The following is a 40,568-nucleotide window of genomic DNA, read 5'->3' as shown; positions in this document are numbered from 1 at the left end:
TTATGCCTATAGCTGGTATAACCATCTTAGACCTCATTCCTTCAATAAAGGATTAACTCCTTTTGAAGCTCGGTACAGCTCATAAAAATATTAGGCAAAAGTGTTACAATTTTACTTGACCAGAACATACATAGTATTTTGCAGTTGCGTACTAAAACTCTATAGAAACGTGATTATTATTTTTAAAAATTTGTAACAATCCAGCAAAGGAAAAAGACTATTACAATCCCATTTAAAATAAAAACAACCTTATCAAATTTTCTATTATTAGATTTGCATTCTTTATATTCAATTTTTAAATTATACATAGCATAACCACTATAAACCAACACGTTTATGTTGCTTTTATATTGAGGAAGTAAGGCAGATATAATAAGGTGAATTAAAATTAGTACTATAATAATTATTATTGATTTCTTTAAGTTTTTAAATTTATACATTTTTATTTCTCCTAAATGTAAAATTTGAATCCTGTTTTATACTCTTAAGCCATATCTTTATACTATGACTTAATTATATATATTACATTCAACTTTGAAATTCATATATTCTAGCAATTCGCTCACAGGCATATATAATTGAGATTCAGAATCGCCCTCCATTCCAATTGTAACCAAAGGTTTTTTTAACTTTATCTCATTTCCATTAAAATAAACCTTGCCATTATTAATAGTTGCTGATTTTATTCCTTCTGCTGCAGGAGCAGTATCAACCTTAGCGTTACTAATAATTGTTGTATTTTTTTCTCTTGCTGCAAAAATAGCAGAACCTCCTATTATACCAATCGCTAAACCTACAACTATACTTTTAAAATCAAATTTTTTCATCTTTCTCTCCTTTTCATTTGAGTAATTGATTTTATGCTACTATTCATTCCTGAATTTAAATTCTATGTGATATTCTTATATATTATATTTTATAACTTTTTCATTTGTTTTAAGACTTGTTCTAGTTTCCATCTTTCCTTGCCAATGGTCCAGTTGCTTATCTTAAATAACTCTTCATCATTTTTAGTTAATATTAAACCTCATTCTAATGATACTAACTATATCAAATTATGTGATACTAATACCTATAAACCACACCAGAAAAAGTATAGCTAAAAAGTAATTTAAATAACCTTCTTTGTTATTTTGAGCAACTACCTTTCTTGTACCTACTAAAATGCCATTTAAGCTCCCGAATAATAGTGCTATATGGAATACTTTAGATTTAATTACAGTGTCACCATCAGTTATAAAATACATAATACACATAATAAATATAAATATTGAAAATATATCTATTAAAAAGTATATTTTTGAGTTTTCGTTTTTCAAATCCATGTTATTCTCCCCATAGATATTACTCTAAATTTTAATTTTCCCCTATAGTGCTAGTCCAATATAAATTCTTCTATTTTAATAACATTTTGTCCATCAAAAGTAATACAAACAATAAAAAGCATAAGACTTTTTATTCTTTCAAATTCGTTATAATCAAATTTTTTATCAAAATAGTTTATGATTGTACTTAATGCAGTTCCATGTGTACCTATAACAAAAGTACAAATTTAATACACATTATCTTTATATTATTCAACAACGATATATGCTAAATTATACCATATAAAACCTTATTAACTAACTAAAACCCTAATGTTTTTAGTTTTTCTTAAGTGCATAATAATTCCTTTTGTATTCTTGTGATAATGATATGTTAAGGCTTGTTGCAAAAAATCCTCCACAATATTGTAGGAAAATCCAACAGGTTGAAAAAGTGAAAGACTTATAGTAAAATATATTAGAATGGTAAAATATGTACGGAAATAATATAGTTGCAATGTAATATTTTAAAATGGTGATCGGAAATATGAACAATACTAGGAGGTGAAAGGATAGGTACGAAAGATTATGAAAAAAATATATTGGTGTTTTATATATACGTAGGTTTTGGGGCTAGACTTATAGCACCCATAGCTGTCCTATTTCTATTAAACAAAGGACTTAGCTATACACAGATAATGTTACTCCAATCAATTAACGCCATAAGTATATTTTTATTAGAAGTACCAACTGGCGCTGTGGCAGACTTGATTGGAAGAAAGTTGAGCCTTATTATATCAAACATTATGTTTATCATTGGATTGGCAATCTATGTACTGACATATAATTTTTATATATTTATAGTTGCTGAAATAATGTTTGGACTTGGATTGAGTTTTAAATCTGGAGCGGATAGTGCACTTATATATGATTCACTAAAGCTGATAGGCAGAACCGATGAGTACGCCAAAATACAAGGTAGGGCACAATCCTATTCTTTGATGATTCAGACAGTAGGTTCCATTGCGGTAGGTTACTTATACAGTGTAAATGTCAATTTACCATATATTATATCAATTGGTCTAATCGCTATTTCTGGAGCTACAGCATTATTTTTTAAAGAAGTCAGCACATATAAAAAGGAAGAGAGACCTAATTACTTCAATCAAATAAGAGAAAGTAGTGCTTATGTAATTAGTCATCAAAAGGTTAGAGCGATTATAATCTATTCGGTATTCATTTATGTATTTTGGCGAATTGGTTTTTGGTATTATCAGCCATATATGAAGGCTGTAAATATTAATGCCAAGCACTTTGGTATTTTGTTTGCAATATTTAATCTAATGGCGGCTATCGGTTCTTGGAAAGCAAATTCTATAATTAATCTAATGAAGGATAAATCTATTATGATATTAAGTGGATTGTTTCTGAGTTCTTTTTTATTAATGGGGATAACAAGGCTTTCTATAGGCGTATTTTTTATAATACCTCAAGAAGTAGCCAGGGGGTTGAGGACACCTATACTCTTAAAGTATATTAATGAGAACATTCCTTCCAACCAAAGAGCTACGATTATTTCTTTTAAAAGCCTTGCTGAAAATGTTGCTGTTGCAATAATGTATCCTTTTGTGGGAGTGATGATAGATAATTTAGATATTGTATATTTACATATCTATACGGGTTTGGCTGTGGCGTTTGGGACGGTGATATTATATATATATTTAAATAAAATTATAGTTTTTTTTAAAGTCCCTCATTCAGATGATATATGACCCCATTTGCAGTTTGATAAAATAAGTAAAAGAACATCATATAGATAGGATTAATCAAAAGGCAATTGTTAAGGGAACAATTGCCTTTTTCAATACTAGTTTAAATAGTATACTTTTCATAGGTGAGATGCCGCCTTTCGTTGAATTTTGGGGTTGAAAATTACTTCTATGGACGGACAATTCTTACCTAAAGTATTTTCCTATAGCAACAAACTCACAAAGCATCCCTCTTTTAAAGACATTACTTGCTACCTTTTATTATATGCTCCTTTGAAAATTTCAATTGCTCCGATTATCACGAGTATTAAGATTATATAAGGAATACTCGTATATAAAGTTATTCTATAACTAAAAATTTCCGAACCGAATATTCTTCCTAGTATAAATCTTAATAACCCAGAAAAACCCAACATGAAAAGAAAAGCATAAGCACCTGATTTACTTAATCCCCTATTTATCATATATAACCTTTGTGGGAAAGAAATTATTGCGGCATTTTTTTGTCTTTCCTTCTTTGAGGCTGGGATAATAATCAAAGAAATAATATTTGCTATTATAAACTGGTCTATGTTAATACCCAAATTAAAGGAATGGCTGATTATCCCGTTTAATACTGCCATTAATACTGAAATTAAAATCATTCCCAGTAAATATTTTTGTATATAATTTAATACATTGTAAGTCTTACTTTTGTCACTGCTATATTATTGTTCCATTCAATTTTACAATTACTTTCATCAGGTGTTGATCCATCATTAAACAACTCTGTAGTAAATAAATGCTGCTTCAACATATCCTCTTTTTTTTATAATATACATTTATCTCTAGTGGACCAAAACTAAATGTAGGTTTATACTTTACAATTACTTCATACGAACCATCTGGAGAATTTGATGTAACTAAAAGATTTTGATGTATAAATATTGGATAAATTATATAACTAAATATAAATACCATGAATATTATAATTCCAGTTAAACACCCTCTTAAACACCCTGTATTTTTGTTGTTTCTTTCATCTAAAGAATCGTTCATATTATCCCCATATTTTTCTATTAGATATTAGTATTATTAAGTTTTGTCATGAATAATTACATATCCTTTGTAACACATTATCTTTATGTTGTAACGTTTTATAAGTAAATTTATCATTCTATTTTAAATAATTTTTTCATTTCCTTTGGAATCCTTACTACATCTATAACCTTATATTTACTATCTACTGTTGCAGGTGCAAATTTTATTAAAAACATTTCATCATTATTAAAATTTATAACTTCATAATGCTCTTCGCTACTCTCTTGAGTAATTAGACTACAATACTCATTAAACATTTCCTTTGAAATTATATTTTTTCTTTCTTCACTAAATAATTCATTAAACTTTTCATAATCCTTAGTGTGAAGTGCTTCATTTACTAAAAGTGAAGTATTCTCATAAGTAGTTGCTTTCAAATTTGCTTTGCTATCACAAGCAACAAAAAGTGAAATTATAAGTATAGAAATCATTAATAATAAAACATTTTTTTTCATATTTTAGTCTCCTATTAAACCATATATTAATTCGTAATATTTAATAATTCAGTCTTAAAATAGTATATGTTTTTGCTACGCATCTTCTTTATGATATGTACTAAATTGTTATCTCTTTACTACTGTAGTACCCATCCATCTAGTGTATCGTATTCGCTATGACTATTTGAAACTTCTTTTAGCCATTCGTCTATTTCATTTTTATAAAAATACCGTTTATTATTTATCGTAAAATAAGGAAACATTTTCCCACTAAAACTTCCTGTTTTCTCTAATTTGACCTTTTCTATTTGAATTATTCCACTAATTTCTTCCTCTTTCATATTAAGATATTCAGCCACTTGCGACAGATTTAAAACCTTATTATCTACTGAAGTTAAAATTGAATTTTGTAAATTAGCCGTTTTTTCTAATGAATATCCTATCCAAATCGATCCAACTATAACACTTATAGCAAGTATAACAATTGATATTGGTAATAACTTTTGATTTTCCAATGATAGCCCTCCTTTTTTATTAAGAATTAAGTATCTCTAATTTACTATTATGTCTCACCCAAATTAGGCAAATTCTTTCATTTTATAAAACAACTTTTCCACATTATCTTTAAAATATGACATAATACTAGGTTTCTATATCAGCATGTCTCTTATTTCAATTTCAGTACCTTCTGGTGCTTTAATTTTAAATAAATATCCATCTTCAACTTTATATATTTCCTCTCCATTTTTAATTTTGAAGTTTGTGTAACCTAATTTTTTTATCCTATCAAATTCTTCTTGAACATTATCTACTAAAAAGCACATATGTACTATTCCTTCATTTAACGAGCTCCAATTGTTTAATTTATCTCCCTTTTTAGCAGTCTGCAATTCAATCATAAATGTTCCTAGTCTTAACCATGTATTAAAATCTCGTTTATGAAAATTTGCTGTTTCTGTAACTAATTCAAATCCTAAAATTTTAGTATAAAATTTTAGTGATTCTTTATATTTTTCTGTTTGAATACATACATGGTGTATCATTTTTATACTCATAGTATCTTCTCCTTATTTTAATAGTTCATAGTATCCTACGATTTTGTCATAACTGATTGTATCCTATTTACTGCACATTTCATATATATTGTTCAACAACAATATATATGAAATTATACCATATTAAACCTTATTAACCCAATAAATCATTGATTTATCTGTATACACTAAACATCCGTTTAATAAAAAAAGTTCCAAGTTATAAAAAGTAATATTATTTTATAACTATATGGATTTTTATAAAATAGAAAAAGTTCCTACTGCTGTAAGAACCTCTTTTTCTTCAATATTACTTTTTATCTCTTTACTATTAACTCTTATACTTATTTCTATAAATACAATATTTTATCCGGAATTTCATATTATTTAGTTTTATTAACTAATATATTTTTGTAATAAATCATCTATTTTTTTATCTTCTTCCACAAAGACTCCCAATTCTATAAAGCTTTTGACTTTCCAAAATAAAAAAGTTTCTTTAATCATAATTTTGATTGTTGTAGATGATGTCCATTCATAAGAGTTAATATTACTCCATCTAAAAAATCCTTTATAGCAAATTATCCCCTCTTCTGTTATTCCCATATTTCTTTTATATTTAATAAAATAAGAAATTAACATTGCTACCAAAAATACAAATAAATATATTTTTATATCTTTCCATATTATTATATTACTTTGTACATCTATTTTAATTTTATTAATAGCAATAACAATAAACATACTCACTATAATATATTGCACACTAAATAAAAACCTAATGTTTTTAGTTTTTCTTAGGTACATAATAATTTCTTTTGTATTTCGGTATAAATTTAACTCATTGTATATAATACACGCTATTATTAAATTTATTATTATAACTAATATTTCTCTCATTTAAGTTACCTCCATAATTGTATAACAAATATTGTATTCAGTATTTCTATGATTTTTATATCATCATCAAACAATGTTATGTCATAAAATTGTTTATTCTAATCTTAATTAAGGCATAATACCAAATCCAATAATAACTAATATACAGCATATAAATAAACCTATATTTCCTCCAAATCCTTGGTTTTGATATTTCACATCAACCATAAATCTACTCATTGACCATCCATCAAGTTCAACATCAAAATCATATAAAATAAAACCAACCATTTTACCGTCATTATAAATACCTAATGGATATAAATTGGGCTCATATGCTGATTCCACTAAAGAAAACATATTTGGAGCAACAAATTTTTTTTGTTCTTCATTTAAACTCAGTTCTATACACTCATTATAATTTGTTCTATCAATTTGCTTAAACTCAATATTCATCTTGAACCTCCTTGCTGTGATATTTAAGTCTTGTTATTTTATTTTCTTTAACCCAAACCTCTAAATTGCTAAATAGATATATTTAATCATTTAATATAATATTTATCCAATTATACCATATTATACTTTAGTTAATTAAAATAGTATATACCCTATAAGCTTCACTAAAATACATTTTTGCAAACTAAAAAACTCCCACATCAGTAGGAGCTTATGATTTTTTCGGTTATAAGTTTTATTCTCTTCTAATTTTTAGTTTACCCTGTAAAACTTTAATTAATGGTATTGCGATTACCATACCAACAGTTACTTGCCCAATGTTATTTGGAATACCGGCAAGTCCCAATGCTAAAGCTTGTTGAAAAGAATCTGCTTTAAATAATATGAATTTAACTAAAATTATTTTAGCTACAAAATATCCAAATACCATCCATGCTCCAGCAACTACAAATGCAAATATATTATTAATTATATTTTTTCCTTCATAATTACCTCTATATGCAATTGATGCAGCAATTAATGCCATTATACCTTTTATTACAAAAGTAAAAGGTACATAATATACATATCCTGATAAGAGGTCAGCTAAACTCATTCCTAATGCAGCTGTTATCATACCTTTTTTCTTTCCAAATAAAATTGCTGCGAAAAATACCATACTATCTCCTAAATGATCATAACCAATCCCCATTACTGTTGGAATCTTTATAACCATAGTAGCTACACATATTATTGCAGTCATAAGAGCCATCTGAGTAAGCTCAATTGTTTTTGATTGACTCATTTGATTACTTGTAATACTTTGTTTCATGATAATCGTCCCCTTTTAATATTATTGATATTTGTTAAATTATCCTTCATTAGTATAATATAACAAATATTTCAAATTTCAAAGTGTATGGGTACAATTGTCAATTATTAACACATTTCATTCAATTTTACACTTTTTAATATATATGTTTTATAACCTCTTAATATCTTAGTTTTATTCAATGCTCTCTCAGCCTTCTCCAAATCATCATATATTACAGCCATCAAGTCACCACTGTGAGCACCCACTATTCCAAGTCCTCCCGTTGTATCTTTCATTCTTATAATATCCCACAAAATATCATACTTTAACCTATTCTGATTTCTTATAATACTTTCAGTAGAAACTTCTGCTATCTTTTTAATATCCTTTTGCCTTACCCCATCTTTTAAATCAGCAATTATATCATCTATGGTACTTAAAGGAACAGAGACCTTTTTATTAAATTCTATTGTATTAACTATATTCTGCCCTTCAAATACCAATAAATAGAATTTTAAATAATCCCCAACACATTCTTTGAAGCTTCCATTTTTATAATCAAAAATAGTCATCTTATCAAAAATTATGCTGTCAGTAGGCTCAATCTTTATACATTCTCTCATAAGCTCATCTTCATCATATTCTCGGTTAAATAGTTTTATCAATGAGTGATATGTTCCACAAAGGTCAGCAGTGCTGCTGGCAAAGCCTTTTCCTTTAGGTATATTTGACTTGATTTCTATATCAAGCTTATTTATGTATTCTTGCAAATTCCACTTTTCAAGAAGGTTTTTTAGCAGCATAGTAGATTTTACATTAAATCCTCTTTTTACTGAATTACTCTCAAAAACCCTGACCTTTGTGAAAAGATTTATTGGACAGGACATTAGTATATCTATTCCCTTAGAATTTCCCTGAATTATTTCTCCAATACTTCCTGGGTAATAAGTTAAAGCTTCCATATATTCTCCTCAATTATATTCTTAATCAATTTGCTTTTAAAATAATTTGCTTAAGGAAATCCTTAAGCAAATTATTTTTATCTTAGTATAAAATTCTATATACATAAAACTAATCCAATTAACGCAAAATTATATATCAAAATACAAGTTAATCGCTTTACAGAAAAATCAAATTCCTTCTCCATATACGGCATGTATCCTCTGTAACATCTGCTGTTTATTCCATCTCTAATTTCTGTCCATCTTCTCATTGTATTTATAAACAAAAGGCCTGCCATTTTTCCTGTATTTTTTACTTTAAGAGAAAAAGTATCAAAGCCCTTTCTGGATTTTATAGCCCTGAAAAGGGTAATGTACTCATCCTCAATGAGTATAAGAAATCTCTCCATACTTTTTGCAATATCACACACATCCCTTAATGCACTGTGCTTTGAACCTAAATATAAAATATCATCAATAGGTGTTGATAATGCTATAAATGCAAGTCCTATTCCTCCTGATATGGATTTAAGCAAAATAATGATACAATACTCTATTCCATAGTCAAAAACAAAGGTTATTGATGAAAATAATGCAAATAATGTTGTAGCCAGCATGAATTTAATTACAATCCTTATAGGATTTTTGCAAATTATATGTATTAAAATAAAAGTTAATATATTTAATATCAATGGAACAGGTTTTAATGCAAAACCACCAATTATAATAGGACCTAATGCCAAAATTGTTTTTTCAACAGGGTGTATGTTTGAAAGCTTACTTGTCTTGGATAGTGCTATTATTAGTCTTAGCATTGCTTTTCTTTCCTATATAGTATCCTATAAATCCAGCTCCTATTGCAGCCTGCAGCGCAAATAAAAGACTTTCAATTTCTCCTGATGGTGGTTCCCAAATGCTACTGAACCAAGGTTCATAACTTGGATTTATTTCAGATATAGTACCTTCTATTTGTCCATCTGCACCTCCAAATTCACCTTTTCCTCCTATGATAAGTGATCCTATAATTATTGCAATACACAGAAACCAAAGTGGCTTATTATTTTTCTTCATACCTATTCCTCCCAATTTAAAGCTTTTAGCTCTGATATAGAATGTTTGTATATAAAGTCAAAAATTATTACCGTTACAATTCCCTCTATAATTGCAAGTGGAACTTGAGTTATTGCAAATATAGAAATAAATTTTACAAAAGAAGCTGTCACTCCACCACTTATTGCTGGGAAAGAAAAAGCAAGCTGTACAGAAGTAGTAAAATATGTTGCCAAATCTCCAAGTGCTGCTGCAAAGAAAATTGCTAATTTTTTATTTTTGTTTTTTAACATTCTATAAATTATAAATGATACTATAGGTCCCACAATGCCCATTGAAAATACATTTGCTCCAAGAGTTGTAATTCCTCCATGTGCAAGTAAAACAGCTTGAAATATTAATACCAATGTTCCAACTACTGCCATAATGTTAGGTCCAAAAATTATTGCACCAAGACCTGTTCCTGTTGGATGTGAGCAGCTTCCTGTAACTGAAGGCAGCTTCATTGCCGAAAGAATAAATGCATATGCCGCTACAAGCCCCAAAAGCATCTTTAAATCTTTATTTTTTGCTGTCTTTTTCTTAATATCTCTAAGTCCTAAGAAAATAAACGGTGCAGAAATCACAAAATAAACCAAGCACCATTTAGGTGGTAAAAATCCCTCTCCTATGTGCATGGCATAAGCAGTAAAATTCATACTTAAGGTTAAAAGTAGTACCAATAAAATAAAATGTTTTTTCTTCATTAAATCCACACCTCTAAATTTTATTTTTTATATATTCAACTAAATTTTTTTCATCAGAATACACATTTTCTTCTTCTAATTTCTTTCGCTTTAGAACAAAAGCATATATTCCTGAATCCACTGCTGCCAACAATTTTTCTTCTGTGCCCCCCTGTTTTCCGCTGTCTTTTAGTATTATTGCTTTTGCATCATACTCTTTTATAAAAGCACAGTTTAGTTCATAGCTTACAGGTCCTTTAAGAGCAATGATATCCTCTACTTTTATTCCTTGTGAAAGGATATTTTCCATCACTTTTGCTGAAGGAAGTACTCTGTGAATTATCCTGTTATTCAAATTTAAATTTCTAAATTTATCTATATTCCTGCTGCCAGTTGTATTTAATATGCATCCTTTAATATTTAAAAGCTTGTCCTTTAACTCTTCATAACTTTCTACTTGAATAATTTGTTCTTGATTCTTGTATTTTTCAATTATTGAAGGTCTCTCATATCTCACATATTCAACAGAAAGCTCGTGACAAGCCTTCTTTGCATTTTGTGTAACCTCCTCTGCATAAGGGTGAGATGCATCTACTAATATGGTAACTTTATTATCTATTAAAGCATTTTTAAGTTTTTCATAATCCAGTGGTTTAGTATTTAAAACCTTATACTTATAATCTTTTAACAACTCCCCACCATAAGTAGTCGCAGTAGTTATAAAGATATCTTCTGTATATTTGTTTAATAATGAAAGTATCCTCTTACCTTCCGAAGTCCCCAAAATCAATCCAATCATTTTTCTTCCCCCACTTGCATTAATTTTCACACCTAGCACCTAATAATTATGTCCTTCTCCCAATAACTTATCTACTCTTTTCTGGTTACTGGTTACTGGTTACTGGTTACTGGTTACTGGTTACTGGTTACTTATAGATGGTATCCTCTTGGTGTTACAAAATATCCATCCTTTATATAACTCTCACTGTTTCCTACAATTACTATAGAAAGCATATCTACAATACCTTCATCAAAGCTATCTAAAGTAAATATTGTAGATTCCTCACCTTCTCTTAAAGCATTTTTAACTACAGCAACAGGCGTACTTCCATTTCTCCATTTTCTTATTATGTCTATGCATTCTCTTAAATAATTAGGTCTTCCTTTACTTCTTGGATTATAAAGAGAAATTACAAAATCGCCTTCCGCTGCAAGGGCTACTCTCTTTTTTATTAGTTCATAAGGTGTCATTAAATCACTAAGGCTTATATTGCAGTTATCATGCATAAGGGGTGCTCCTACCACAGAAGCTGCTGAAGATGATGCTGTAATTCCTGGAATAATCTCGACTTCTTCATCCTTCTTCATTTCTAAAATCAACCCTGCCATTCCGTATATTCCCGAATCACCAGTGCTTACAATTGATACTGTCTTATCCTTTGAAAGTCTTAATGCTTCTCTGCATCTTTCCTCTTCCTTCTTCATTCCTGTTGAAAACACTTCTTTTCCACTAACTAAAGGTTTTATAAATTCTATATACTTGCTATATCCAACTATAACTTCACTCTCTTCTAAAGCTCTTACTGCTCTTGAAGTCATATGTTCCATACCACCAGGTCCTATTCCAACTACATATAATTTTCCCAAGCTTATTCCTCTCTTTCTCCAATACATATTGTCATGCCGCCACAAGATATCTTACCAGTTAAAAGCTTTCCGCCGCTAAGCTCTACTGAAGGCTCACAAACAGCTCTTACTCCTATACTTTTTTTTACAAAATCACTGCCTTTATATCTGTCCTCAATCTCTTTTATTTCATTTAAAGTAAATATCTTTAGTTCTGCATTCAAATTCTTAGAAAGTTCCAATATTGCTTTTTCATCCTTTTTAATCTCTACAGTTGCCACTACACTTACGGCTCTTATATCAATATTGTTTTCTCTTAACACCTTAACAACTGTTTTGTGCATCTTTTCTGCATCAAAATCTTTTCTGCAGCCTATTCCAAGGATTATATTTTTTCTTATGAGCTTTAAGCTGGTAAAATTCTTATTTTGCCAATCTCCTTTAAGCCTGTTGGTAACATAAACTGCCCCATCTGCTTTCTCTACATTGTCTATGTATCCTTTTGGAAGAGGTATACATCCTTTATCATCTATAAAAGCTACCTTCTTACCATCTACCAGCTTTGCAGCTATATACTTTGCTTTTTTAAAATCCTCTATTATCAAGTTATTATGTTTTGCAATAACATCTGGAGCAGTAATACCTAAATTGTCCGTAGCTGTGGTAATTACTGGTTGTGCTTTCAATATCTCTGCCACCTTTAAAGTAAGTTCATTTGCACCACCTAAGTGTCCGCTTACTAGACTTATTACAAAATTAGCACAGCTGTCTACAACTAAAACAGCAGGATCTATGGCTTTTCCCTTAAGAAAAGGCGCAATTGACCTAACAGCAATTCCTGTGGAAGCTATGAAAATTACTGCCTGGCAGCTTTCCATAAGCTTTTCTGTTATATTCTTTATATTAAAATCTTCTATACTGCTTTTAGAAAATATTTCTACATCTAAAACCTCTTTAAGCTTATCTGCTATTAAATCCCCCTGCTTTGTAACGCTTATAATTCCTATCCTCATATTTCTTACTTCCCTTGTCTAAACATATGAGTAAAGCTTTTATCATAAAGAAGGCTCTTTTCATATTCACAATCAATAAAGTCTCCTACTAATATTTGGGCGCATTTTACTATATTTGCTTCCTTAACCTTTTCAGCAATATCATCAAGGGTTCCTATTATTGCTCTTTCACCCTCCCATGTAGCCCTTTCAACTACTGCTACTGGTACATTTCTTCCATAACCTTTTCTAAGCTTTTCAACTACTTTATCTATCATACTAACTGAAAGAAATATAGCCATAGAAGCTCCTATTCTCGCCAGATTCTCCAAGTCCTCTGTTTCTGGTACAGGAGTTCTGCCTTCTACTCTTGTCAAAATTACTGTTTGAGTTACATTAGGAAGCGTAAATTCCTTTTTGATAACTGATGCTGCCGCTGTAAATGAGCTTACTCCTGGAACTACTTCAAAAGGAATATTAAGTCTGTCCAGTTCATCCATTTGCTCTTTTATTGCTCCATAAATAGCTGGATCTCCAGTATGAAGTCTCACAACTTCTTTATTCTGGATGTGGGCTTTTTTCATAACCTCTATAACTTCTTCCAGTGTCATAGATGCTGAATTGTGAACTTCTACTCCTTCCTTGCAAAACTTCAAATGCTCCTTATTTACAAGAGAGCCTGCATATATAACTGCATCTGCTTTAGATAATATATCTCTTCCTTTAACTGTTATTAAATCTACGTCTCCAGGTCCTGCTCCAATAAAATAAACCACTCATATTCCTCCATTCTTACTGAGTTACCTTCTACTTGCTATAATTAATGCCATGTATTCTCTATTCTTAAGTATTTCTTCTCTATCTCTTAAAATTTCTTGTCCTTCTCTTCCTGCTCTTTTTATATAAACATATTTAAATCCTTTTTCTTCAAGAAGGTTTATGACCTTTTCCTCCTGTTTATATACCTTCATAATCACCAAAAATTTTTCATCCTTAACAGTGTCTATCTTATTTCCTGGTAATATCAAAAGAGGTTCGTCACCTATCACCAAAGGTTCCTTAGCAAGACTGGCACAAGCACAAAAGGAAGTTATTCCTGGTACTGTTTCCGTTTCAAAACCCTTTTTTTCTATATGATCTAAAAGATATATGTATGTGCTGTATACAAAAGGATCACCTATAGTTAAAAATGCTACATTCTTGCCCTGCTCCAGCTTTTCTGCAATAGTCTCGAAAGCCTTATATATTTTTTCCTCCTGCTCTTCTCCACCCATAGGAAAATGCTTTACCAATACCTCTGCATTTTCTCTTATGAAATCTGCAGCAGTATCCAGAGCAATACTCTTACCTCCATCTACCGCACTTGGTGCCACTATAACATCACAATTTTCTATTATTCTTACTGCCTTCAAGGTTAGTAATTCCTTATCTCCAGGTCCTACTCCTACTCCATATAACTTAGCCATCTACTTCCTCCCGCTTAAAATGAATATTGGATTATTTGCGAAAAGCATATAACTATTTCCCTTTGTTTTGCTTACTGACACTTGAGTACATTCAACTTGAAATTCAAGCTCTTTTAATGTTTTCATAGCCTTATGCAAATTATCAATAGTTACAAAATTCAGAACAATTTTTCGTTTATCATTAAGTTTTTGCACATATCTTTTTATTATTTCTTCTATATTTCCGCCGCTGCCCCCAACAAATATAGCATCAAAATTCCCTTTTAACTTACTTTCTACCTCCAGTGCTTCTCCCTGAATAATCTCTAAATTATCCGCTTCAAACTTTTCTTTATTTTTATGTAAAACCTCTAGTGCTTCTTCATCCTTTTCAATACCTATGACAGAACCCTTACTGCATATTTTACTTATTTGAATGCTTACAGAACCTGTACCCGCTCCAATATCAAGAACTCTGTAATCTTCCTTCAGTTCTAACTTAGCTGTACTTAAAATTCTTACCTCTTCCTTGGTCATAGGACAATTTCCTCTTATGAATTCTTCATCTTTTATGTAAATCATTGATCTTCTCCTACCTTTTCTATAATAACTACAGAAAGATTACTAAACTGCATATCTTTTAATTCCTCTGGATATCCTGTAGTGATTCTTTCATCTCTATAAGATAAGTTTTCACCTACATATACCATTACATTAAGATTTTTTTCTAAAAGCTTTCTACAAAGAACATCAGGGGAATTTTTTCTATCAGTAAGCCATATAGAAAGCTGATATTCCTTAACTTTATTTAAGAAATCTTCTTCTCGCCCATGAAGGCTTCCCAGAAAGCTCCCCTGCCATGCTTTATTGAGCTTTGCAGCCATATATTGAAAAGAACTGATTCCTGGTATTGTTTGTACTTGTCCATCATAGTTTTTTCCTATATATTCTCCTATTCCGTAAAAGCAAGGATCTCCTGAAGCTATTATGGAAATTTCCATGTTTTTATTATCATCAATAAAGTTCAATACTTCCTTTAAGCTGTTAACATTCTTCTTATCTACACTTAAAAAACTTAAGCTCTCCAAGGCTCTATCAAACCCAAGAATTACATCTGATTTCTTCAATGTTTCCAAAGCCTTAGGCAGTATATACTCTCTACTGCCTGGTCCAAGCCCCACTATATTTACCATACCGTTCCCCCTAGCTCCCTCTTTTAATTGTTTACTAGCTGCTGACTACTGCTTCCTATTTCCTAGCACCTTATTCCTAGTACCTAGTACCAAACTCATTGTATATGTTTCTGTTTTCTGGCTACTGGTTACTGGCTACTGTTCACTGGTTACTGGCTTCTACTGGTTACTGGCTTCTACTGGTTACTATTTTCTTCCGTCCCACAACATCCCCTTATCCATAGAAAACATTACAACTTCTGCTTTGATTTCATTATAGGTATACTGTTCTATTCTCTCTTTTATTTTCAAACCTATATTCTTGTATATGTCGTTGTACTTATCGCCAAGAAACTTTACTGCTCCTTCTGTAGTTTTTTCATTGTAAACAGCTTTAACCACTCTGCTGTCAACTCCCATAAGAGCAAGTTCCAGAGCTATTACCTCCAGCCTTACATCACAAACCTTGCTGTGAGTATTAAAACATCCTGCTGCTATCTTACATAGCTTTCCTATATGTCCTACTATTAAAATTCTCTCTATGCCTTTTTCTGTACAGCTGTTTAATGAGAAACCTACAAAATTTGAAATGGTAACAATCTTATCTTTATCCACTCCATGCTTTACAGCAAATTCTTCTCCCATATTTCCAAAAACCAGAATTAAATCCTTATATCCCTTAGCGGCCTTCTGAGATATTTCAAGATGTATGGATTCCTTTAATGCTTCCTCCGACATAGGTGTTACAATTCCTGTAGTACCAAGTATAGATATCCCCCCAATTATATTGAGTCTTGGATTAAAGGTTTTTTTTGCTATTTCCTCGCCTTTTGGTACAAATATAGTAATTTCAACTCCACAATTCTCTGGAAGAATCTCCTTTACTTCTTTCTGAATCATAGCCCTTGGTACTGGATTTATTGCTGCTTCACCTTTTTTTACATATAGGCCTTCTCCTTTAACTATGCCTACTCCAATACCACCTTTTAAACTGTATCCACTTTCTTTTTTCTCTGCCCTTGCCCATATTTCAAGACCAGTTGTAATGTCAGGATCATCCCCACCATCTTTTATTACACAGCACTCAACCATATCCTTGCTTCTAACTGTCTTTTCTATAGTTAATGTAAGCTGTATTCCTTTGGGTGTATCTATGGTTATTTTCTCAATATCTTCACCACTATACAGCATGTAAACTGCTGCCTTACTTGCTGCAGCTGCACAAGAGCCTGTAGTGTATCCACACCTGAGCTTTTTTCCATAGCTGTTTACATATAAATCTAACATTTTATAATATTTTCTCCCTTTTTATAATTATATGTATTACCTTTTACCCAGCTTTACTTGCTTAATCATTGAAGCATAAAACTTACTTTTAGTATCTGACTTATCTTTGTATTAACATGTACATCAGTGCATTTACTACAGCCGCTGCCACGCTGCTGCCGCCTTTTCTTCCTCTAACTGTTATCATTGGAATATCCAGCTTTTCAATCTCTTCCTTTGATTCTGCTGCTCCAACAAAACCAATTGGCGCACCTATTATAAATTTAGCATTAGTTTTTCCCTCTTCTATAAGCTCCTTAAGTCTAAAAAGAGCTGTTGGTGCATTTCCAAATACAAAGAACTCTACGCCGTCCTCTACAGCTTTCTCTACTGCAGCCATGGAACGGGTTATTCCTCTTTCCTTGGCGATTTCAGCTACTTCTTCTTGATTTACATAGCAAATAACTCTGCTGTTTAATTTTTCTAAGGCTTTCTTATTTATTCCTGACAACGCCATATTGGTATCCGTATAAATAGTTGTTCCTTTTTTCAAAATAGCCAGTGCCTCATCTATGGCACCTTCTCTTATATAAACTAAATCCTTATACTCAAAATCAGCTGTTGTATGTATCACTCTCTTGATTATTTGAAGCTCTCTTTCGCTGAAATTATGATGCCCCATTTCTTCTCCTATAATTTCAAAGCTTTTCCTTTCTATGTTCATTGGAACCTTTATATAATTCATCTTTATCCCCTTTGATTACTTTATTATATTTTTAATGAACTCTAGATTACTAAAAAAATGAACATGTCCATAAGCTGCTAAAGTGTTGTTTTTTACATATCCGCAGTTCCATTCTTTTATAGAGTTATCATACATATTTTTAGTAAGTACATACACTTTTTTTTCTTCTAAATCCACATAGGATTTATGAAATTCGTGACAATTTATTTCAAGTCCTTTTGGAAGACTTTTATTTTCTTTTTCAACCTGAATTGAAGCATAGCCAAAATTCTGAAGTCTGCTGGTCATGTGGGATGTCCCTTTGAAATATCCAACAGTTTCTACATTATCTATACTTTCAGTCAGATACATAAGTCCACCACATTCTGCATAACATTTTAGTCCTTTTTTCAAGGCTTCCTTTATGCTTTTCAGCATTGATTGATTTCTATTAAGTTCCTCTTTAAAAACCTCTGGATAACCTCCTCCTAAATATAAAAAATCTATATTTTCTGGAAGCTTCTCATCTTCCAAAGGGCTAAAAAACTCAACCTCTCCTAGCTCTTGCAGCAATTCGATATTCTCCCTGTAATAAAAACTGAAAGCTTTATCAAATGCCACTGCTGTTCTTATTCCCTTGTTCTCCAAGTGATAATGGTCTTGGAATTTATCAGTTTCTTTAAACAAAGCTAAAAGTGAATCTATATCTACATGCTTTTCAAGCAGCCTGCTGCATTGTTCAATTTTATCGTTTAAATCATCTATTTCACTGCTTTGAACTAAACCTAAATGCCTGCTCTTTAGACTTAAGCTTTCATCCTTTGGAACATAGCCAAAAACCTTAATTTTGCAGTGTTCTTCTATAGAAGCTTTTAGAAGTTTATAATAGCTTTCACTTATGTTGTTAAGTATTACCCCGGCAATATTTACAGCTTCAAAATTTATAAGTCCATTGATTTCTGCACTTAAGGTTGCACTTTGGGCTTTAGGAGATAAAACAAGAACTACAGGCAAATTTAAAGTTCTTGCAAGATGTGCTGTGGAATACTCAGAACTAATTCCTTTGCCATCGTAAAGTCCCATAACTCCCTCTACTATCCCTAAGTCTCCCTTTCCTCTGCTGAAGGAAGCCTTAACTCCCTTCTCACCCATAAGATATAAATCCAAGTTTCTTGAATAGTTTCCTGTTATGTGAGAGTGAAAGGCTGAGTCTATATAATCTGGTCCAACCTTGTAGCCCTGAATCTTGTAACCTCTATTCATTAGCGCCTTCATAAGCCCTAAAGTTACAGTGGTTTTTCCTCCACCACTGGTATTTGAAGATATAACTATACTTTTCATTTCTGTAACCTCAAAATTTCATTATTCTCTATTTTCTTAAGAGCTTTAAGTAAAATATCATTTAATTTTCTGTCCTTTATGGCAAATCGTACATAATATTTACCTAATCCCTTAAAATTATCAGCTTTTCTGATAACTATACCTTCTTTTAAACAAAGCCCGTATAATGTGTTACAATCTATATTTTTTAATTTGCAAAGTACATAATTTGAGTAAGTTGGATATACCTTTTCCATAAAGCTGATACTCTTAAGCTTTTCAGGCAGATATTCTCTTTCTTCCTTAATCCACTGAAGAGACTCTTCTATGTACTTGCTGTCCTTTAGAACATACTTTGCGGCAGTTTCTGCAAAACAGTTTATATTCCAAGGATTCTGCCTTTTTTCCATTTTTTCTATTATTTCTTTATTGCTGCTTATTCCATATCCAAATCTTATTCCAGGGAGTGCAAAAAACTTAGTTAAAGCTCTTACTAGGACTAAGCATTTATACTCTTTAACTTCTTTTATAAAGCTCATTTCTCTATTGCCTATAAATTCAATAAACGCCTCATCAATTATTATTAATTTGTTCTGCTTTTCACAGTAATCCAAAATTTCTTTGAACTTCTTTTTATCTATTACATTTCCATTTGGATTATTAGGATTTCCTATTATTACCCCATGCACCTTTTCAAGCTTTGAGAAAATATCTTCATAATCATAGGTCATATCCTCTTTTAAGTAAGAATACTCCACTCTGCATCCCCATTTTTCTGCATCCTCATCGTACTCTGCAAAAGAAGGTACAACAATTAATATGCTTTCTAACATGCTTACAGCTAAATCAATTATCTCTGCTGCTCCATTTCCCAGTATCAGATTATCCTTGCTTAAATCAGCTTCTTCTATGTAATCCCTTATTGTCTTATATAACTCTCTATACTGCATATCTGGATACCTAACTACATTATCCAAAGCTTCTCCTATGTTTTCCCTAAAGCTATCTGGCATACCTAAAGGATTTATATTAGAACTGAAATCTATCAAGCTTCTTCCCTTTAAAAGTCCCTCTGTATATATATCCCCTCCATGAACCACTAACTCACTTTTACCTTTCTCCACTACAACCGCCCCCTCTCTTTATGAATAAAACCCCTTGAAATTTTAGTACCTAATGCTGACTCCCCACTCTCCAGTCACCAGTCCCCAAATACAAATGAAAACTTTCTTTAGTTGGGGATTGGTGATTGGCTATGGGGGATTAGCTTTAAATTTAAAATTCACATTTAAGCCTACTATTTTATAAGTATCAACCAATAAATCAGCAGCATTAACATCTCCGTTCCATACATAAGCTTAATAGTATCTATTATGTGCTCTTTATCAAGTTCTTTTTTACAGTCTCCTATAGTAGGCTTGTATACCTTTTGTCCAAAGTAAATATTTGTTCCTCCAAGCTGAACTCCTAAGGCTCCAGCGGCTGCCCCTTCTGGGTACGCACAGTTAGGACTTTTGTGGTTCTTTCTGTCTCTTATCATTATTCTAAAACTTTCTCCTATATTTCCCTTTACTATAGGAGATACTATACACATAAGAGCTCCAGTTACTCTTGCAGGTATAAGATTAAAAACATCATCAATCTTAGCAGGAAAATATCCTATATATTTATATTTTTCATTCATATATCCAAGTGTTGAATCCATAGTATTTATTCCTTTATAAAGCATTGCCATTGGCGCTCCACCTATCATTGCATATATCAAAGGTGCTATTACTCCATCCGAGGCATTCTCAGCTACAGTTTCCACATCTGCTCTGATTATTTCTTGTTCAGAAAGCTGACTTGTATCTCTTCCAACAATATATGAAAGCTTTAATCTTGCATCTTCTATATCTTCTTCATTTAAAGATGTATATACCTTTTTTGCTTCTTTGTGCAAACATCTTGCCGCAAGAGTGGTCCATAAAATAAATATATTTAGAATATGATGCAGCCAAGTAATTCCTTCTGTAACCTTTAATAGTACAAAAGGAACTAAAAAACTTACAAAAGCAACTTTAATTACAATAAACAACCCATACATTTTAAGCTGATTATCCTTTTTAAATAGTTTTCTTCCCTGCATTTCAAGAAATCTTATAAGCTTTCCTATATATATAACAGGATGTGGAAACCAGTAAGGGTCGCCAATTATCCAATCTATAACTACTGCCAAAACTATATCTATCATTTTCTTAACCTCAAAATTTATTTACTGCATTTTAAATCTATAATTTTGTATATATTATCCATATCAAGACTCTCTCTTACTAAATCAGCTAACTTATCCAGTTCTGCTTCTCTTAAGCTTTCATAAGGTATGGCTTTTTTAGAAGGCAGTCCTTTCTTCTCTCTAAGAATATTTGTTATATACTCTCTAAATTCCATGCCGTCAAAAACACCATGAATATAGGTGCCCATGACATTTCCTTTTTCATTTACAGCACCATCCGAGTAATTAACTTCTTGCCCATTCTTATCCTTTATAGTGAAAAGAGGCTTAGCCTTTTCCCCGTATGAGCATATTCCCATGTGAATTTCATACCCATATACTCTTTTATTAAGTAATGTACATTCTGCTTCCACTCTGGTAGTTATTTTTTCCTCTTCAAAAATTGTTTCAACGTCCAGAAGACCCATGGCATCTATTTCTTTCAAGTTTGTTTCTACTTCACAAGGGTCTTTTATTACTCTTCCAAGCATTTGATATCCGCCGCAAATACCTATAAGCATATTGTCCTTACTGTGTTTATTTATCAAAGTCTCTAAGCCGCTATTTCTAAGATACAATAAGTCCTCAATGGTATTCTTGCTTCCAGGGATTATAAGCAAATCTGGATTTCCAAACTCATCTACTTTTTCAATAAATCTAACGGATACATCTTCTTCTATGGTTAAGGCATCCAAATCAGTAAAGTTAGATATGTGAGGCAGCTTAATAACAGCAACATCTATTGGTGCTGTTACCTTTTTATTAAATTCTACTGCTCCATCCTCATCCTCAAGATTAAGCCTGAAATAAGGTACTACCCCTATGCAAGGTATCTTTATTATGTCCTCTATCATATTAAGACCAGGCTTTAATATTTCTATGTCCCCTCTGAACTTATTTATAATAGTTCCCTTTACTCTCTTTTTCTCTTCCTCTTGAAGAAGAAGCATAGTTCCTGCTAAGGAAGCAAATACTCCCCCTTTATCTATATCTCCCACTAAAAGTACTGGTGCATCAACAAGCTCTGCCAATCCCATATTTACTATATCTCTATCTCTCAGATTTATCTCAGCAGGACTTCCTGCACCTTCAATAACTATAATGTCAAATTTTTCTTCAAGTTCTTGAAAATCTTTTTTTAGCATATCTTTAAATTCAATTTTTAAATTATGATACTCCATTGCAGAACTATTACTGTATATTTTTCCATTCACTATAACCTGACACTTTTTATCTGTTGTTGGCTTTAAAAGAATAGGATTCATATAAGCCTCTGGCTGAATTCCTGCGGCGTAAGCTTGAAGTACCTGTGCTCTCCCCATTTCTTTTCCATCTAAAGTTATGTATGAATTTAAGGACATATTTTGTGATTTGTAAGGGCAAACCTTGTATCCGTCCTGTTTAAAAATCCTGCACAAAGCTGCAACTAATATACTTTTTCCCACAGATGAAGCAGTACCCTGAATCATTATCTTTGCCATACAATCACCCCTATTTGTTTATTCCTGCTATCTTGATTCCCTTTTTTGTTCTGCCTAATCCTTCATATTTACCTTCAATAGCATCTTGTATATGCTGCAAGTAAATATCCTGGAATTTCTTAAATTCTCCTAATCCACGAAGACATATATCAGCTTTAATTCCTTCTTCTTCTAATATATTTTTCCATGAATCCTCTTCATCTCCAGCCATATCATTCTTAGCATGATCTCCAGCTACCAGCATCAATGGAGCAAGAGTAACTTCATTTATACCATCTTTTTTTAGCCATCTTACTACATCATCAATAGTTGGATACCCTTCTACTGTTCCAATATAGGCATTTTCATAATCCTTATCTCTTAACACACTTTGAAGACAAGGATAGCAGGCATTAGCTGGATGCACACTTCCATGCCCCATAAAAACAACATTTCTATATTCATTTAAAATCTCTTCCAGCGAATCTACAAAAATCTCATAGTCATCTGGTATATGTTCCTCTATTCCTTTGAAATATAAGGCTGGTCTTCCTAAGACTATTTTTTCAAAAGAACCATCTTCCTTGTATTTGTTCACTACAGCAGTTATGTAATCATATTCTTCACCAGGAATTAAATGAAGGGGCTGTACAATTATTTCCCTAAAACCTTCCTTCTTTAATTTTTCTAAAGCTTCCTCTGGAGTATCCTCATGTATTCCATCTCTATCCTTAAGAACTTTAATTATTATATGAGCAGTAAAAGCTCTTCTCACTTCATAATCACCGAAGTTTTCTTTTACTCTCTCTTCAATTCTGTCTATAGTTAATTTTCTAGTATCCTCATGGGTAGTTCCAAAACTTACAACCAATATTGCTTTTTTCATATGCTCACCTCGTATAAATTCATCTCATAACTAACAATTCTAATACTCCATCTGAGTTAAGTTTCACTCTATCTAATAACTAAAAATTTTTATATCATTGCTGCAAACATAACCAGCACCAGCATTTCAACAAGCTCATTGTTTGCTCCTAAGTTATCTCCAGTAATTCCTCCAATTTTGCTTTCACAAAATTTATTGAACAAATATGTAAGAACTAAAGAAGCAGCAATTAAAATTGTACCTTCTTTTATTCCAATAAGCAGACAGGATATTATAAGGGCTGTAAGCACAGCAATTACAGCTTCCTTTTTCCCTGCATTTTCTATAAATAAATTTCCACTGCCTGTTTTTTTTGCAGGTTTTCCAATAAAGGCTAGGGTAATTAAAGCTGCTCTACTTATTATAGGTGCAGCTATTATTACTAAAGCTGCTGTTGTATCTGCAATACAAGATAATGATGAAACCTTTATAAGTATGTCAAAAACCAATGCAATACAGGCATAAGTACCTATTCTGCTGTCCTTCATTATCTCAATTATTCTATCCTTGCCTTTAAAGGCAAAAAATCCATCACAAGTATCTCCAAGACCATCTACATGCAGTGCCCCAGTTACAAGTATTCCAGTTAAAACTATAAAAACAGCTGCAACAATCATAGGCAACTTTTGAATTAACAGATAATAAATTATCCATTGCATGCTGCCAATAACTCCGCCAACCACAGGCAAAAAAGCAGCTCCTCTTCTAAAATCTTCACCTTCACAGGGCAGATTTATATTGATAGGAATCCTAGTCATAAACTGAAGCATCAGCAAAAAACTTTCTATATACTTTTTCATTTACCTATCTCCTTAATCTACATGAACTATACTGTCTATAAAAAAGTTTCCGTACTCATATTTTATAAGGCTTATGTCACCATTTCTCGATGAGAATTTCCAATAGAAGCTGAGATTTTCATTTAATATGTAAGAATATACTGCTCTTATGACTCCACCATGAGTTACTATCAATATGTTTTCTTCCTCTAACTCTTTTATATCTTCTATAAATTCCTTAACTCTTTTGTAGAATAGCTTATAGCTCTCTCCCTGATTGGGACAAAATTGTTCCCACTTCTCCTGCCACCGCTTCACTTCTTCAGGATATAATTTGCATAGTTCCTCATAGGTTTTTCCTTCAAAAATTCCAAAATCAATTTCGTTTATTCTTTTATCCTTTATTAATTGAGCTTCTCTATCTTTAAGAGCTATTTGTGCAGTCTGAAAGGTTCTCATCTTTTCGCTTATAAATACCTTGCCAAACTCTACCTTCTTAAACATTTCCCCTGCCTTCTCAGCCTGAGCAATACCTTTTTCATTTAATTCAACATCCAAGCTTCCATAATAGGTTCTCTTGCTATTTTCTTCTGTTTGTCCATGCCTTAAAAAATAAATATTCATAACTCACCTTAGAAGCTTCTGACAGCTTCTATAAATCTGTCTATATCTGCTTCTGTATGTTTTGTACTTATGAATAAAGCCTCAAATTGTGATGGTGCCATGTATATTCCATTCTTCAGCATATGTTCAAAAAATGCTGCATACATACTTGTATCACACTCTTTAGCTTCTTCATAATTAGTTACTCTTCCCCTTTTAGTGAAGAATATAGTCATCATTGAACCGCATCTGTTAACCACTATTGGAAGTTCTTTTTCTCTTGCTGCTTCTTCTACTCCTCTTTGAAGCTTTTCTCCAAGCATATCTATATGTTTATATAGTTCAGGATTGTTATAAAGTTTTGTAAGTGCAGCATATCCAGCAGCCATTACTATTGGGTTTCCTGACATTGTACCTGCTTGATATACAGGTCCCAATGGTGATAAGTATTCCATAACTTCTTTTCTACCACCGTAAGCACCACAAGGAAGTCCGCCTCCCATTATTTTTGCAAAGGTAGTTATATCAGGCTTTATGCCGTATAAACTTTGTGCACCCTTGTATGCAACCCTAAAACCGCTCATAACCTCATCAAATATTAAAAGACTTCCATGTTCTCTGCAAAGTCTGTGTACTTCTTTTAAGAATTCCTTTTCTGCTGGAACAACTCCCATATTTCCTGCTACTGGCTCAATTATTACTGCCGCTATATCTTCTCCATACTTGTTAAAAACTTCTCTCATGTTTTCACTGTCGTTGTAGTTTGCAATAAGAGTGTTTTTTATGCTCTCTTCTGGAACTCCTGCACATCCTGGAATACCTTCTGTTAAAACTCCAGAACCCGCACTAACTAAAAATCCTTCAAAATGTCCATGATAGCAGCCTGCAAATTTCACTATTTTGTTTTTTCCTGTATAACCTCTAGCAAGCTTTACAGCACTCATAGTAGCTTCTGTTCCTGAATTAACCATTCTAATCATATCTACATTATCTAGTGTTGTACACATATGTTTTGCCATCCTTAATTCAAGTTCTGTTGGTGTTCCAAAAGCTATTGCACTCTCACAGGTATTCTTAATAGCTTTTACAATATCTTCATCGCAATGTCCAAGAATCATAGGACCCCATGCACATACAAAATCTAAGTATCTATTGTTATCCTCATCAAAAATATAGGCTCCTTCACCCCTCTTAATTACTGGTGGATTTATGTTTACATCCTTAAAAGCTCTAACAGGACTGTTAACTCCTCCAGGCATATATTCTTTCGATTCATTAAAAATATCTAAGTTTCTCATATTAGTTCTCCCTCACTTATTTATAAATTCTATTGGCAAAATATCCTTTCCAATATGCTGAGACATTCCTGTCCTCTTCCCTTTAACTGCTCTTCCTTTAAAACTTCAATAGCCCTGTTTATGTATGCATCAGAGGTACTCTTCAAAAGTATTTCTGCTAAAGCTTCATTGTCTTTTGTACGCTTTTTATTTTTAAAGGTAATATATCTGTCCTTATAAACTTCTTCTCCATATTTTTTTAATTCTTTAATATGAGGAGTTATCTTTCTTAGTTCTTTCCATATATAAAAATCTTCAATATATTTTTCAATAATACATTTATTTTTAATCATTAGATTTTTTCTTTTAATTCTATTCTCATCATCAACACTACTTATTTTGTCAATATCATAAACCTGAATATTATCCATATTATATACATTTTGGTCTACATCTCTAGGAACAGATAAATCGAAAATCAATAGTTCCTTATCTGGAAGATCTTCTTTTACTACTACACTGTGAGGTGCCGATGTGCAGGATATTATGCATTCAACATTTTTATAATATTTTTTTCTTTCTTCAAAAGGTATTACCTTGACTCTATTGTCTGCAATTGAAACTGAATTTATATTTCTTACTGCTATATATAAGCTGTCCAAATCATCACTTAATATGTACTTTGCTGTTAAGCTTCCCACATTGCCATACCCTAGAATCATAAAATTACAGATTCCTCTCTTTCTACACTCCTTAATAACTATCGAAGATGAAGATACAGGAATTTTATAAAGCTCTGATTTAACTTTAAATTCCTTTCCACAAGTAATTGCTAACTGGAAAAGTCTCTGTAATTCCTTTTTTACTCCCTTTATTTCCAAGGAATTTTGATACGCTGTTTTAACTTGTCCCAAAATTTGATCTTCACCTAGTATCTTAGAGTGAAAACCACAGGCAACTTCCATCAAGTGTCGTACTACATCTCTATCCTTTAAGTAAAAGGTATATTTAGTTAACTCCAAATCCCATTCCAATACTTTAAATATCTCTTCTACTATACTTTCATCAACCTTTGAGTTAAAATATATCTCTGTTCTGTTACAAGTGCTGATTATTACAGCTTCTTCACAAATATTTAAAAGCTTTCTCAAATATTCATTATTATGTTTTTCAATTATTGAAAGCTTTTCTCTTATGCTGACTTCAATATTACTACGCAGTCCAATTAGCTGTACCATTTTATCATCTCCATAAAGTGAAACTTAATTCAAATAAACCTTATATTCCATTTAACTTTACCTTATATCCACATAATGTTCTCTATTTAGTGCAGCTTCTTCAAAAGTAGCCATACTGTTCATTGTATATAGCGCAGACTCTATAATATTAAAAGCTAAAGGACATCCTGATCCTTCTCCAAGCCTCATCTTTAAATTAAGCATAGGCTCTAATTCAAGCTCTCTCATTGCATATACGGCGCCTGGCTCTGCTGATAAGTGAGAAGGGAAAATATAATCCTTAACCAAGGGATTCATTCTATAAGCACATAATGCTGCTGCTGATGCAATAATTCCATCTATAACTATCGGTACTCTATTTTTAGCTGCTCCTAAAAAGCATCCACAAAGACCTACTATATCAAATCCTCCAACTTTTCCTAGCACATCTAATACATCATGTTTATCTGGTTTATTAACATTAATAGCTTTTTTAACTATCTCCTTCTTGTGTTTATATTGTTCTTCCGTAAGTCCTGACCCCTTGCCCACAACTATATCTGAGTCTAAGTCTAACAATACACTTAAAACCGCTGCTGAAGTTGTTGTATTTCCTACTCCCATCTCTCCAGTACCTAAAAGGTCATAACCTTCTTTTACAAGTTTATCTACTATTTCTATACCTGTTTCTATGCACTTTACGGCTTCATTTCTGGTCATAGCAGAACCTTTGGCTATATTATTAGTACCATAGGCTACTTTCCTATTTATTATCTTAGGATTATTAAAATCAGCCTTAACACCAATATCAACTACAGTTAAATCCGAATTTACCTGCTGTGCCAACACGCAAACCCCTGTTATGTCTTTAGTGAAATTATTAGTAACTATAGCAGTAACATTTTGTGGGCAGTTACTTATTCCTTCCTCCACAACGCCGTTGTCACTACACATTATAATTATATTTTTCTTCTTAATTTTATTCTTTATCTTTCCTGTAATACCAGCTATCTTTGCTGTTATATCTTCAAGAGTTCCAAGACTTCCTATGGGTTTTGTCAAGCTATCAATTCTTTCCCAGCATTTTTCTTCCAAAGCTTTATTCCTTGGCTGAATATTATCTAAGGTCTCTTTTAATAAATCCATACTCTCACCTTCTCATACAAAGTAAAAACCCTTGCTAAAAAGGCAAGGGTATAAATATCTATTACTTAATTCTCATAACAAAAAATCCTACCGCATATGGTAAGGACATAGTAATTCAAAGATAATTTATGCCACTTCCCTTCCCTCCGAAGGATTAGCTTAATTACAGGCAGGTCTCCTGACTCACGTGTCACTCTCCTCTAACCTTCCCAGAGCAATACTCCAGTGGTTTAGATTCGTCTACGTATACAGTAGCGGGGGCTGCAACGGATTTTCACCGTTTTCCCTATTAAACTTACAGACATAAGTACCTATAACCATAACTTTATTCGATTATTGTTAACTTGATTATATAACGACTCATATAATGTTTCAACATTTTGTTATTTTATTATTAATTCAAAAAACATCAAGCCCATAAAAGCTTGATGTTTATTCCTTGAATTTTTAATAAATTGGAGTGCAGAATTCAGCATATTTAGGGTTCTTTGCCCTTGTCATTGGGAAGAATAATTCTTTAATCTGTTTGCAAACTTCCCCTGTTTTTCCATCTCCAACAACTCTATCATCCACTTCTACAACAGATGTAACCTCCATAGCTGTTCCACTGAAGAAAACTTCCTCTGCTGCGTAAAGTTCTGTTCTTGCTATACTTCTTTCAACAACTTCCAGACCTAGTTCCTCTTTTGCCAGCATCATAACAGTTTCTCTTGTTATTCCTTCAAGAATGTTGTCTGAAGGCGGCGGTGTAACTAATTTTCCCTTTTTAACCATAAACAAGTTTTCTCCTGGACCTTCACACACATGACCACTTGGAGTTAAGAATATAGCTTCATCATACCCTCTGCCTACAACTTCTAAAGAAGCAAGTGCTGAGTTTAAGTAAGCAGCAGTAGCTTTAGTTCTTGGTGGAAGCATATTATCATTTATTCTCTGCCAAGAAGTTACAGCAACTCTCAGTTCTTCTTTACCTGTATAACTTCCTAATGGCATACAATAAATAAGAAAACGGTCATCATCGTCTATAAGAGTAGGACCTAATTTGTTGCTGCCTTTATAAGCAATTGGTCTGATATAAGTAGTTGTTTTAAAACCATGTTTCTTTACTAATTCAATTGTTATGTTAATAAGCTCATCCACTGTATATGGTAATTTTATATTTAAAGTTTTACATGATTGAAGCAATCTTTCATAGTGTTCCTTCATTCTAAAACCATAAAGCTGATTAGTTTCTTCATCCCAATAAGCTCTTATGCCTTCAAAACATGCAAGCCCATAGTTAAATGCCTTACATCTTACACTTATGCTAACATCTTTTTCATCTAATATTTTTCCATCATAAAATACATATGATTCATTCATCTTAATAAGCCCCCATTTCATTCAAACGTTAATATTGTAGTCCAATTACACCCCTAAAGATATTTTAAATTATTAATACTGATCTATCATATACGTTATATTTTCTCCTGGTGGAACAATTGGATATACTTTTTCCTCAGTATCTATCATACATTCTATAACAATAGGTTTATTCATTTCTAGTGCTTCTTTTAAAACCTCTTCTACTTCCTCATTCTTTGTAATTCTTACAGCTTTTATTCCATAAGCTTCGCTTAATTTTACAAAATCTACATCATTATTGAAAATAGTATTTGAAAATCTCTTTTCATAGAACATATCCTGCCATTGATACACCATTCCTAAGGCATTGTTGTTTAAAACAAGCTGTATAATAGGAAGATTGTATCTAGCAACAGTTACAAGTTCATGAGAATTCATTTTAAAGCTTCCATCACCAGCTACATTGATAACCTTCTTCTGCGTTTGAGCAACTGATGCTCCTATTGCTGCTCCAAGTCCAAATCCCATTGTTCCAAGTCCACCTGATGATATAAAAGTTCTTGGTTCCATATATTTAAAATATTGAGCTGCCCAAATTTGATTCTGTCCTACCTCTGTAGATATAATACATTCTCCTTGTGTAAGCTCGTATAATTTATTTAAAATGTATCCAGGACTTAAAGCCTTACCACTATTCCATCCTAATCTATACATGTATTTCCAATGTTCTATCTGTGCATTCCATTCATTTTCATTCTTCTCGTTTACTCTATCTATTAATGCTTCTAAAACCTCTTTGACATCACCTTTTAAAGGTATATCAACATCTACGTTTTTTCCAATCTCTGAATTATCTATATCTATATGAATTATTTTTGCGTCAGGTGCAAATCCTTCAACATTTCCTATAACTCTATCACTAAATCTTGTTCCTATAGCGATTAACAAATCACAGTTAGTAACTGCATAATTGGCACATCTTGTTCCATGCATTCCAACCATGCCCATAAAATATTCATGATTTCCCGGGAAAGCCCCTAGTGCCATCAAACTACAAGCCACAGGTGCCTTTATTTTTTCTGCAAAATTTAATAAATCCTTGGTTCCTTGTGAGATAATTACTCCTCCACCAGCATATATAACAGGTTTTTTAGAACTATTTATTGCATCAACTGCTTCATTTAACTGATCCATGAAATTACTTTCATATGAACTGTTTTCTTCAATTTTTACTTCTTCTTTTAACTCTTCTGGTATATATTCAAGTTCTGCTGTCTGCACATCTTTAGGAATATCAACAAGTACAGGACCTGGTCTTCCTTCCTTTGCTGTTCTGAAAGCTTCTTCTATAATTTGAGGAAGCTGCTTTACATCTTTAACTAAATAATTCTTTTTAGTAATAGGAAGGGTTATTCCAGTTATATCTACTTCTTGAAAAGCTGATTTTCCAATATATGATTGTGCTACTTGCCCTGTAAAAATCACCATAGGTATAGAATCACTATATGCTGTAGCTATTCCTGTAACAGTATTTGTAGCCCCTGGTCCTGAAGTTACAAGAACTACTCCAACTTTTCCTGTAGCTCTTGCATATCCATCAGCAGCATGAGCCGCCCCTTGCTCATGTGCTGTTAAAATATGCTTGATTTCCTTTTCATGGTATAATTCATCATAGATAGGAAGTACTGCTCCTCCTGGATATCCAAAAATAGTATCAACACCTAGCTTTTTTAAATGTTCTAATAATACTTTCGACCCTTTTAATTTCACTCTAATAGCCCCCCTATTACTTACTAATAAAAATTATTTAGAATTTGTCCATGACATCATTTTTCTTAATTCTTTACCTACTTTTTCAACTTGATGTTCTTTTTCGTTTCTTCTTATAGCATTAAATTGTGGTCTGTTAACTTGATTTTCAACAAGCCAATTTCTTGCAAAAGTTCCATCTTGTATTTCTGCTAAAACTTTCTTCATTTCTTTCTTAGTTTCATCAGTTATTATTCTGCGTCCAACACTATAATCACCATATTCTGCAGTATCACTTATAGAATATCTCATATATTCAAATCCACCTTCGAATATTAAGTCAACTATTAATTTCATTTCGTGTACACATTCAAAATATGCATTTTCTGGTGCATATCCTGCTTCAACTAAAGTTTCGAAACCAACCTTCATAAGTTCAGTTACTCCACCACAAAGAACTGCTTGTTCTCCGAAAAGATCTGTTTCTGTTTCAACTCTGAAAGTAGTTTCTAATACTCCACCTCTAGTTCCACCAACAGCTTTAGCATAAGCTAGAGCATAATCTTTAGCTTTTCCTGTATAATCTTGATATATAGCTATTAATGCTGGAACTCCCTTACCTTCTTGGTATTGGCTTCTTACAAGATGTCCTGGTCCTTTTGGTGCTACCATGTATACATCTACATCTGCTGGAGGTACTATTTGATTATAGTGAATATTAAATCCATGTGCGAAAACTAAAGCATTTCCTTCTTCAAGATTTGGTTCAATATCTTCTTTGTATACTTTTCCTTGCTTTTCATCTGGTATTAATATCATAACTACATCAGCTTCTTTTACAGCTTCTGCTGTTTCTAAAACCTTTAGTCCAGCTTCTTCTGCTACTTCTTTAGATTTACTACCTTTATAAAGTCCTACTCTAACATCTACTCCACTTTCTTTAAGATTTAGAGCATGTGCATGACCTTGGCTACCATATCCAATTATAGCTACCTTTTTGTCCTTCAATAATTCTAAATTTGCATGTTCATCATAATAAATCTTTGCCATTTTAAAAGCCCCCTATTTTATATTTTAATTTTGTTTATAATAAAATTTTATACTAACAGTTTTTCTTTTTATTAATATTATTATGTAATATTAATTTTCCATTGTTTTGTTATAATAAAAAAGATTTCCTGCCTTGAGGCGAAGAAATCGCGGTACCACTCAAATTTATAGCTCCTAATTAATAACGGTTTGCACCGGCACAGCTTACTTAATTTCAGCCTGCAGCTCCAGGGTGATTTTTAATAACCTATTATCTGTGGGCTTTCACCTTTCCCCACTCTCTGTAAGACATATAATTATCTACTCTTCCCTATCTCAGCATTCATTTTTAAATTGTTAATATTTAAAATATTCTCAAAATAGCATTTGTGTTACTTTTATTTTTCTTTTTTTCTAAAAGCGATCCTGTTTTTTATAAAAAAAAACATACTCTACCTCTCATGAGGCGAAATATGCTCGCGGTACCACTCAAATTTGTAACTTATATAATAACGGCTTTCACCGGCACAGCTTACTTGATTCAGCCTGCAACTCCAGGGTGATTTTCAATAACCTATTATCTATGGGCTTTCACCTTTCCCCACTCTCTACAAGATATATAATTATTTACTCTTCCCTATCTTAGTTTTTGAAAATTGAAATTTATTTTTTGATTTGAGTCATAGTTTACTACTTTCAAACAACTATGTCAATACAATTCCGAAAAGTTTTTATAATTTTTTTTCAAATTTGAATTTGTTTGTTACGAATATTATATTTAAAATCTATATTTTTATTACTATTTGTTATGAATAAACCATATTATTTTCTTTCGTATTATTAGCTTTTTACTTTTGATTCTGATGAGTTTCCTTCTTTTTTAAATATGTTTTGCAAGTTAAACTTCTATAGGCCTTCTCCACACTTTTTCATAAATTTCATTATTTTTACCGTTAACATTACTGTTACTACAAGCAGCACAATAATATAAATTATTGCTAACAGTGGAATAAAAATCAGAACAAATGCAAAAATTGCTGCTATCTGAAGCTGTAAATATTGAGTCCATCTCTTGTTAGCTTCCGAACATAATCCTATTTCCCCCCGTTGTTCACACATATCCTTAATCCCCATAAACAAATTATATATAACAAGCAGTCCTAATATTATTGTGATAACTCCAATAAGTACGCCTATGAATCCCAAAGAACCAAAGTGAATCCAGCTCTCTCCTGACTGTACAGGTTTTTCATATATTGAAAATAATGATAATACTATCATTACAATATTAAAATTCCGAGCCTTAACGAAGTATATACTATTTGAAGCAAGAATACTAAATCCTAAAGCAAATAATATATATCCTATTGTATCTGGTAAAATATCAAAACCCATTATTCTAAAATCAATCATTATAAACAAAAATCCCCAATATAATTTCCTGAATCCACTTTCAGTCATGCAGCTCCCCCTCATTTACCTAATGAATTATTATATCCCGCCTAAGCTTCATTATGTGTTATATATCATTATATGTTATATATCATTATATGTTTATTGATCTATAATATAGAAGTAAATAAAGTGAAACTTAATTCAGGTGAAGTATTAAAATTGTTAGTCATAGGATAAAATTAATACTTTTGCATTCCTAAAACATCATCAAGTCTATCATTCATATATTGATAAGCATTATAAACGCCTTGATTATAAAATTCTGGAGCTAATTCTTCTATTATAAAATCTAAAATCAGATCTGAAGCTAAATCTCCTAATTCCTCATCCCTTTCCTTTTGAAAATAGCTTTTAATTTTCAAATTCATATGTTCTCTTTTTTCCTTACTTAATTTAATGTTGTTATTCATATTTTTCTGCTCCTTAATTATTTATTTATATATAAAACTATACCACATTAATATTTATTAATGTGGTATATCAACATTGGTTCTGTTTTAATTATTTCATATAGTTAACTGCCGCTTATCAATTATTACTGGTTTTATATTTAGGCATTTTGATAATAGCCTTGAATAAATCTCCATCTATCTCTATATTCAAGCTTCCTTTTTGAATATCTATCAAACTCTTAGCAATAGATAGTCCTAGTCCACTTCCCTGAGTGCTTCTGGATTCATCTCCTCGTTTAAAACGCTCCATAAGTTCATCTGCTGAGATGTTTAGTTCATATGCTGAAATATTTTTGATTGTTAACATTACTTCGCTGCCTAAGTTTTCAATGTCTATATAAACCCTTGACCCTTTTAGGGCATATTTAAATATATTTGACAATAAATTCTCTATGGCTCTCCATAATAATTTTCCATCTGCTGTAATATATACTTTATCTTTAGGATAATTCATCTTAAATTCTAATTCCATAGCTTCAATTTTATCATTAAGTTCTCCTAACCCCTGTGTTATTAAGGATATAATATCTATTTTCTCATAGTTTACTGGAATATTCCCGCTGGAAGCTTTTGATGCTTCAAATAAATCATCAGTTAATATTTTTAATCTTTGAGATTTCTGATCTAGTATTTCTATATATTCCGTTAACTTTGATTGATCTTTTTCTGTTTTTAGTAAATCAACATAGGTAATGATAGAAGTTAACGGTGTTCTTATATCATGGGATACATTAGTGATTAATTCATTTTTTAACCTCTGACTTCTCACTTCATTATTAACCGCTTCTTTTAAACCATCAGTTATACCATTAATATTAGCAGCAAGTATTGCAAGTTCTCCTTCTCCTTGTATATCTATTGTATGATGGATATCTCCATTTTTTATTATCTCTACGCCTTTTTTTATTGCATTAAACTTTTCCACTTGCTTAAGAGCTAACCAAATTCCTGCTCCTATAATTATCACAGATATGAAAGATGTTAAAGCCACTAATATTGAGTATATCATTATAATTAATATAACCTTTGTTCCAAGCTTTCCACTATCATATACGTCTTTTATGGATTTAACTATTTTATGAAAAATACTATATGTTAATGTATGATTCAGAAGAGTGCTGTTTTTGAAATGTTTAATCAATGATAAAACCAGAATTAATCCTAATGCAGCAATTGATGCAGTTACTGGACTTATCATTTTATAAATAATGTTAGAATATCCCTCTGTTATCGATACAAACCATAGCATTATAAGTCCTAAGCATAATCCTAAATTAATGTCATTATATAATCTATCAACTGAATTTAAATGTACTTCTTTATCTTTGAAAGATTTTCTTCCTATAATTAATACTAAATATATAAATGATAATATTAACCCCGCTAAAAAAGCTGCTGCTCTATATAAATTTTTAGTAACGATTGCTTTGGTTTCTTCCCACTTTTCTATATTTGAATTTAAATATTCATCAGAGAAACCTATATACATAGTACTCTTTATTCTATCTAATTGATCTATATCTGATATACTGAAGTAATAATCCTCATTATCTTTAATTTCTTTTGGATATACCTCATCTACAGCTTCATCTAATATCATATAACAAGGAAAGGTTTTGAAATAATCTTTAGTTACATTAGAACTATTTGTGATTTTATTCTTACCGTCACTTGCATAATAGATAATACCTTTAAAATCTTTTAATTTTTTCATATGATTATGATATGCTTGTAAGTCTTGTTGTATTAACTTATTCTTAATCTGAGAAATTTCCTCCTTATAAACTTCCTTGAATTTTTTATAGTTTTCCCCATTACTTAAATTAGGATTGTAATAATTAGAATTTTCCTCAAAACTTGAAAATAAATTATTTTCTTCGTCTTCCATATCTTGTTTTGTAATACTTCCACCCTTTAGAATATACTCTTTGCTCTTATATTCTTCTATTAACTGTACTAAACTTCTTATAATCTCCTCATTTTGTCTTGTAAATTGATTTCCAAGATAATAATTATCTTTAAAAATAATATCAAAATCAGCATCTCGAGAGTCTATAGTATCAAAAGTATTTATAACCGTTGTTATCGTCCCAGTAAAACATGTTATAACAATTATAAAAACTATAATTTTTGTTATTAATGAGTGGCTATATTTTTTCCACTTTGTATCCAATTCCCCACACCACCTTTAAATATTTTGGCTCTTTAGGATTTATTTCAATCTTTTCTCTTATTTTTCTTATGTGAACTGCTACTGTATTTTCTGGATTGAAGGCAGGTTCCTTCCATACTTTCTCATATATTTCATCTATGGAATATACCTTCCCAGCATTTGCAGTCAAAAGCCTTAGTATCTTATATTGTACTGGGGTAAGTTGAACCTCTTCCCCATCAATAGTTATAATCTTGCTTTCATCATCTACCTCAAGCCCTCCTGTTTTATAAACATTACTTTTCGTTTCAATGCTCCCTAATGTTGTATACCTTCTTAGCTGGGACTTAACTCTTGCAATTAATTCTAACGGATTAAAAGGCTTGGATATATAATCATCAGCCCCCATATTTAATCCCATTATTTTATCTGTATCCTCTGTTTTTGCAGAAAGCATAATTACTGGTATATTATTATTTTCTCTTATCTTCATAACCGCTCTTAACCCATTCATTTTAGGCATCATAACATCCATTACAATAAGATGTATTTCATTTTTTTCTATTATTGCTAAAGCTTCTATCCCATTAAAGGCTTTAAATACTTTATAGCCTTCGTTATTTAAATAAATTTTTATAGCATCTACTATTTCCTTATCATCATCACAAACTAATATATTCAAGAAGTATCACCTCTACTTATAATTTTATCCATATTATAACATAACCTCCCTTATTTGCTATAAGATAATAATATCAACTGAATCTTAACAAATTCTGTATATAAATCTTAAGATTTTCTTAAGGTCAATGTAAAAAAAAGTGCTAATAAATTAGCACTTTTCAATGGTATGTTATGATTTTAAAATTTATTTAACAACTTTAAAACATTTTTTTAGAATTAATAGGATAACAAAACTTATAATCATCCATGTTCCCAAATCTATAGCAAATTTTGTTATGTTAAAAGGATCACTAAAAAGTGAATATTTAAAATTAGTTAGTTTAAATATTACTCTTGATACTATATAAGCAAATATAACTGTTATTAGTTCTAATGAACGTTCACTGATTTTCATATAATTTTACCCCCAGTTGTATATTGGATTTCACATATTACTAGTGAAATTCTGTTCTTTTATTTATATTAATTAATTTATATAAAAAATATGCAATTGAACCTGTTATAAAATTAGACTGAATGCCTCTATGCAGCATATTTTCTTGAAATGACATTTTCTCGTACATCTGTCCTTGTGACATATTTGAATATTGCTCTATCTTGTCCATTTGTTCGATATATTTATATTGAGCCACTACCATTAAGCCAAGAGTAACAATTATGATACCAACTAAAAACCAAGTAGCTAAGTCCATATTTATCTCTCCTTCTATATAAAATAAATTTTATTGATGACTTTATACATCTTGTTTAGATGTTAAATTTATTATATTATATAGTTTTTACAATCTCAAATATTGTATTTAATACCATATAGTTAAATCCCTCATATTTTTGGATAATTTATGTGATTTCCTTCTTTTTACTCTTAATATTTCTCGTTTTCTCTTGAAATATTCAAATAACTATTCAAAGTAATTACATAATAAAATCTATTCATACAAATTATATTTATAAATAGTTTTTGATAGGAGGGTTACAATGAATATTAATTGGTTAGAATGGTTAGGTTATTTAGCTTCACTTCTTGTTCTAATATCGCTATTAATGAATTCTATAATAAAGCTAAGATGGATTAATTTATTAGGTTCTGGTATATTTTCTCTTTATGGATTTTTAATTGGTGCATTACCAGTAGGATTTATGAATCTTGGTATTGTCTTAATAAACATATATCATCTTATAAAGATATATCGCTCTAAGGAGTACTTTAAGATACTTCCTATTGAAAGTAACTATCAGTATTTTAATTACTTCTTAGATTTTTATAAAACTGAGATTGAGAAATACTCTGATAAATCTAAGTTTAATATTAGTAATTCTGATGTGAACTTCTATATTTTAAGAAATATGATGCCAGCAGGACTATTTATAGGTTCACGTTATAATGAAGATACTCTTAATGTAGAGCTTGATTTTGTTATACCACAATACAGAGATTTTAAAATTGGAACATATGTGTTTGAATATAATAAAAACTATTTTATAGATAAAGGTTATTCTAAATTCATAAGTTTTTCATCAAAAGATGAACATATTAAATACTTGAAGAAAATGGGATTTAAAGAAAGTGTAGAGAATGATCGTAGATGTTTTATAAAATCAATACATATATAACTTTTAAAAGATAACAAAGTTCTATTTTCAACTTTGTTATCTTTATTTATAATACATTAAAGTTTTTTAAATCACGCAGAAATTCATTGAAAGTTAAAACTCTTGAAGGGTCTAATATAATCTTTGCACTATTCAGCATCTTTTTGTCTTCAGTAACCAATGTATACTGCTTATTATTTTCACAAATACAAATAAGATTATAGTCATTTTTGGAGAGTTTGTTACCATTTATAGTATATACATGTTTATTGGCATCATGCTTAATACAAATATTAGGTTTACAAATTTCTGAAAAACCAACTGCATCCTCATTAATTATATGTCCTAATAATTTTAGAAATTTATCGGTAAGTACTGGCACTCCATTAATATCTTTAAATTCTTTTATGGATAATTCTGCTGCTATGTGATGATAAATTTTAAAATCAATTTCCTCATCACTTTCTATAGCTTCAAATAAGCCAGGATATTCATTCCATATTTTTATAACCACATTAGTATCCAACAAATACTCTTTATTAACCATTTAATTTTTCTCCTTAACTTTTTCTCCCCTGAACAAAGTGACTAAACTTCCTAAACTGCTTTTATTAGTTCTTTTTCTACTATCCATCTTTCTTCTTCTTGTATTTCAAATTCAGCATATTGTAAACTTTTATCTTTTCTTATCAATATTTTTAATACATCGTCTTTTATCCATTCATAAGAGTGAACTTCACTCCATTTACAAAATCCTTCACTGACTCTTATTCCTTTTTCTGTTAAATTCAAATAGATTCTTTCAGTAATAATTTTGTGAATTGCCATTTGCGTAAAAAACAACAATTTTAAAATCTCCTCTATTTCAATAGCTTGTTTGTAGTATATATAATCTACACTATCTTTTACTATCAATGTGCAGCAAAGGATTGCCCCTATTATCCAAAAAACAGGTTTGCCTCTTATATTTTTTACTTTAAAAATAAGTTTTCCATAATAATCTCCTATATTCAGTTCTATTAGTATCTCAATTAACTTAATGATATTACAAACTCCAAATGCTATAATCCAGTTCATTTTATTTATTTCCCCCACTATATTTTCTTTTTTAAGATAATTTTTCACTAAAATTATCTTAAATATATTATTATCAGTTTTATAGTAAGTATCAAATCTAAATATTATATTTTAATACTATAAATACCATATTATAATATAATTGTTATGTTGTAAATAATGAGGGTAATGGGTATACCAATAAAAAAATAGCATTGACTATATATTAAGTCAATACTACTTTTAAATCTACTTGTTCTGGTCAAGTAAAATTGTAACACTTTTGCCTAATATTTTTATGAGCTGTACCGAGCTTCAAAAGGAGTTAATCCTTTATTGAAGGAATGAGGTCTAAGATGGTTATACCAGCTATAGGCATA

At 31.1% G+C, this 40,568-nt stretch carries 48 protein-coding genes, 1 riboswitch and 2 other annotated features; of the genes, 2 read left to right on the top strand and 46 right to left on the bottom strand.

The features are described 5' to 3' along the window. Positions 1 to 182: 182 nt before the first annotated feature. The 3 genes from OIO11_RS14295 to OIO11_RS14285 all read right to left on the bottom strand — a co-directional run bounded on the left by OIO11_RS14295 (position 183) and on the right by OIO11_RS14285 (position 1,325). Complete coding sequence (locus tag OIO11_RS14295; RefSeq protein ID WP_268072121.1) at positions 183 to 440, bottom strand: hypothetical protein; 258 nt, start codon at positions 438 to 440, stop codon at positions 183 to 185. 69 nt (positions 441 to 509) lie between these two features. After that, complete coding sequence (locus OIO11_RS14290; protein ID WP_268072120.1) at positions 510 to 827, bottom strand: hypothetical protein; 318 nt, start codon at positions 825 to 827, stop codon at positions 510 to 512. Between the two features lie 228 nt (positions 828 to 1,055). Beyond that, positions 1,056 to 1,325, bottom strand: a complete 270-nt coding sequence (locus OIO11_RS14285) for a hypothetical protein (RefSeq protein ID WP_268072119.1) — start codon at positions 1,323 to 1,325, stop codon at positions 1,056 to 1,058. 584 nt (positions 1,326 to 1,909) lie between these two features. On the opposite strand from OIO11_RS14285, the gene OIO11_RS14280 reads away from it, so the two are divergent. Beyond that, positions 1,910 to 3,076, top strand: coding sequence for an MFS transporter (locus OIO11_RS14280; RefSeq protein ID WP_268072118.1), 1,167 nt, complete (start codon positions 1,910 to 1,912; stop codon positions 3,074 to 3,076). 248 nt (positions 3,077 to 3,324) lie between these two features. Here OIO11_RS14280 and OIO11_RS14275 read toward each other — a convergent pair whose 3' ends face one another. The 41 genes from OIO11_RS14275 to OIO11_RS14075 all read right to left on the bottom strand — a co-directional run bounded on the left by OIO11_RS14275 (position 3,325) and on the right by OIO11_RS14075 (position 38,231). Beyond that, positions 3,325 to 3,696, bottom strand: coding sequence for a hypothetical protein (locus tag OIO11_RS14275; protein WP_268072117.1), 372 nt, complete (start codon positions 3,694 to 3,696; stop codon positions 3,325 to 3,327). A gap of 47 nt (positions 3,697 to 3,743) precedes the next feature. Beyond that, on the bottom strand, positions 3,744 to 3,866 hold the full coding sequence (locus OIO11_RS14270) for a hypothetical protein (RefSeq protein WP_268072116.1): 123 nt from the start codon (positions 3,864 to 3,866) through the stop codon (positions 3,744 to 3,746). Beyond that, positions 3,863 to 4,111 carry a hypothetical protein gene (locus OIO11_RS14265; RefSeq protein WP_268072115.1) on the bottom strand — a complete coding sequence of 83 codons (249 nt, stop codon included), beginning with the start codon at positions 4,109 to 4,111 and terminating at the stop codon, positions 3,863 to 3,865. The genes OIO11_RS14270 and OIO11_RS14265 overlap by 4 nt, the downstream gene beginning before the upstream one ends. Positions 4,112 to 4,224: 113 nt before the next feature. Further along, positions 4,225 to 4,608: a hypothetical protein gene (locus tag OIO11_RS14260; protein ID WP_268072114.1), complete on the bottom strand. Its 384-nt coding sequence runs from the start codon at positions 4,606 to 4,608 to the stop codon at positions 4,225 to 4,227. Positions 4,609 to 4,727: 119 nt separating this feature from the next. Beyond that, entirely contained in the window at positions 4,728 to 5,105 is a 378-nt protein-coding gene (locus tag OIO11_RS14255; RefSeq protein WP_268072113.1) for a hypothetical protein, read from the bottom strand. 135 nt (positions 5,106 to 5,240) lie between these two features. Continuing rightward, positions 5,241 to 5,645: a VOC family protein gene (locus OIO11_RS14250; protein WP_268072112.1), complete on the bottom strand. Its 405-nt coding sequence runs from the start codon at positions 5,643 to 5,645 to the stop codon at positions 5,241 to 5,243. A 375-nt stretch (positions 5,646 to 6,020) separates the two neighbouring features. Then, a complete protein-coding gene (locus OIO11_RS14245) occupies positions 6,021 to 6,524 on the bottom strand; it encodes a hypothetical protein (RefSeq protein WP_268072111.1) in 504 nt (167 codons plus the stop codon). 108 nt (positions 6,525 to 6,632) lie between these two features. Beyond that, on the bottom strand, positions 6,633 to 6,959 hold the full coding sequence (locus tag OIO11_RS14240) for a GNAT family N-acetyltransferase (protein ID WP_268072110.1): 327 nt from the start codon (positions 6,957 to 6,959) through the stop codon (positions 6,633 to 6,635). A gap of 235 nt (positions 6,960 to 7,194) precedes the next feature. Beyond that, on the bottom strand, positions 7,195 to 7,770 hold the full coding sequence (locus OIO11_RS14235) for an ECF transporter S component (RefSeq protein WP_268072109.1): 576 nt from the start codon (positions 7,768 to 7,770) through the stop codon (positions 7,195 to 7,197). Between the two features lie 107 nt (positions 7,771 to 7,877). Beyond that, the gene (locus OIO11_RS14230) at positions 7,878 to 8,714 is read right to left on the bottom strand and encodes a GHMP family kinase ATP-binding protein (RefSeq protein ID WP_268072108.1); all 837 of its coding nucleotides are present in this window, start codon (positions 8,712 to 8,714) and stop codon (positions 7,878 to 7,880) included. 95 nt (positions 8,715 to 8,809) lie between these two features. Then, positions 8,810 to 9,508: a CbiQ family ECF transporter T component gene (locus tag OIO11_RS14225; RefSeq protein WP_268072107.1), complete on the bottom strand. Its 699-nt coding sequence runs from the start codon at positions 9,506 to 9,508 to the stop codon at positions 8,810 to 8,812. Further along, the gene (locus OIO11_RS14220; protein WP_268072106.1) at positions 9,471 to 9,764 is read right to left on the bottom strand and encodes an energy-coupling factor ABC transporter substrate-binding protein; all 294 of its coding nucleotides are present in this window, start codon (positions 9,762 to 9,764) and stop codon (positions 9,471 to 9,473) included. Before OIO11_RS14220 ends, OIO11_RS14225 begins: the two co-directional genes overlap by 38 nt. A 2-nt stretch (positions 9,765 to 9,766) precedes the next feature. Next, positions 9,767 to 10,489: an energy-coupling factor ABC transporter permease gene (locus tag OIO11_RS14215; protein WP_268072105.1), complete on the bottom strand. Its 723-nt coding sequence runs from the start codon at positions 10,487 to 10,489 to the stop codon at positions 9,767 to 9,769. Positions 10,490 to 10,502: 13 nt separating this feature from the next. Beyond that, a complete protein-coding gene (locus OIO11_RS14210; protein WP_268072104.1) occupies positions 10,503 to 11,267 on the bottom strand; it encodes a cobalt-precorrin-6A reductase in 765 nt (254 codons plus the stop codon). Positions 11,268 to 11,398: 131 nt separating this feature from the next. Then, positions 11,399 to 12,115 (bottom strand): precorrin-3B C(17)-methyltransferase, encoded by a 717-nt coding sequence (gene cobJ / locus OIO11_RS14205; RefSeq protein WP_268072103.1) that lies wholly within the window; start codon positions 12,113 to 12,115, stop codon positions 11,399 to 11,401. A 2-nt stretch (positions 12,116 to 12,117) separates the two neighbouring features. Next, positions 12,118 to 13,107, bottom strand: a complete 990-nt coding sequence (cbiG, locus tag OIO11_RS14200) for a cobalt-precorrin 5A hydrolase (RefSeq protein ID WP_268072102.1) — start codon at positions 13,105 to 13,107, stop codon at positions 12,118 to 12,120. Positions 13,108 to 13,112: 5 nt separating this feature from the next. Next, positions 13,113 to 13,862 carry a precorrin-4 C(11)-methyltransferase gene (gene cobM, locus OIO11_RS14195; protein ID WP_268072101.1) on the bottom strand — a complete coding sequence of 250 codons (750 nt, stop codon included), beginning with the start codon at positions 13,860 to 13,862 and terminating at the stop codon, positions 13,113 to 13,115. 24 nt (positions 13,863 to 13,886) lie between these two features. Next, positions 13,887 to 14,552: a cobalt-factor II C(20)-methyltransferase gene (locus OIO11_RS14190; RefSeq protein WP_268072100.1), complete on the bottom strand. Its 666-nt coding sequence runs from the start codon at positions 14,550 to 14,552 to the stop codon at positions 13,887 to 13,889. Continuing rightward, the gene (gene cbiT / locus OIO11_RS14185; RefSeq protein ID WP_268072099.1) at positions 14,553 to 15,113 is read right to left on the bottom strand and encodes a precorrin-6Y C5,15-methyltransferase (decarboxylating) subunit CbiT; all 561 of its coding nucleotides are present in this window, start codon (positions 15,111 to 15,113) and stop codon (positions 14,553 to 14,555) included. Then, complete coding sequence (gene cbiE / locus OIO11_RS14180; protein WP_268072098.1) at positions 15,110 to 15,724, bottom strand: precorrin-6y C5,15-methyltransferase (decarboxylating) subunit CbiE; 615 nt, start codon at positions 15,722 to 15,724, stop codon at positions 15,110 to 15,112. The genes cbiT and cbiE overlap by 4 nt, the downstream gene beginning before the upstream one ends. A 186-nt stretch (positions 15,725 to 15,910) precedes the next feature. Then, positions 15,911 to 16,990, bottom strand: a complete 1,080-nt coding sequence (gene cbiD / locus OIO11_RS14175; RefSeq protein WP_268072097.1) for a cobalt-precorrin-5B (C(1))-methyltransferase CbiD — start codon at positions 16,988 to 16,990, stop codon at positions 15,911 to 15,913. A 100-nt stretch (positions 16,991 to 17,090) separates the two neighbouring features. Then, entirely contained in the window at positions 17,091 to 17,714 is a 624-nt protein-coding gene (locus OIO11_RS14170; RefSeq protein ID WP_268072096.1) for a precorrin-8X methylmutase, read from the bottom strand. 15 nt (positions 17,715 to 17,729) lie between these two features. Beyond that, a complete protein-coding gene (locus OIO11_RS14165; protein ID WP_268072095.1) occupies positions 17,730 to 19,034 on the bottom strand; it encodes a cobyrinate a,c-diamide synthase in 1,305 nt (434 codons plus the stop codon). Continuing rightward, positions 19,031 to 20,137, bottom strand: a complete 1,107-nt coding sequence (locus OIO11_RS14160) for a pyridoxal phosphate-dependent aminotransferase (RefSeq protein WP_442781306.1) — start codon at positions 20,135 to 20,137, stop codon at positions 19,031 to 19,033. Before OIO11_RS14160 ends, OIO11_RS14165 begins: the two co-directional genes overlap by 4 nt. 173 nt (positions 20,138 to 20,310) lie before the next feature. Next, positions 20,311 to 21,246: an adenosylcobinamide-phosphate synthase CbiB gene (cbiB, locus tag OIO11_RS14155; RefSeq protein ID WP_268072094.1), complete on the bottom strand. Its 936-nt coding sequence runs from the start codon at positions 21,244 to 21,246 to the stop codon at positions 20,311 to 20,313. A 17-nt stretch (positions 21,247 to 21,263) separates the two neighbouring features. Then, positions 21,264 to 22,748 carry a cobyric acid synthase gene (locus OIO11_RS14150; protein WP_268072093.1) on the bottom strand — a complete coding sequence of 495 codons (1,485 nt, stop codon included), beginning with the start codon at positions 22,746 to 22,748 and terminating at the stop codon, positions 21,264 to 21,266. Between the two features lie 10 nt (positions 22,749 to 22,758). After that, a complete protein-coding gene (locus OIO11_RS14145; RefSeq protein WP_268072092.1) occupies positions 22,759 to 23,613 on the bottom strand; it encodes a sirohydrochlorin cobaltochelatase in 855 nt (284 codons plus the stop codon). 89 nt (positions 23,614 to 23,702) lie between these two features. Further along, positions 23,703 to 24,452 (bottom strand): adenosylcobinamide-GDP ribazoletransferase, encoded by a 750-nt coding sequence (gene cobS, locus OIO11_RS14140; RefSeq protein WP_268072091.1) that lies wholly within the window; start codon positions 24,450 to 24,452, stop codon positions 23,703 to 23,705. A gap of 12 nt (positions 24,453 to 24,464) precedes the next feature. Then, positions 24,465 to 25,055: an alpha-ribazole phosphatase gene (gene cobC, locus OIO11_RS14135; protein WP_268072090.1), complete on the bottom strand. Its 591-nt coding sequence runs from the start codon at positions 25,053 to 25,055 to the stop codon at positions 24,465 to 24,467. Between the two features lie 8 nt (positions 25,056 to 25,063). Continuing rightward, entirely contained in the window at positions 25,064 to 26,332 is a 1,269-nt protein-coding gene (hemL, locus tag OIO11_RS14130; RefSeq protein ID WP_268072089.1) for a glutamate-1-semialdehyde 2,1-aminomutase, read from the bottom strand. A 29-nt stretch (positions 26,333 to 26,361) separates the two neighbouring features. After that, complete coding sequence (hemA, locus tag OIO11_RS14125) at positions 26,362 to 27,549, bottom strand: glutamyl-tRNA reductase (protein ID WP_268072088.1); 1,188 nt, start codon at positions 27,547 to 27,549, stop codon at positions 26,362 to 26,364. A 57-nt stretch (positions 27,550 to 27,606) separates the two neighbouring features. Beyond that, complete coding sequence (gene cobT, locus OIO11_RS14120; protein ID WP_268072087.1) at positions 27,607 to 28,674, bottom strand: nicotinate-nucleotide--dimethylbenzimidazole phosphoribosyltransferase; 1,068 nt, start codon at positions 28,672 to 28,674, stop codon at positions 27,607 to 27,609. A 151-nt stretch (positions 28,675 to 28,825) separates the two neighbouring features. Beyond that, positions 28,826 to 29,004: riboswitch (cobalamin riboswitch) on the bottom strand. Between the two features lie 117 nt (positions 29,005 to 29,121). Continuing rightward, complete coding sequence (locus OIO11_RS14115; RefSeq protein WP_268072086.1) at positions 29,122 to 30,036, bottom strand: branched-chain amino acid transaminase; 915 nt, start codon at positions 30,034 to 30,036, stop codon at positions 29,122 to 29,124. A 72-nt stretch (positions 30,037 to 30,108) separates the two neighbouring features. Continuing rightward, the gene (gene ilvB / locus OIO11_RS14110; protein ID WP_268072085.1) at positions 30,109 to 31,788 is read right to left on the bottom strand and encodes a biosynthetic-type acetolactate synthase large subunit; all 1,680 of its coding nucleotides are present in this window, start codon (positions 31,786 to 31,788) and stop codon (positions 30,109 to 30,111) included. A gap of 33 nt (positions 31,789 to 31,821) precedes the next feature. Further along, entirely contained in the window at positions 31,822 to 32,817 is a 996-nt protein-coding gene (gene ilvC, locus OIO11_RS14105; RefSeq protein ID WP_268072084.1) for a ketol-acid reductoisomerase, read from the bottom strand. Positions 32,818 to 32,948: 131 nt separating this feature from the next. After that, positions 32,949 to 33,143: a binding site (T-box leader), on the bottom strand. Positions 33,144 to 33,255: 112 nt separating this feature from the next. Beyond that, positions 33,256 to 33,449: a binding site (T-box leader), on the bottom strand. Between the two features lie 253 nt (positions 33,450 to 33,702). Then, positions 33,703 to 34,257, bottom strand: coding sequence for a hypothetical protein (locus OIO11_RS14100; protein WP_268072083.1), 555 nt, complete (start codon positions 34,255 to 34,257; stop codon positions 33,703 to 33,705). A 173-nt stretch (positions 34,258 to 34,430) separates the two neighbouring features. Beyond that, on the bottom strand, positions 34,431 to 34,661 hold the full coding sequence (locus tag OIO11_RS14095) for a DUF2164 domain-containing protein (protein WP_268072082.1): 231 nt from the start codon (positions 34,659 to 34,661) through the stop codon (positions 34,431 to 34,433). 118 nt (positions 34,662 to 34,779) lie between these two features. Then, on the bottom strand, positions 34,780 to 36,876 hold the full coding sequence (locus tag OIO11_RS14090) for a HAMP domain-containing sensor histidine kinase (RefSeq protein WP_268072081.1): 2,097 nt from the start codon (positions 36,874 to 36,876) through the stop codon (positions 34,780 to 34,782). Then, positions 36,851 to 37,537, bottom strand: coding sequence for a response regulator transcription factor (locus OIO11_RS14085; protein WP_268072080.1), 687 nt, complete (start codon positions 37,535 to 37,537; stop codon positions 36,851 to 36,853). Before OIO11_RS14085 ends, OIO11_RS14090 begins: the two co-directional genes overlap by 26 nt. Positions 37,538 to 37,723: 186 nt before the next feature. Beyond that, complete coding sequence (locus OIO11_RS14080; RefSeq protein WP_268072079.1) at positions 37,724 to 37,933, bottom strand: hypothetical protein; 210 nt, start codon at positions 37,931 to 37,933, stop codon at positions 37,724 to 37,726. Positions 37,934 to 37,973: 40 nt separating this feature from the next. Then, positions 37,974 to 38,231 (bottom strand): DUF3949 domain-containing protein, encoded by a 258-nt coding sequence (locus OIO11_RS14075; protein WP_268072078.1) that lies wholly within the window; start codon positions 38,229 to 38,231, stop codon positions 37,974 to 37,976. Between the two features lie 286 nt (positions 38,232 to 38,517). On the opposite strand from OIO11_RS14075, the gene OIO11_RS14070 reads away from it, so the two are divergent. Continuing rightward, positions 38,518 to 39,153, top strand: coding sequence for a hypothetical protein (locus OIO11_RS14070; RefSeq protein ID WP_268072077.1), 636 nt, complete (start codon positions 38,518 to 38,520; stop codon positions 39,151 to 39,153). Positions 39,154 to 39,199: 46 nt separating this feature from the next. Here the strand turns inward: OIO11_RS14070 and OIO11_RS14065 are convergent, their stop codons facing one another. Then, the gene (locus OIO11_RS14065; RefSeq protein WP_268072076.1) at positions 39,200 to 39,679 is read right to left on the bottom strand and encodes a hypothetical protein; all 480 of its coding nucleotides are present in this window, start codon (positions 39,677 to 39,679) and stop codon (positions 39,200 to 39,202) included. A gap of 50 nt (positions 39,680 to 39,729) precedes the next feature. Further along, positions 39,730 to 40,209, bottom strand: a complete 480-nt coding sequence (locus OIO11_RS14060) for a DUF5673 domain-containing protein (protein WP_268072075.1) — start codon at positions 40,207 to 40,209, stop codon at positions 39,730 to 39,732. Between the last annotated feature and the right edge of the window lie 359 nt (positions 40,210 to 40,568).

Origin of the sequence: Clostridium sp. ZS2-4 (genome assembly GCF_026719745.1) — a bacterium.
Lineage (GTDB): Bacteria > Bacillota > Clostridia > Clostridiales > Clostridiaceae > Clostridium_H.
The sequence above is the reverse complement of the archived record's forward strand: the minus strand, read 5'-3'. Positions and strand labels throughout refer to the sequence as shown.

Excerpts from the sequence above, each read along its gene's own strand:
- OIO11_RS14295 (WP_268072121.1), bottom strand. The coding sequence starts at position 440 with ATGTATAAATTTAAAAACTTAAAGAAATCAATAATAATTATTATAGTA.
- OIO11_RS14290 (WP_268072120.1), bottom strand. The coding sequence starts at position 827 with ATGAAAAAATTTGATTTTAAAAGTATAGTTGTAGGTTTAGCGATTGGT.
- OIO11_RS14285 (WP_268072119.1), bottom strand. The coding sequence starts at position 1,325 with ATGGATTTGAAAAACGAAAACTCAAAAATATACTTTTTAATAGATATA.
- OIO11_RS14275 (WP_268072117.1), bottom strand. The coding sequence starts at position 3,696 with ATGGCAGTATTAAACGGGATAATCAGCCATTCCTTTAATTTGGGTATT.
- OIO11_RS14265 (WP_268072115.1), bottom strand. The coding sequence starts at position 4,111 with ATGAACGATTCTTTAGATGAAAGAAACAACAAAAATACAGGGTGTTTA.
- OIO11_RS14260 (WP_268072114.1), bottom strand. The coding sequence starts at position 4,608 with ATGAAAAAAAATGTTTTATTATTAATGATTTCTATACTTATAATTTCA.
- OIO11_RS14250 (WP_268072112.1), bottom strand. The coding sequence starts at position 5,645 with ATGAGTATAAAAATGATACACCATGTATGTATTCAAACAGAAAAATAT.
- OIO11_RS14245 (WP_268072111.1), bottom strand. The coding sequence starts at position 6,524 with ATGAGAGAAATATTAGTTATAATAATAAATTTAATAATAGCGTGTATT.
- OIO11_RS14240 (WP_268072110.1), bottom strand. The coding sequence starts at position 6,959 with ATGAATATTGAGTTTAAGCAAATTGATAGAACAAATTATAATGAGTGT.
- OIO11_RS14235 (WP_268072109.1), bottom strand. The coding sequence starts at position 7,770 with ATGAAACAAAGTATTACAAGTAATCAAATGAGTCAATCAAAAACAATT.
- OIO11_RS14230 (WP_268072108.1), bottom strand. The coding sequence starts at position 8,714 with ATGGAAGCTTTAACTTATTACCCAGGAAGTATTGGAGAAATAATTCAG.
- OIO11_RS14225 (WP_268072107.1), bottom strand. The coding sequence starts at position 9,508 with ATGCTAAGACTAATAATAGCACTATCCAAGACAAGTAAGCTTTCAAAC.
- OIO11_RS14220 (WP_268072106.1), bottom strand. The coding sequence starts at position 9,764 with ATGAAGAAAAATAATAAGCCACTTTGGTTTCTGTGTATTGCAATAATT.
- OIO11_RS14215 (WP_268072105.1), bottom strand. The coding sequence starts at position 10,489 with ATGAAGAAAAAACATTTTATTTTATTGGTACTACTTTTAACCTTAAGT.
- OIO11_RS14210 (WP_268072104.1), bottom strand. The coding sequence starts at position 11,267 with ATGATTGGATTGATTTTGGGGACTTCGGAAGGTAAGAGGATACTTTCA.
- cbiG (WP_268072102.1), bottom strand. The coding sequence starts at position 13,107 with ATGAGGATAGGAATTATAAGCGTTACAAAGCAGGGGGATTTAATAGCA.
- OIO11_RS14190 (WP_268072100.1), bottom strand. The coding sequence starts at position 14,552 with ATGGCTAAGTTATATGGAGTAGGAGTAGGACCTGGAGATAAGGAATTA.
- cbiT (WP_268072099.1), bottom strand. The coding sequence starts at position 15,113 with ATGATTTACATAAAAGATGAAGAATTCATAAGAGGAAATTGTCCTATG.
- cbiE (WP_268072098.1), bottom strand. The coding sequence starts at position 15,724 with ATGGTAAATATAGTGGGGCTTGGACCAGGCAGTAGAGAGTATATACTG.
- cbiD (WP_268072097.1), bottom strand. The coding sequence starts at position 16,990 with ATGTTAGATTTATATGTAAACAGCTATGGAAAAAAGCTCAGGTGTGGA.
- OIO11_RS14170 (WP_268072096.1), bottom strand. The coding sequence starts at position 17,714 with ATGAATTATATAAAGGTTCCAATGAACATAGAAAGGAAAAGCTTTGAA.
- OIO11_RS14165 (WP_268072095.1), bottom strand. The coding sequence starts at position 19,034 with ATGAAAAGTATAGTTATATCTTCAAATACCAGTGGTGGAGGAAAAACC.
- cbiB (WP_268072094.1), bottom strand. The coding sequence starts at position 21,246 with ATGATAGATATAGTTTTGGCAGTAGTTATAGATTGGATAATTGGCGAC.
- OIO11_RS14150 (WP_268072093.1), bottom strand. The coding sequence starts at position 22,748 with ATGGCAAAGATAATGATTCAGGGTACTGCTTCATCTGTGGGAAAAAGT.
- OIO11_RS14145 (WP_268072092.1), bottom strand. The coding sequence starts at position 23,613 with ATGAAAAAAGCAATATTGGTTGTAAGTTTTGGAACTACCCATGAGGAT.
- cobS (WP_268072091.1), bottom strand. The coding sequence starts at position 24,452 with ATGAAAAAGTATATAGAAAGTTTTTTGCTGATGCTTCAGTTTATGACT.
- cobC (WP_268072090.1), bottom strand. The coding sequence starts at position 25,055 with ATGAATATTTATTTTTTAAGGCATGGACAAACAGAAGAAAATAGCAAG.
- hemL (WP_268072089.1), bottom strand. The coding sequence starts at position 26,332 with ATGAGAAACTTAGATATTTTTAATGAATCGAAAGAATATATGCCTGGA.
- hemA (WP_268072088.1), bottom strand. The coding sequence starts at position 27,549 with ATGGTACAGCTAATTGGACTGCGTAGTAATATTGAAGTCAGCATAAGA.
- cobT (WP_268072087.1), bottom strand. The coding sequence starts at position 28,674 with ATGGATTTATTAAAAGAGACCTTAGATAATATTCAGCCAAGGAATAAA.
- OIO11_RS14115 (WP_268072086.1), bottom strand. The coding sequence starts at position 30,036 with ATGAATGAATCATATGTATTTTATGATGGAAAAATATTAGATGAAAAA.
- ilvC (WP_268072084.1), bottom strand. The coding sequence starts at position 32,817 with ATGGCAAAGATTTATTATGATGAACATGCAAATTTAGAATTATTGAAG.
- OIO11_RS14100 (WP_268072083.1), bottom strand. The coding sequence starts at position 34,257 with ATGACTGAAAGTGGATTCAGGAAATTATATTGGGGATTTTTGTTTATA.
- OIO11_RS14095 (WP_268072082.1), bottom strand. The coding sequence starts at position 34,661 with ATGAATAACAACATTAAATTAAGTAAGGAAAAAAGAGAACATATGAAT.
- OIO11_RS14080 (WP_268072079.1), bottom strand. The coding sequence starts at position 37,933 with ATGAAAATCAGTGAACGTTCATTAGAACTAATAACAGTTATATTTGCT.
- OIO11_RS14075 (WP_268072078.1), bottom strand. The coding sequence starts at position 38,231 with ATGGACTTAGCTACTTGGTTTTTAGTTGGTATCATAATTGTTACTCTT.
- OIO11_RS14070 (WP_268072077.1), top strand. The coding sequence starts at position 38,518 with ATGAATATTAATTGGTTAGAATGGTTAGGTTATTTAGCTTCACTTCTT.
- OIO11_RS14065 (WP_268072076.1), bottom strand. The coding sequence starts at position 39,679 with ATGGTTAATAAAGAGTATTTGTTGGATACTAATGTGGTTATAAAAATA.
- OIO11_RS14060 (WP_268072075.1), bottom strand. The coding sequence starts at position 40,209 with ATGAACTGGATTATAGCATTTGGAGTTTGTAATATCATTAAGTTAATT.